Annotated in this window: 54 protein-coding genes, 6 tRNA genes, 1 other RNA gene, 1 pseudogene and 1 riboswitch; of the genes and pseudogenes, 40 read left to right on the top strand and 22 right to left on the bottom strand. The window is 43.1% G+C overall.

All coding sequences use genetic code 11. From position 1 onward, the window contains the following. Positions 1-334 precede the first annotated feature (334 nt). A complete protein-coding gene (gltA, locus tag FTT87_RS09065) occupies positions 335-1,612 on the top strand; it encodes a citrate synthase (RefSeq protein WP_086196825.1) in 1,278 nt (425 codons plus the stop codon). A 111-nt stretch (positions 1,613-1,723) separates the two neighbouring features. On the opposite strand, the pseudogene FTT87_RS09060 reads toward gltA, so the two are convergent. After that, a pseudogene (locus tag FTT87_RS09060) lies at positions 1,724-2,366 on the bottom strand (transposase); the annotation flags it as partial. Positions 2,367-2,783: 417 nt separating this feature from the next. On the opposite strand from FTT87_RS09060, the gene FTT87_RS16000 reads away from it, so the two are divergent. From FTT87_RS16000 to FTT87_RS09050, 3 genes are all read left to right on the top strand, one after another. Continuing rightward, positions 2,784-3,302, top strand: coding sequence for a hypothetical protein (locus FTT87_RS16000; RefSeq protein WP_373423508.1), 519 nt, complete (start codon positions 2,784-2,786; stop codon positions 3,300-3,302). 657 nt (positions 3,303-3,959) lie between these two features. Continuing rightward, positions 3,960-5,585, top strand: a complete 1,626-nt coding sequence (locus FTT87_RS09055) for an NAD+ synthase (RefSeq protein ID WP_131274075.1) — start codon at positions 3,960-3,962, stop codon at positions 5,583-5,585. Continuing rightward, positions 5,578-6,603, top strand: coding sequence for a hypothetical protein (locus tag FTT87_RS09050; protein ID WP_368856196.1), 1,026 nt, complete (start codon positions 5,578-5,580; stop codon positions 6,601-6,603). The genes FTT87_RS09055 and FTT87_RS09050 overlap by 8 nt, the downstream gene beginning before the upstream one ends. Before the next feature lie 129 nt (positions 6,604-6,732). Here FTT87_RS09050 and FTT87_RS09045 read toward each other — a convergent pair. Then, positions 6,733-6,809: transfer RNA gene (locus FTT87_RS09045), tRNA-Met, on the bottom strand. Positions 6,810-7,095: 286 nt separating this feature from the next. Between FTT87_RS09045 and FTT87_RS09040 the strand changes: the two genes are divergently transcribed. Beyond that, a complete protein-coding gene (locus FTT87_RS09040; protein ID WP_257221636.1) occupies positions 7,096-7,359 on the top strand; it encodes a hypothetical protein in 264 nt (87 codons plus the stop codon). Positions 7,360-7,457: 98 nt separating this feature from the next. Here FTT87_RS09040 and FTT87_RS09035 read toward each other — a convergent pair. The 4 genes from FTT87_RS09035 to coaD all read right to left on the bottom strand — a co-directional run bounded on the left by FTT87_RS09035 (position 7,458) and on the right by coaD (position 8,773). Beyond that, positions 7,458-7,534 (bottom strand) — tRNA-Met (locus FTT87_RS09035). 72 nt (positions 7,535-7,606) lie between these two features. Then, an RNA gene (gene rnpB, locus FTT87_RS09030) (RNase P RNA component class A) lies at positions 7,607-7,990 on the bottom strand. A gap of 26 nt (positions 7,991-8,016) precedes the next feature. Next, positions 8,017-8,280, bottom strand: coding sequence for a YfhL family 4Fe-4S dicluster ferredoxin (locus FTT87_RS09025; protein ID WP_180042373.1), 264 nt, complete (start codon positions 8,278-8,280; stop codon positions 8,017-8,019). Position 8,281: 1 nt separating this feature from the next. Further along, on the bottom strand, positions 8,282-8,773 hold the full coding sequence (gene coaD, locus FTT87_RS09020) for a pantetheine-phosphate adenylyltransferase (RefSeq protein WP_086196830.1): 492 nt from the start codon (positions 8,771-8,773) through the stop codon (positions 8,282-8,284). A gap of 140 nt (positions 8,774-8,913) precedes the next feature. Between coaD and smpB the strand changes: the two genes are divergently transcribed. After that, positions 8,914-9,390, top strand: coding sequence for an SsrA-binding protein SmpB (gene smpB, locus FTT87_RS09015; protein ID WP_086196831.1), 477 nt, complete (start codon positions 8,914-8,916; stop codon positions 9,388-9,390). 61 nt (positions 9,391-9,451) lie between these two features. On the opposite strand, the gene FTT87_RS09010 is transcribed toward smpB, so the two are convergent. Genes FTT87_RS09010 through rluD form a run of 3 tightly spaced genes read right to left on the bottom strand, consistent with a single transcriptional unit; the run spans position 9,452 to position 11,890 of the window. After that, the gene (locus FTT87_RS09010) at positions 9,452-10,003 is read right to left on the bottom strand and encodes a flavodoxin family protein (RefSeq protein ID WP_166170375.1); all 552 of its coding nucleotides are present in this window, start codon (positions 10,001-10,003) and stop codon (positions 9,452-9,454) included. 42 nt (positions 10,004-10,045) lie between these two features. Then, on the bottom strand, positions 10,046-10,786 hold the full coding sequence (pgeF, locus tag FTT87_RS09005; RefSeq protein ID WP_180042374.1) for a peptidoglycan editing factor PgeF: 741 nt from the start codon (positions 10,784-10,786) through the stop codon (positions 10,046-10,048). Between the two features lie 51 nt (positions 10,787-10,837). Then, the gene (rluD, locus tag FTT87_RS09000; protein ID WP_180042376.1) at positions 10,838-11,890 is read right to left on the bottom strand and encodes a 23S rRNA pseudouridine(1911/1915/1917) synthase RluD; all 1,053 of its coding nucleotides are present in this window, start codon (positions 11,888-11,890) and stop codon (positions 10,838-10,840) included. Between the two features lie 71 nt (positions 11,891-11,961). Here rluD and FTT87_RS08995 point away from each other — a divergent pair, with 71 nt between their 5' ends. After that, entirely contained in the window at positions 11,962-12,993 is a 1,032-nt protein-coding gene (locus FTT87_RS08995; RefSeq protein ID WP_180042378.1) for an outer membrane protein assembly factor BamD, read from the top strand. 197 nt (positions 12,994-13,190) lie between these two features. Continuing rightward, positions 13,191-15,098 carry a DNA primase gene (locus FTT87_RS08990; protein WP_180042380.1) on the top strand — a complete coding sequence of 636 codons (1,908 nt, stop codon included), beginning with the start codon at positions 13,191-13,193 and terminating at the stop codon, positions 15,096-15,098. A 22-nt stretch (positions 15,099-15,120) separates the two neighbouring features. On the opposite strand, the gene hemA is transcribed toward FTT87_RS08990, so the two are convergent. Further along, positions 15,121-16,410, bottom strand: coding sequence for a glutamyl-tRNA reductase (hemA, locus tag FTT87_RS08985; protein WP_180042382.1), 1,290 nt, complete (start codon positions 16,408-16,410; stop codon positions 15,121-15,123). A gap of 78 nt (positions 16,411-16,488) precedes the next feature. On the opposite strand from hemA, the gene FTT87_RS08980 reads away from it, so the two are divergent. The 12 genes from FTT87_RS08980 to ribB all read left to right on the top strand — a co-directional run bounded on the left by FTT87_RS08980 (position 16,489) and on the right by ribB (position 23,708). Further along, a complete protein-coding gene (locus FTT87_RS08980; RefSeq protein WP_180042384.1) occupies positions 16,489-18,201 on the top strand; it encodes a tetratricopeptide repeat protein in 1,713 nt (570 codons plus the stop codon). An 8-nt stretch (positions 18,202-18,209) separates the two neighbouring features. Next, a complete protein-coding gene (lolB, locus tag FTT87_RS08975; protein ID WP_180042387.1) occupies positions 18,210-18,791 on the top strand; it encodes a lipoprotein insertase outer membrane protein LolB in 582 nt (193 codons plus the stop codon). Positions 18,792-18,815: 24 nt separating this feature from the next. Further along, a complete protein-coding gene (ispE, locus tag FTT87_RS08970; RefSeq protein ID WP_180042389.1) occupies positions 18,816-19,646 on the top strand; it encodes a 4-(cytidine 5'-diphospho)-2-C-methyl-D-erythritol kinase in 831 nt (276 codons plus the stop codon). A gap of 1 nt (position 19,647) precedes the next feature. Then, a tRNA-Gln gene (locus FTT87_RS08965) sits at positions 19,648-19,722 on the top strand. A gap of 27 nt (positions 19,723-19,749) precedes the next feature. Then, positions 19,750-19,824, top strand: a tRNA-Gln gene (locus tag FTT87_RS08960). Between the two features lie 41 nt (positions 19,825-19,865). Further along, positions 19,866-19,940 (top strand) — tRNA-Gln (locus FTT87_RS08955). Positions 19,941-20,031: 91 nt separating this feature from the next. Continuing rightward, positions 20,032-20,106 (top strand) — tRNA-Gln (locus FTT87_RS08950). Between the two features lie 36 nt (positions 20,107-20,142). Continuing rightward, positions 20,143-21,096, top strand: a complete 954-nt coding sequence (locus tag FTT87_RS08945) for a ribose-phosphate pyrophosphokinase (RefSeq protein WP_086196840.1) — start codon at positions 20,143-20,145, stop codon at positions 21,094-21,096. 100 nt (positions 21,097-21,196) lie between these two features. Continuing rightward, on the top strand, positions 21,197-21,493 hold the full coding sequence (gene rplY, locus FTT87_RS08940; protein WP_086196841.1) for a 50S ribosomal protein L25: 297 nt from the start codon (positions 21,197-21,199) through the stop codon (positions 21,491-21,493). A 19-nt stretch (positions 21,494-21,512) separates the two neighbouring features. After that, a complete protein-coding gene (gene pth, locus FTT87_RS08935) occupies positions 21,513-22,094 on the top strand; it encodes an aminoacyl-tRNA hydrolase (protein WP_180042391.1) in 582 nt (193 codons plus the stop codon). Positions 22,095-22,237: 143 nt separating this feature from the next. Then, a complete protein-coding gene (gene panD / locus FTT87_RS08930) occupies positions 22,238-22,618 on the top strand; it encodes an aspartate 1-decarboxylase (protein ID WP_086196843.1) in 381 nt (126 codons plus the stop codon). Positions 22,619-22,793: 175 nt separating this feature from the next. Continuing rightward, positions 22,794-22,954, top strand: a riboswitch (FMN riboswitch). Between the two features lie 94 nt (positions 22,955-23,048). Beyond that, complete coding sequence (ribB, locus tag FTT87_RS08925; RefSeq protein WP_086196844.1) at positions 23,049-23,708, top strand: 3,4-dihydroxy-2-butanone-4-phosphate synthase; 660 nt, start codon at positions 23,049-23,051, stop codon at positions 23,706-23,708. Between the two features lie 140 nt (positions 23,709-23,848). Here ribB and FTT87_RS08920 read toward each other — a convergent pair whose 3' ends face one another. Continuing rightward, on the bottom strand, positions 23,849-24,337 hold the full coding sequence (locus tag FTT87_RS08920; RefSeq protein WP_180042393.1) for a DUF1289 domain-containing protein: 489 nt from the start codon (positions 24,335-24,337) through the stop codon (positions 23,849-23,851). Positions 24,338-24,543: 206 nt separating this feature from the next. On the opposite strand from FTT87_RS08920, the gene FTT87_RS08915 reads away from it, so the two are divergent. The 4 genes from FTT87_RS08915 (at position 24,544) to FTT87_RS08900 (ending at position 27,122) form a co-directional block, all read left to right on the top strand. Further along, positions 24,544-25,476, top strand: coding sequence for a rhodanese-related sulfurtransferase (locus FTT87_RS08915; RefSeq protein ID WP_180042395.1), 933 nt, complete (start codon positions 24,544-24,546; stop codon positions 25,474-25,476). A 220-nt stretch (positions 25,477-25,696) separates the two neighbouring features. Next, positions 25,697-25,981, top strand: a complete 285-nt coding sequence (locus tag FTT87_RS08910; RefSeq protein WP_180042397.1) for an FUSC family protein — start codon at positions 25,697-25,699, stop codon at positions 25,979-25,981. An 85-nt stretch (positions 25,982-26,066) separates the two neighbouring features. Then, positions 26,067-26,681 (top strand): DedA family protein, encoded by a 615-nt coding sequence (locus FTT87_RS08905; RefSeq protein WP_180042399.1) that lies wholly within the window; start codon positions 26,067-26,069, stop codon positions 26,679-26,681. 21 nt (positions 26,682-26,702) lie between these two features. Beyond that, positions 26,703-27,122 carry an ABZJ_00895 family protein gene (locus FTT87_RS08900; RefSeq protein WP_180042401.1) on the top strand — a complete coding sequence of 140 codons (420 nt, stop codon included), beginning with the start codon at positions 26,703-26,705 and terminating at the stop codon, positions 27,120-27,122. Between the two features lie 158 nt (positions 27,123-27,280). Here the strand turns inward: FTT87_RS08900 and FTT87_RS08895 are convergent, their stop codons facing one another. After that, positions 27,281-27,805, bottom strand: coding sequence for a YecA family protein (locus tag FTT87_RS08895; protein WP_166170407.1), 525 nt, complete (start codon positions 27,803-27,805; stop codon positions 27,281-27,283). Positions 27,806-27,874: 69 nt separating this feature from the next. Beyond that, positions 27,875-28,084: a PA3496 family putative envelope integrity protein gene (locus FTT87_RS08890; protein ID WP_086176283.1), complete on the bottom strand. Its 210-nt coding sequence runs from the start codon at positions 28,082-28,084 to the stop codon at positions 27,875-27,877. 368 nt (positions 28,085-28,452) lie between these two features. On the opposite strand from FTT87_RS08890, the gene rpoD reads away from it, so the two are divergent. From rpoD to FTT87_RS08860, 6 genes are all read left to right on the top strand, one after another. Next, complete coding sequence (rpoD, locus tag FTT87_RS08885; RefSeq protein ID WP_180042403.1) at positions 28,453-30,339, top strand: RNA polymerase sigma factor RpoD; 1,887 nt, start codon at positions 28,453-28,455, stop codon at positions 30,337-30,339. 117 nt (positions 30,340-30,456) lie between these two features. Further along, on the top strand, positions 30,457-30,744 hold the full coding sequence (locus FTT87_RS08880; RefSeq protein WP_086196931.1) for a YbeD family protein: 288 nt from the start codon (positions 30,457-30,459) through the stop codon (positions 30,742-30,744). Positions 30,745-30,906: 162 nt separating this feature from the next. Continuing rightward, entirely contained in the window at positions 30,907-31,566 is a 660-nt protein-coding gene (gene lipB / locus FTT87_RS08875; protein ID WP_180080661.1) for a lipoyl(octanoyl) transferase LipB, read from the top strand. A gap of 77 nt (positions 31,567-31,643) precedes the next feature. After that, a complete protein-coding gene (locus FTT87_RS08870) occupies positions 31,644-32,177 on the top strand; it encodes a hypothetical protein (RefSeq protein ID WP_166170413.1) in 534 nt (177 codons plus the stop codon). 1 nt (position 32,178) lies between these two features. Further along, the gene (locus FTT87_RS08865; RefSeq protein WP_180042407.1) at positions 32,179-33,363 is read left to right on the top strand and encodes an iron-containing alcohol dehydrogenase; all 1,185 of its coding nucleotides are present in this window, start codon (positions 32,179-32,181) and stop codon (positions 33,361-33,363) included. A gap of 264 nt (positions 33,364-33,627) precedes the next feature. Then, positions 33,628-35,022 (top strand): APC family permease, encoded by a 1,395-nt coding sequence (locus FTT87_RS08860; RefSeq protein WP_180080659.1) that lies wholly within the window; start codon positions 33,628-33,630, stop codon positions 35,020-35,022. Positions 35,023-35,080: 58 nt separating this feature from the next. On the opposite strand, the gene FTT87_RS08855 is transcribed toward FTT87_RS08860, so the two are convergent. The 7 genes from FTT87_RS08855 to rplU all read right to left on the bottom strand — a co-directional run bounded on the left by FTT87_RS08855 (position 35,081) and on the right by rplU (position 41,514). Then, entirely contained in the window at positions 35,081-35,560 is a 480-nt protein-coding gene (locus FTT87_RS08855; RefSeq protein WP_131274096.1) for a tRNA (cytidine(34)-2'-O)-methyltransferase, read from the bottom strand. Positions 35,561-35,871: 311 nt separating this feature from the next. Next, entirely contained in the window at positions 35,872-37,245 is a 1,374-nt protein-coding gene (gene cysG / locus FTT87_RS08850; RefSeq protein ID WP_180080657.1) for a siroheme synthase CysG, read from the bottom strand. Between the two features lie 90 nt (positions 37,246-37,335). Further along, on the bottom strand, positions 37,336-38,607 hold the full coding sequence (gene serS, locus FTT87_RS08845) for a serine--tRNA ligase (RefSeq protein WP_092819745.1): 1,272 nt from the start codon (positions 38,605-38,607) through the stop codon (positions 37,336-37,338). A gap of 119 nt (positions 38,608-38,726) precedes the next feature. Further along, complete coding sequence (locus FTT87_RS08840; RefSeq protein WP_180174714.1) at positions 38,727-39,515, bottom strand: RsiV family protein; 789 nt, start codon at positions 39,513-39,515, stop codon at positions 38,727-38,729. Between the two features lie 493 nt (positions 39,516-40,008). Then, positions 40,009-40,707 carry an outer membrane lipoprotein chaperone LolA gene (lolA, locus tag FTT87_RS08835; RefSeq protein ID WP_131274099.1) on the bottom strand — a complete coding sequence of 233 codons (699 nt, stop codon included), beginning with the start codon at positions 40,705-40,707 and terminating at the stop codon, positions 40,009-40,011. A gap of 219 nt (positions 40,708-40,926) precedes the next feature. Further along, entirely contained in the window at positions 40,927-41,184 is a 258-nt protein-coding gene (gene rpmA / locus FTT87_RS08830) for a 50S ribosomal protein L27 (RefSeq protein WP_086196863.1), read from the bottom strand. Between the two features lie 18 nt (positions 41,185-41,202). Continuing rightward, on the bottom strand, positions 41,203-41,514 hold the full coding sequence (gene rplU / locus FTT87_RS08825; protein WP_086196864.1) for a 50S ribosomal protein L21: 312 nt from the start codon (positions 41,512-41,514) through the stop codon (positions 41,203-41,205). 436 nt (positions 41,515-41,950) lie between these two features. Between rplU and sdsA the strand changes: the two genes are divergently transcribed. The 8 genes from sdsA to FTT87_RS08785 all read left to right on the top strand — a co-directional run bounded on the left by sdsA (position 41,951) and on the right by FTT87_RS08785 (position 52,610). Then, positions 41,951-42,928, top strand: coding sequence for an All-trans-nonaprenyl-diphosphate synthase (gene sdsA / locus FTT87_RS08820; RefSeq protein ID WP_086196865.1), 978 nt, complete (start codon positions 41,951-41,953; stop codon positions 42,926-42,928). Between the two features lie 34 nt (positions 42,929-42,962). Further along, positions 42,963-45,017, top strand: coding sequence for a site-specific recombinase (locus FTT87_RS08815; RefSeq protein WP_180043200.1), 2,055 nt, complete (start codon positions 42,963-42,965; stop codon positions 45,015-45,017). Positions 45,018-45,164: 147 nt separating this feature from the next. Continuing rightward, positions 45,165-45,770: a phosphatase PAP2 family protein gene (locus FTT87_RS08810; protein ID WP_180080653.1), complete on the top strand. Its 606-nt coding sequence runs from the start codon at positions 45,165-45,167 to the stop codon at positions 45,768-45,770. Positions 45,771-45,801: 31 nt separating this feature from the next. Further along, the gene (locus tag FTT87_RS08805) at positions 45,802-47,055 is read left to right on the top strand and encodes an efflux RND transporter periplasmic adaptor subunit (RefSeq protein ID WP_180174713.1); all 1,254 of its coding nucleotides are present in this window, start codon (positions 45,802-45,804) and stop codon (positions 47,053-47,055) included. Between the two features lie 12 nt (positions 47,056-47,067). After that, positions 47,068-50,250: an efflux RND transporter permease subunit gene (locus tag FTT87_RS08800; protein WP_086196868.1), complete on the top strand. Its 3,183-nt coding sequence runs from the start codon at positions 47,068-47,070 to the stop codon at positions 50,248-50,250. Further along, the gene (gene adeK, locus FTT87_RS08795; protein ID WP_180080681.1) at positions 50,250-51,710 is read left to right on the top strand and encodes a multidrug efflux RND transporter AdeIJK outer membrane channel subunit AdeK; all 1,461 of its coding nucleotides are present in this window, start codon (positions 50,250-50,252) and stop codon (positions 51,708-51,710) included. The genes FTT87_RS08800 and adeK overlap by 1 nt, the downstream gene beginning before the upstream one ends. A 105-nt stretch (positions 51,711-51,815) precedes the next feature. Beyond that, entirely contained in the window at positions 51,816-52,172 is a 357-nt protein-coding gene (locus FTT87_RS08790; RefSeq protein ID WP_180080651.1) for a YbjQ family protein, read from the top strand. 3 nt (positions 52,173-52,175) lie between these two features. Next, a complete protein-coding gene (locus FTT87_RS08785; RefSeq protein WP_180174712.1) occupies positions 52,176-52,610 on the top strand; it encodes a YbjQ family protein in 435 nt (144 codons plus the stop codon). Between the two features lie 88 nt (positions 52,611-52,698). Here the strand turns inward: FTT87_RS08785 and FTT87_RS08780 are convergent, their stop codons facing one another. Both FTT87_RS08780 and FTT87_RS08775 read right to left on the bottom strand, forming a co-directional pair. Beyond that, entirely contained in the window at positions 52,699-53,505 is an 807-nt protein-coding gene (locus tag FTT87_RS08780; RefSeq protein ID WP_180080649.1) for an SDR family oxidoreductase, read from the bottom strand. 20 nt (positions 53,506-53,525) lie between these two features. Next, on the bottom strand, positions 53,526-54,212 hold the full coding sequence (locus tag FTT87_RS08775) for a hypothetical protein (RefSeq protein ID WP_180043204.1): 687 nt from the start codon (positions 54,210-54,212) through the stop codon (positions 53,526-53,528). Between the two features lie 184 nt (positions 54,213-54,396). Between FTT87_RS08775 and FTT87_RS08770 the strand changes: the two genes are divergently transcribed. Both FTT87_RS08770 and FTT87_RS08765 read left to right on the top strand, forming a co-directional pair. Next, positions 54,397-57,291, top strand: coding sequence for a valine--tRNA ligase (locus FTT87_RS08770; protein WP_180174711.1), 2,895 nt, complete (start codon positions 54,397-54,399; stop codon positions 57,289-57,291). A gap of 62 nt (positions 57,292-57,353) precedes the next feature. Beyond that, a complete protein-coding gene (locus tag FTT87_RS08765; protein WP_180174710.1) occupies positions 57,354-57,563 on the top strand; it encodes a hypothetical protein in 210 nt (69 codons plus the stop codon). Positions 57,564-57,671 lie beyond the last annotated feature (108 nt).

The following is a 57,671-nucleotide window of genomic DNA, read 5'->3' as shown; positions in this document are numbered from 1 at the left end:
GAATAATTTAAAATATTAGGCTTGACGTAAATTCGAAACCTATCAGAGTTTTTAGGAATTAAAAATTGCCTACAATTCCCACAACATGCATATTTTTTTCTGCAACTTATTTTCATTTGACTTATTATACAGCGTCGATACTGATATTTTCCTCATGGCTACTGGATTTTTTTGATCCAACCCCGGTGAGGGCGTCGCTTTATCCATAAGTATAATTGACAAAATTTCAGTACTCACTAATCTTATAGCAAATTTTTGACCCGTCTGATTCGCGCATTAAAAGATTAGTACTACGAGTCAGATAAAACATTCACCAGGACAGGAGATCTATTGAATGTCTGCAGCAACTGGCAAAAAAGCCGTTTTACAGCTTGATGGCAAAGAAATTGAATTACCAATTTACAGCGGCACATTGGGCCCAGATGTAATCGACGTTAAAGATGTGTTGGCCGCAGGTCACTTTACTTTTGATCCTGGTTTTATGGCAACAGCTGCATGTGAATCTAAAATCACATTCATCGATGGTAACAAAGGTGTTCTTCTACACCGCGGTTACCCAATCGACCAGCTTGCAACTAAAGCAGACTATTTAGAAACTTGCTACTTATTGTTAAACGGCGAACTTCCAACAGCTGAACAAAAAGTAGAATTTGATGCTAAAGTTCGTAACCACACTATGGTTCATGACCAAGTTAGCCGTTTCTTCAATGGTTTCCGTCGTGATGCTCACCCGATGGCAATTATGGTTGGTGTAGTTGGTGCGCTTTCTGCGTTCTATCACAACAACTTGGACATCGAAGACGTTAACCACCGTGAAATTACTGCAATCCGCTTGATTGCTAAAGTTCCTACGCTAGCAGCTTGGAGCTACAAATATACAGTTGGTCAACCATTCGTTTACCCACGTAATGACTTGAGCTACGCTGAAAACTTCTTGTACATGATGTTTGCTACTCCTGCAGACAAAGACTACAAAGTTAACCCAATTCTTGCTAAAGCAATGGATCGTATCTTCACGCTTCATGCTGACCACGAACAAAACGCATCTACTTCTACAGTACGCTTAGCCGGTTCTACTGGTGCTAACCCTTACGCATGTATCGCTGCGGGTATCTCTGCACTTTGGGGTCCTGCTCACGGTGGTGCGAACGAAGCCGTTCTTAAGATGCTTGATGAAATCGGCACTGTAGAAAACGTTGCGGGCTTCATGGAAAAAGTGAAGACTAAAGAAGTTAAACTGATGGGCTTCGGTCACCGAGTTTATAAAAACTTCGATCCACGCGCGAAAGTAATGAAAGAAACTTGTGATGAAGTTCTTGGTGCGCTTGGTATCAACGATCCACAACTTGCTCTTGCAATGGAACTTGAACGCATTGCATTGTCTGATGAATACTTCATCAAACGTAACTTATACCCTAACGTAGACTTCTATTCAGGTATCATCCTTAAAGCGATTGGTATTCCGACTGAAATGTTTACTGTAATCTTCGCTCTTGCACGTACAGTGGGCTGGATCAGCCACTGGTTAGAAATGCACAGCGGCCCTTACAAAATCGGTCGTCCACGTCAGCTTTACACTGGTGAAGTTCAACGTGACATCCAAGGTCGTTAATTCTTTTAGAATTAATGATTTAAAAAAACCGCCCCTTCCGGGCGGTTTTTTTACGTCTTTCAATCAAGCCTCTACTCCATGCTATAAAATTTTACTCAACCCGAATCCTGTTTAAGCCAATGTTTGCATAATACGAACCACTGGCTTGTTTTTATGACAGAGTTGATAGACACATAACGATGCATAAACTCCAGATAAATACCCATCAATGCTTCTCGCTTTACTCGTCACCAAATGATTTTTTCCTTTTAACAAGCTAAATAAATTCTCTATTTTATTAGGCTGCTTTAAGTGATATTCACCTGATGTAGAGAGTCGAGTGGATTTCATAACTGATTCATGATTAAGTACAGCTTACAATCAAAGAACCATCCCATTGAGCTTTTGCCGCGGGTTGCAATCTCTGCTCGAGATTTATGCGTTGAATCCGCTGATTTTTGCATACAGTTAGCGTAGTTGAATCAATCTATAAATAATGACTTTAACAATCTTTCATCCAGAAAAAATGTAAAACATGCAGCGCCAATTAATGAGCTCTGATGAGATGAACCATCCGCTGGTAACATGGTAAATATCGAAAGAGTTGACCTTGATTTTGCCTTAATAAAAAGAAGAAGGCTTTGAAGTTATTGAAATAAGAATACTTATACCAAATGGCAATGAACACGATTTCTGAAAGTTGCAATTGAGTAGACAGTATTCTCAAACGCTTGTTGCTATATTTTTAAAATTCCCAATAGCTTGCTTCAAATTTCTAAAAAAAGCCATCGAACATGGTCATTGAAGACGTAGGTTATGTGGTAACTCCCTCATGATTTTTAGCCGCCTTTTTTTTCAAGTCTATTTCTTATGCGCGATTCAGATTTTCTTAAGTTAAACAATATATTTTCAGGCTTAGCTATACTTTTATATAAATATCAAAGGAAAAAATCCCTAAATGGATTTTTTCCAGATTTAACTTTCTAAGTAAATTCATTTTGAATTGATCTTTAAATTCTATTGTTAAACTTGTATCTAACTTCTTATCCATCACGGGTAATAAGAATTCAAATTTTCTTCAGCATCTTTACAATATCAAATCAAAGAATTGAACAAATTTCCCTTCCTTGACATTTACTCTCGCCTTACTTTGTGAATAGAATTTACCCTACAAACAGTAAAATGAAACTTTATGTTCCAAAAATTTAGGTTCTGGTTATTGTTCAAACTTTATTTAATGTTTGATATTCATAACTTTCGTTTTCGGCAGTTGACCACGGGTGAGATAAATCTTGCACGGCAAGTTTTCGGTAATTTAATCAATTACAATGAAGTTCAAATATTGAATATCAAATATCTTCCCTGGCAACCCATAAATATGTACATGGCTCCAAATGGCAACATTTTCATGAATAACGAAAATTTTTGTGAAGATTTCTCTCGGCGATCTAAACAAATGCAAGGTCTGTTCATACATGAGATGACCCACATTTATCAATATCAGTCTAATATCAATGTTCTGCTACACGGCGCTATACTGCAGTCCAGATATTTTTTGAGTTTTAAAAAATATAATCCTTATAAATACCACTTTATTGCGGGCAAACCGTTTCATACATACAACATTGAACAACAAGGAGAGATTGCCCGGGACATATTCTTTAAAAATATCCCCAACATTATTTTAAATAATCAACACCTCATACAGTAATTCTTGCAGGCTCAATTTTAACTTAATTCTTGGAATGAATAAATTTCAATAATGCCTCATAATTTTCCATCCGATCATCTTTTTTAATTTTTTAATAGTTCGATTTCATCGTTCAAGTCCCTCTTTTCAGTATTGTCGAGATCATTCTGCTGAACAGAATCTGGTGAATTTTCCAGGTGAGCAAACTTAAAGCTGTTTATGAAACGGGTAGCGATTCATAAGTAGGCTTGAAGTGAATGGCATACTTTTTGGCAACTAATGTTTAGACAACAGTGTGTATAACTTTTAACTACAACTGCCTCTCAAACCGTAACCTGGCAAGTGCTTGTGCACGCGTAGACAAAATGTAGAATTCCACCTCAAACATTTGATTTAAAAAATTTAATAGAAATTGCATCTAGCAGGTTATCTCATCCAATCACCACAATCCATTTGCAATATGTCTATTTTCGCATCCCTGCTGTATTTTTTTGTCTAAATTCAGATTTTTTTTTGTTTTTTTCTCTATAAACGATGCAATTCGTATATAGTATCAAATTGCTAATTATTGATTAATACTTCTATTTTATTTGTCGTCACGTACACAGCATTGAACGCATAATCATAATAAATCTAAGTCTGTGTATACATCCCTATAGGTAATAGGATTAAGTTGGAATGAAAAGTTTTAAAATTGCCCTTGCACAATTCTCTCCGCATATTGGCAATATCGAAGCAAACACTCAAAAGATGCTTGAACAGATAAATGAAGCCAAAAAACAAAAAGCTGATTTAATTCTCTTCCCGGAGCTTTCCACTGTAGGCTACCCTGCTGAAGATTTATTACTCCGTCCTAGCTTGGCAAAACGCACACAGAAAGCATTTGAGCAGCTCAGCCAAGTCAAAGATATTGTGATGGTCTTTGGTTTTGTCAATCAAACCGAAGATGGTCAGCGTTATAACGCTGCAGCCGTAATGAAAGATGGACAAGTGTTGGGCGTTTACAATAAACAGAACTTGCCAAATTATAGTGTATTTGATGAAAAGCGTTATTTCAGCGAAGGCCATCAACACCTTGTTTTTGAATATTTAGGTCATAAATTTGGCGTGCTGATTTGTGAAGATATCTGGTCACTTAATACCGTTCATCAATTATCACAACTGAATGTTGAAACTGCTTTGGTGTTAAATGCTTCACCTTATGAAGTGGGCAAACCGCAACATCGTGTCACCACCATGAGTGAACTGGCGAAACAGTTGAATATTAATCTGGTGTATACCAACCAGATCGGTGGTCAAGATGACCTGATTTTTGATGGCACCAGTTTTGTGATCAATAAAGATGGCGGCATTGCTGTACAGGCAGCAAGCTTTAAAGAAGATCTTTATTACGCCGAATATGAAGCGGAACAAAAAGCCTATAAAGTCGGAACAGTGATTCCTGCTTTAGATACCTTGGCTGAAATCTATCAAGGTCTGGTTTTAGCGACTCGCGATTATGTTCAACGCTCTGGTTTTCCTGGCGTAATTCTGGGCTTATCGGGTGGCATTGACTCGGCGTTAACACTGGCAATCGCAGTTGATGCCATTGGTGCAGATAAAGTCCAGGCAGTGATGATGCCTTATACCTACACCGCGCAAATCAGTGTAGAAGATGCGGCCGCACAAGCCAAAACCATGGGTGTAACTTTTGGTATTGCTGAAATCAATCCAATCGTGAACAGCTTCATGCAAACCCTGTATCCATTCTTCGGCAACAGTCCTGCAGATGCCACTGAAGAAAACCTGCAAGCCCGTGCTCGCGGTACCTTACTGATGGGCTTGTCGAACAAGTTCGGTAATCTGGTTTTATCTACCGGCAACAAGTCTGAACTTTCTGTAGGTTACTGCACCCTGTATGGCGATATGGTTGGCGGTTATGCCGTGCTGAAAGACGTGTATAAAACCATTGTGTTTGAACTGGCGAAATACCGTAACAGCATTTCAGAAACTCCGGTCATTCCAGAGCGTGTCATTACCCGCCCACCTTCTGCAGAACTGCGTCCAGATCAGAAAGACCAGGACTCTTTACCTGCCTATGAAGTACTGGATGCGATTCTGTATGCTTATATTGAAGAAGATATGAGTCAGGATGACATTATCGCCAAAGGCTTTGATAAAGCAGTGGTTGAAAAAGTCATTCGTCTGGTAGATCGCAATGAATATAAACGCCGTCAAGGCGCGATTGGCCCGCGTATCAGTTCACGTGCCTTTACCCGTGAACGTCGTTATCCAATCATGAATGGATGGGCACCAGGTGTCTAAGCAGGACTTGGCCCAACAGTTTGCTCAAGCGCTTATGCTTGAGCAAACCCGCTTTATTAAAAAACAATTATTAGCAGAACAACATAATCCCTATATCGAAAAATTTGTTCATCATATTTATACCTCTTCAGATCAGATTCTTTTAAAACAGATTATTCAACTTGAAGCGCTACAAGATGTCGTTCAAAAATATGCCTTTGAACTGAATTTAGGCGCCGAAATTTTAGAATTCATCGGGGTGGTTTCACAGAGAATTCATCATTTTGCTATTAACAGCCACACTCAAATTAATGAGCTACTGTCTGATGAATCATTTGAATTATGGATGTATAAAATCCTCGAACTGGATCAATTACGTCATTACATCCATGACAACTTGCAGCACAATCCGCAAGTCAAACATGTCAGTTTACAGTTAGCCAACCAGATTCTTGAAAGTAATACGCCTTGGCTGGATCATCTACGCAAGCTCAATACCCATCAACAAGGTTTAGGTTCCAAGATACTCAGTTTTATTCAAGACCAGCAACAGGCTATTGAACTCAAGCTGGAGCAGCAACTTGCTCACGCTCTGGTTAAACAACTTGCCAACCTGTTTTTACTGCCGAATGAAGAGCTGGCAGATATCAGCCTGCATTTATGGGAAGATATTAAACAAAGAACCTTGCGGGAAACTTTTTCCCAATTCCAGCCCATAGACTTTGAAGAGTTCTTTATTCTGGTCTATGAAACCTGGCGACAGTTAAGACAAACAGAATACCTGCAACAGGTGGTTTTGGATGTGGTGGCTGGCTTTTATGACTATTTCGCCAACTACAGCTTACAGAAACTGTTGCAATCTGTCGGACTAGATGAAGAAGACTTACATCAGGAAGCCCACCGTTTTATGCCCTACACTCTTCAAGCCCTAGAGCAACAAGGATTGCTAGACGGGATTATTCAGGCGCTGATTTCACCTTTTTATGCCAGCGAAACTACTCATCAATTTATTGAGCAATATCTTCAAGAAAAGTTTTAATTTCTTATACAGGCTCTGTTGGCATTTTATTAATGGATGGTTAACAGACCTTTTTCTGCTTCTGAGAATCGACCTGACTTTTTTGAACCATAAAAAAAGAGACCATGCTGAGAGCATGGTCTATAAAAATGGTGGCTATGACGGGACTTGAACCTGTGACCCCCGCATTATGAGTGCGGTGCTCTAACCAACTGAGCTACATAGCCATAAACTGTGTGCGCATTATCTAGATTTCAACAACTAGCGTCAAGCCCTTTATTTTACAAGTGTTCAGAGTTTGAGCGTTTTATTTTTTTTCAGTTAATATTTAAACAAAACAGCGATTTATTCCAGCTATTTCCTACTTAAACCTTAAAATTAAAGCACTGAAATATTGAAATAAAATGCATCTCAAATTCATCGCCATCAGCTTAATTCCCCTAATTAGTGGCTCCTCTGCCAGTTAGTTTCACCCATATTCGTCGATTACAATGGAGTCTGTATGGATTGGTGATGGATCAACAATCAACAACTTTTGACCATGTAGCAAAAGCACAGCCCCCAGTACAACGCAGTCAAGCACAGCAAAAGCTCTATCGTATTGAGCAGATTCCGCAAGATCAGAAATTAGCAGTTGCTACGCAAAACCAGATTGCTTTGCTCTATGCACAGTTTCATCTTACTAAAAATAAAATCGATCAATTGCAACAGATCGTGTTTGGAAAAGATAAAAAGCCAAAAATTCTGGAAAATATAAGCAAAAATTTCCTAAAGTAAAACTCGATGCCAGTGCAATTCAATGTAAATAATGATTTTTTAAGATAAATTTTAGACATAAAAAAAGACCACGCTTTTATAAGCGTGGTCTATGAAAATGGTGGCTATGACGGGACTTGAACCTGTGACCCCCGCATTATGAGTGCGGTGCTCTAACCAACTGAGCTACATAGCCAAAACTGTGCGCGTATTATCTATTTCAGGGCACTTCATGTCAAGAAATATCACGCAATAATTGTAAAAAAATTGGTGAAGTGAGCCGATAAGCCGGGTTCTGTCGTGAACGATCATTCCTCTAGGCGTACAATCACTCGTACGCTCAAGCGACCTACCCGAATCCAGCACGGGCCGTGCCTGAAGGATTCCTATTTGGTCTTGCTTCTGGTGGGGTTTACCTTGCCGTGAACTGTTACCAGACACGCGGTGCGCTCTTACCGCACCCTTTCACCCTTACCATCTCTCTTGGTCTCCCCGAAGGGAAATTGCAAAGATGGCGGTCTACTCTCTGCTGCACTTGCCGTCGGCTTTCACCGCCCAGGCGTTACCTGGCACCCTGCCCTACGAAGCCCGGACTTTCCTCCCCTGCTTCAATCACGGAGATCTCCACAGCAGCGATCGTCTGGCTCACTTCGGGGCGTATGCTAACAAATTTCAGCACTAATTGCTGGTGCTTTTTTGCTCAATCAGCTTTTTATATTTTTCCATCAGGTCATCTTGTGATTCCACATGCTGGGGATCATGCGGAATACAGTCGACCGGACAGAACAATTGACATTGTGGCTGATCAAAATGCCCGACACATTCAGTACATAAGTCCGGGTGAATTTCATAAATGACCTCACCCATGAATATCGCCTCATTCGGGCACACCGGCTCACAGACATCACAATTGATGCATTCATCGGTAATATATAAAGACACGTTACCAACCTTGCTGTTGTTTCCGCTTAAAGGCTTCTACCACAGCTTGCGGTACAAACTGCGCGACATCACCATTTAAGCGTGCTATTTCACGTACTAAAGTAGATGAAATAAAAGAATATTGCTCTGAAGGGGTTAGAAATACCGCCTCAAAACTTGCATCCAGGCGGCGGTTCATGTTGGCCAGTTGAAATTCGTACTCAAAGTCAGATACGGCGCGTAATCCACGCAGCACAGCTGTTGCTTTCTGTTCACGGAAAAAATTGACCAACAGACCATCAAAGCCGACAAATTCTACATTAGGCAAATGACTGAGCGATTTTTTTGCTAGTTCCACTCGCTCTTCCAAACTAAAGACTGGATTTTTGTGATGACCAATGGCAATAGCAACCACAACTTCATCAAACATTTTCGCTGCACGTGACACCAAATCGATATGTCCATTGGTAATTGGATCGAAAGTGCCTGGATAAATGACGCGAGATTTAGTCATCCATTTTTACTCTAGTTTTTAGTAGAGCCCTATTTTAACAAAAACTTCTTTTTTTAGTGAACAATCTCCTTACTTTTGAAAAAACTTCACCTCAGAGCGAGTTTGAGGCAAAATAGAACTAATCTTGGAATATGCGTATTATGTCGAAATCAATCGTAGTTAAAAAAAATACTGGTGGCACTATTGCGCAGAACAAGCGTGCTCGCCATGATTATTTTATTGAAGATAAATTCGAAGCCGGGTTGTCTTTACAAGGCTGGGAAGTCAAGTCCTTGCGTGCCGGGCGGATGACCATTACCGAAAGTTATATTCTGTTCAAGAACAATGAAGCGTTTTTATTTGGTGCACAAATCCAGCCCCTGTTATCTGCTTCAACGCATGTGGTGCCTGAAGCCACCCGCACACGCAAATTGCTGCTTTCACGCCGCGAAATTGAAAAACTTTTGGGTGCAGTGAATCAGAAAGGTTATGCCTGTGTACCTTTGGCCTGCTACTGGAAAGGTCCATTAGCCAAACTGGAAATTGCCCTGGTTAAAGGGAAACAGTTACACGATAAACGTGCGACTGAAAAAGACCGGGACTGGCAGCGTGACAAGGCCCGGATTTTCCACAAATAATTTTTACCTGAATTAAAAAACCTCCAGCTGGAGGTTTTTTAATTCAGGTAAAAATCTAAACTTATTTGAATCTGTTTGCTAACAATGCCAGATATTCACCAAACCAGATAGCCGTATCTAGGTCACCTTGCGGTGGTGTCACCTCTACCGGGGCATTATCCGATTGGGTCATCAATCCCAAAAAGCCCGACATCCGGTTCAGGTCCTGCGAACCACGCCCAGTCGGCATCAGCGGCAAACCTGCCCACAGCATGCCGTGCTGCATGGCAAACAGATTGATTTGCTGCAATACTGCCAGTTTATCACCACTCAATCCGCCGCCATTGGTAAAACCCGCTGCAATTTTGCCTTGCCAGGTCCGTGCCAGCCAGCGTTTGGATGACTGCTCCATAAATAGCTTCAAGGCTGAAGTAATACTACCCATATAGGTCGGACAACCGAATATAATGGCATCAGCCTGATCCAAAACATCCCAATCCACATGCTCGATATTCATGCAATGTACCTGAATACCGGTTTGCTTGGCCCCTTGAGCAATGAAAGAAGCGACCTTTGCAGTATGTCCATAGGGGCTGTGATAAACGATAGCAAGAGATTTCGTGGATAAAAGCATATCAATAAAAGCAGTAAGTTTTAATCAACAAGTTTAACAGTTTCAAATCATAAACACGAATGTTGCCATACGACCGGTTTTAGCTGCACGGCGATAGGAAAAATATTCTTCTGCCTGTGTGTAGGAACATTGGTCACCGCCCAGCACAATTTCAACCCCATGTTGCTTTAAAATAAATCGCGCAATGGCATATAAGTCAGCATAAAACTTATCTGCTTTTTCACCCGCTTTAAAAGCAGCTTCCAGTTCAGGGTATTTAGAGCAGAAAGCCTGTTTGACTTCTGCTCCAATTTCAAAACAGGGCTGACTAATCGCAGCGCCCAACCATGCCCAAGTTGGCTGGGTTTGCATGGCAGCAATGGTATTTTCCACAATACCATGGGCCAAGCCTCGCCAGCCGGCATGCAAATTCGCTATCTCCGTTCCATCTGCATTGCCGAGCACGACAGGTAAACAATCCGCAGTCATCATCATTAAGGCATGTGCTTTACGCTGGGTCACCACTCCATCCCCTTCCAGGGCCTGAAAAGGGATTTCTTCATTGATGGTATGACAAATGGTGCTATGGGTTTGCGTCATCCAGGTCACTTTATCGACCCCGAATTCAGCAAACTCCGCCAGTAAAGCCATACGGTGCTGCTGTACACGCTTTGCATCATCACCCACATGCAAGGCCAGGTTAAATCCTGCAAGTTCAGGTTGAGCTGAAGGCTGATTTTTTTCATGATGCACTCGCGTCTGCCCAACACATACACCTTCCGGAAGCCCTTGAACAAATTGCATGTCTATTTCCTTGTGCTTTTCCTTATGATTCATACCCAGCCATAAAACCACTTAATAGGCTTTATTTTCACTGCGCAATACATCAATCAATTGCGCAAAGTCATCTGCCCATGGTGCCTCAAACATCATTTCTTCACCACTACGCGGATGAATCAGTCCGAGTTTGGTTGCATGCAAGGCCTGACGTTTAAAGCCGCGTAAAGTATCGGCCAGTAATTCTGAAGCACCTGCCGGTACACGGACACGGCTCATATACACCGAATCACCGACCAGACCAAAGCCCAGATAACTAAAATGCACACGAATCTGATGGGTACGGCCGGTTTCCAGACGTGCCTGCACACGAGTGAAATGCTGAAAGCGTTCTTTCACGTTGTAATGGGTCACTGCATCTCGACCACCCGGCAACACGGCCATTTTTACTCGATCGACCGGATGGCGCTTAATTGGCTCATCAATCGTACCACCGGCAATAATGTTACCGTACACCACCAAATCATAGAGACGATATACCGATTTCTTCGCCAATTGCTTGCTTAAAGAAAACTGGGCTTCAAGATTTTTCGCTACCACCAGCAAACCGCTGGTGTCTTTATCAATACGGTGTACCAGACCGGCACGAGCCAGTTCAGCAGATTTTGGATAATGATAAAGCAAGGCGTTCACCAGTGTACCGCTGGTATTTCCCGCACCTGGATGAACAACCATACCAACCGGTTTGTTAATGACAATAATATCGTCATCTTCATACACCACATTGAGGGGAATATTTTCCGGCAGGCTTTTGGTTTGAACTTCCAGCTCTACATCCAGCGTGAGCAGCTCATTGCCTTCACATTTATACTTAGGTTTGACAGTGTTACCATTTACCAACAAATGGCCATCTTTCAGCCACTGCTTCAATTTTTCACGAGAAAAATCGCTCCAGACTAGCGCTGCAACCTGATCGATACGTTGCCCTAAATAACTTTCATCCAATTGAAATTGCAACGATAAACGTGTTGCAGTTGAGTCTGAAGTATGGTTATCTGCATCCTCAGAATCTTCAAGTAAATTGAAATCAGTTTCAGGGACATTAGAATTAGAAGATTGTGCTTGACTCATTTGCTCATTCAGACAAAAGTGGTTTAATAGTGCAATTGTAGCTCATTGCCCGTATTAACAGAGGAATTTTTATGTCGTTACCACGTTATAAAATGACAATGCTTGCTTTATCTTTAGGCGTTGCGTCGGCAATAGTGGGCTGTAGCAGTAATCCAAAGAAAGAAGTGGTAGACACAGGACCACAATCTAGCGAACAAGTTTATATTCAAAAAGCTGAAAAAGCCCTTGAACGTGGTCAATATACCGATGCGGCCAAACATCTTGAAGCAATCGATACCTATTATCCAACAGGTGACTATGCCCAACAGGCACAGCTGGAATTGTTATACGTTAAATTTCAACAAAAAGATTATGAAGGCGCAGTTGCCCTGGCTGAGCGTTTTATCCGTTTAAACCCGCAACATCCCAATGTGGACTATGCCTACTATGTTCGTGGTGTCGCGAACATGGAACAAAACTATGATGGCCTATTGCGTTATACCTCATTAAAACAGTCACACCGTGATGTCAGCTATTTAAAAGTGGCTTATCAGAACTTTGTTGATTTCATCCGTCGCTTCCCATCAAGTACTTATGCTGTCGATGCGGCACAGCGTATGAAGTTCATTGGCACGGAGCTGGCTGAAAGTGAAATGAACGCAGCGCGCTTTAATATTAAGCGTAAAGCATGGCTTGCTGCCGTTGAACGTTCACAATGGGTGGTTGAACACTATCCACAAACCCCACAAATTCCTGAAGCTTTAGCAACCATGGCCTATGGATATGACAAATTGGGCGATCAGCAGACTTCACAGCAGTACATTGAAGTGTTAAAGCTGAATTATCCGCATCTGGTCAAAGCTGATGGTAGCGTGAATATGCGTGCTGCACATGGTGAAGGCAGCTGGTTTAACCGCACCACTTTAGGTATTTTTGGCCGCGAAGCGCAAAGCTCGACCGAAGCAGAGCAACAACAAAATGCAGCGCAGAGTGAAAAACGCAGTTTCACTAATCGCATCAGTTTTGGCTTGCTAGACCGTCCTAAAACTGAAAGCAGCATTCCTGCCGCACCAGAGCAACAGCCTCAACAAGAAACACCAACCGAGGCACCAGCATCAGAATAAGCTTGGCTTATCGGTCGCATTTTTATGAAGGGCAAGTTATCATACTTGCCCTTTTGTCATTTCAATGCATCATATTGATCATTTTGCGCAAAAGGTATACAAATTAACTTTTAACCGATGCCGCAATTTTAATATGCGGAAATTCTGACAGCTTATTTGTCAGCCATTTAGATAAATTATCACCCGATTGCATACCTATGGCTATTCCTCAACACACGATTGATCAAATCCTGGATCGCACCGATATTGTCGATCTGATTGGTCAGCGCGTGAAACTCAAGAAAACTGGTCGCACCTATTCAGGTTGCTGCCCTTTTCATCAGGAAAAATCGCCATCTTTCCATGTCTATCGCGACAAGCAATATTTCCATTGTTTTGGCTGTCAGGCCAACGGTAATGCCATCCGCTTTTTAATGGATATTGACGGTCGTAACTTTATTGATGTGATGAAGGATCTATCGAGCCGTACCGGGATTGAACTGCCGAAAGACAATAACGACAGCAATAAAATCAAATATAAACGTGAATCCATAAAACCTGCTGCAGCAACACAGCTGCAAGAACAACCGAAAAACACCATCGATCAAACACCGAATGCAGCGCCTGTAGCACATTTTGATCCTTTTGCAGAATTTCAGGCGCAAGAAACCGAATACTATGATGATCCATTTGCATCTTTTGAACAGATGCCAATGGAAGAAACAGTACAAGACGGCAACCTGTTTGATCTACTGGAAAACATTGCCCAGTATTACCAACGCCAGTTACCGCAAAGTACCAGTGCCCAGCAATATTTCAAGCAACGTGGCTTAAGTGCAGAGACCATTGACTATTGGCGTTTAGGCTATGCGCCAGAAGACTGGCAACATCTGGAAAAAGCTTTTCCACAGGATATTGAAGGCTTAAAACTACTGGGGCTGATCCGTACCAGTGACAATGGACGCGATTTTGACCTGCTGCGTGACCGGGTGATTTTCCCGATCCGGGATGCTAAAGGTCGCGTGGTCGGTTTTGGTGGTCGTGCCTTGAATGACGAAATCAAACCCAAATACATCAACTCGCCGGACTCGGAAGTGTTCCATAAAAACCAGTTGCTGTATGGTTTATATGAAGGCCGAAAACAGAAAGCCCAGGACTGGCTGATGGTTGAAGGTTATATGGATGTGATTGCTTTGCAGCAATATGGCATTTCTGGTGCTGTGGCGACCTTGGGAACAGCCAGTAATACTGAACACCTGAATATTTTATTCAAACAAAACAACCGTATTACCATTGCTTTTGATGGTGATGCTGCCGGACAAAAAGCCGCCCGCCGTACTCTGGAAATTGCGCTGCCGCTACTCAATGATGGCCGTGAACTCAAGTTTTTTGTGTTACCCAATGATCACGACCCGGATTCACTGATTCGCCGTGAAGGTATTGAAAACTTTCACCGCCTGTTACAGCAAGCGCCGTTACTCTCCGATTTTGTTTTTGCACATCTCACCCAGAATCATGATGTGACCAAGCCGGAAGGAAAAAGTCAGGTCATGGGTGAATTACGCCAACTGACCGAACTATTGCCAAAACAGGGGTCGTACCGTTACTTATTACAGCAGTTCTTTAGAGAAAAACTGGGCTTTAGCCGCAAATGGCAACCGCAAGTCAACAATGACGCATCCTTAAGCTTTAGCACCAAGATTGATGCTGAAGAATATGTCATTGCGATTTTAATGAATCACCCCTATCTGTATATTCATTTTGAACCGCTACGCGCCTTGATTTCTCAGGATCAATTGCTGTTTAAAATTCTAAATATCTTCAATATTATTTTTGATGATTTGCCTGATGATACCGAGCTGTCGCAGTATTATGTCTTAGGTGCATGTGCGCCTTATCACCATGATCTGCAAAATATTTTGCTACATGCCAATGTCAGTGATTACACCTCATCACCGGAGCAGGCAGATAAACTGGCAGAAGATTTTTCCATCAAACTGCAATATCAATGTTTGCAACAAAAACTCAAATCTAAAAAGTTCACCAGCATTGCCGAAATGCGCAACCTGAAACAGAAAATTTACGAGATTGATAAAAAGCGCTCGCTTACCCTGCTGGAAGACTAAGCGAGCGGCTATAATTTAGTATTTATGATTCATGCTTGGTATTACGCCGTTTAGCAAATACATCTTCTAATTGATCACGCATCGATTCAAAACAAGCCGGATCTTCAGCCTTGGCTGCCTGTCGCAACAAGATTGAAGTTGGATGCAGTAGTTTTTGTGTCAGGCGATACGATAATTCCTGCAAAATCTGCTCAGGATTGTCACCACTAGCCAGACGTGAGATTGCCAAAGCCAGTTCTTCTTGCCTGAGTACTTCACCCTGTTCACGATAAGCTTGAATGGTACTGCCAGCTTTTTTGATTTTTTCCTGGGTCAGCATTTCTGTAACTAACTGATTGACCATTACCTCGGCTTCAACCGCAGCCTGGCGACGTTGGGCAAGATTATCGTCAATCACACTTTGCAGGTCGTCCACTCCATACAAATAAACGCCATCCAGAGATTCTACTTTGGGATCAATATCACGCGGAACGGCCAAATCGACCAACAGCATTTGTTGATAACGACGTTTTTTCAACGCTGTTTTAACATCTTGATATGAAATGACCTGATGCAGACTTCCGGTACAGCTTGAAATGACGTCTGCGCGGTGTAAATTTGCAGCCAACTCAGAGAATTCAATAATTTCCACATCAACGCGATGGGCAATTTCCTGTGCCAGATTTTCTGCACGCGCGTGGGTTCGGTTGCAAATCAGGACTTTCCCCACTCCCATTTCCGCTAAATGCTTCGCCACCAGGCTGTTCATTTCCCCTGCAGCCACCACCATCACAGTCAGTTTTTCAGGTTTACTAAACACCTGAAGTGCAAGTTGGGCAACGGCATAGCCCATCGAAACAGCATGACTCCCCACTGCTGTTTCCGAGCGCACACGTTTGGCTGCATAAAAGGCGTATTCAAAAATTCGGTTTAAATCCGGAGAAACGGTATGTGCATCTTTAGCCAGAGACAATGCAGATTTCACCTGCCCCAAAATTTGCGGTTCACCTAGCATCAGCGAATCCAGACCACTGGCTACCCGCATTAAATGGGTCACTGCCTGCGCATTTTCGTAACGATATACATGATTAAACAATTGTTTAACATCTAAGTCATTTGCTTCGGCGAGCCAATTCATTACCATGTCCGCATTTTCAGACATGGCATAAACTTCGGTGCGGTTACATGTAGAGACCACCACCATATCATTCAAGTCATGGTTTTGGCTTTGCAGGGCAAGCAGGTGCATTAATTTTTCAGGATTAAATGCAATCTGCTCACGCAGCTCTACAGAGGCGGTTTGATGGTTGACACCCAATGCAAAGAAAGACATATCAGATCATCATTTCGCTAAATTTATGCTATTGTGCAGTATTGGTGTCATAAAAAGCATTACTTGGATCAAGAAAAATTGCGTCAAACAAATAGCCGGATAAACGGCGCGACAATTAAGCAATATTCTACCACATTCTTACTTGTGGGTAGCATGGCTTACAGTGCTCATATTAGAGCATCTGGAGAAATTTATCATGCCAATTCAAATTATAATGCCATAAAACAAAGCATGATTGCTGAATTTGCACTGACCTATCAGGACATTCCCACAGCATTACACAACTACACCGTGCTTGCAATTAAAAGCAATTCCACCACGGTTAAACAGCGCGCCTTAAATGTTGCGATTGAACAGAATGATCTAAAAGCAGCCCTGGATATTGCAACCCATTGGGTGGTGCAAGAACCGACCGATGTGCCGGCTTTATTTTATCTTTCACATATTGCCTTAAAAGCCCATGAATATGAACTCGCCGCAGAAACGCTGGACAAAATTTTAAATATTGACCCCAATGCAGACCTGGAAAAAATTCTGGCCGGAATTGCCCCTGAAGACCCTGAAGATCGGGATTTTCTGATTGATGCCTTGCGTAAAAGTAAAGAACGGGATAATCCTTCCGTACTGGTACTGATTGCAGGCTTGGAAGCACAAAACGGGCAACTGGAGCATGCCCTGACCACCATTAGTCGTGCCTTAAAAAAGCGTGCCAATGTGACCGGCTTTATTTTAATGAAGGCCAATTTGCTCAGTGCCTTGGGCGATGATGAAGCAACCCTAAAATGGTACGACAAAGCCAGCCGCAAACATAAAAACAATATCGAAGTTCGCTTAGCGGAAATTAAATATCTGATTAAATTAAATAAGTCAGAAGAAGCTCTCAATAAACTTGAAGCCCTGTTAAAAAAATGGCCGCATGAAGAAGAAGCGCTGTTTATTGCCGGTTTAACCAGTATTGACTTAGAACAATATGAAAAAGCTGAAAAATATTTAGTTGAGCTGCGATATTCCACGCAATATCAAAATGAGGCCTATTATTATCTGGCAGTCAATGCCGAACGAAAGCAGCATTTTGAAACCGCAAAAGCCTATTACCGTCTGGTGGATGGCAGCCTGTACACAGTTTCGCGCCGCAACATGGTTAATATTTTTACTGCCCAGAACCAGCCCACTGATGCCCTGCGCTTCCTGACTCAGGAACGGGTCAATTATCCGCAATATGCCAGTTTCCTGTACCAGGCTCAGGCTGATATTTTAAAACGCATGGACAATAAAAAAGCAGCCATGCGCCTGCTGGATGAAGCCATTAAAAACGTCCCGGATGACCCGGAACTAATTTACTCCGAAGTGTTATTACTTGATGCTTTTCAAGACAAAGATAAACTGGATAAATTATTGAAAAAATTACTGGAAATAGAACCCAATAGCCCGACTTACCTCAATGCCTATGCCTATACGCTTGCCCTGCAAAACCGGCGTTTAGATGAAGCCCGCAAGTATGTTGAACATGCTCTGGAATTTGCTCCGGAACAGGCCTCTATTTTAGATACTTTAGGCTATATCACTTATTTACAAAATGACTTTAAAACTTCAGCTCAAGTATTAGAGCAAGCCTACCAATTAAGTCAAAATGTGAAAATTGGTGTACGTTATGCAAAATCTTTATACATGCAAGGTGAGCTGACAAAATTTAGTAAAGTGTTACAACAATTACAAAAAAATCATCCGAATGATCCGCAATTAGAGCAATTGAAATCGTTACTGTTACCGCAACAAATGAAAAAGAGTTAACTATCTGTATGCACATTTTTTCAAAATTCAGTTTAAGCCTGATTGCAGCAAGCACGCTAATCCTGAGCGGTTGCCAACAATACACCCAGCCTCAAGCACCGAATGTGGCTCAAATTCCAGAAGCTGCGAAGAATTTTAATCTGCAAGGTAAAATTGGGGTAAGAACTCCGGGACAATCTGGCAGTGCCTTTTTTACCTGGGTACAACAGCAGGATGCATTCGACATCGAATTAAGCGGAATTTTGGGCGTGGGTAAAACCCAGATTTCCGGTCAACCGGGTAATGTCACCCTCAATAGTGCAAAAACCGGGTTGATTACAGCGGATACTCCGGAAGAGTTACTGGAGCGTGCCACAGGCTGGCAAGCCCCGATTACTCATTTAGTCGATTGGGTTCAGGCCAAACCGGCAACTATGCTGGCAAAAATCAGTAAAGATGAGCAAAACCGCCCCATCCAGTTCTTGGAAGATGGCTGGATAGTAGATCTCAGTTATAACGAGCAAGCCCAGTTACCGAACAAGCTAGTTTTAAAACATCTGCTTGAATCCGGTCAGGAAAACCGTATTACAATGCTCATTCAAAACCGTTAAGCCTATTCAAAAGTTTAAAATTCTATGATTCGTGTTCCCTCTCCTGCCAAGCTTAATCTTTTTTTGCATATCACCGGCCGTCGTGACGACGGCTACCATGAATTGCAAAGCATTTTTCAGCTCATTGACCTGTATGACTGGCTGGAATTTAGCCAAACAGCAAGTCCTGAAATTAGTATTGATGGACTAAACAGCGTTGATTTGGAACAGAACCTGATTTTCAAGGCAACACAGATTTTAAAGCCGTATGCAACAGCATATTCAGGCTTAAATATCCGCATTGAAAAAAATATTCCTATGGGTGCTGGACTTGGCGGGGGGTCATCCAATGCGGCCACCACCCTCATTGTGGTCAATCAGTTATGGCAATGTGGCTTAAGTATTGAGCAGTTAGCCGAACTGGGACTCAAATTAGGTGCCGATGTTCCAGTTTTTGTCCATGGTCGGAATGCCTGGGCGGAAGGTATTGGTGAACACTTAACATTCATAGACTTAGATCAAAAACAATACATTGTGTTAAAACCTGATTGTTTTATCAGCACTCAATTGCTTTTTTCACAAAAAACGTTGACAAGAGACACGAAGCCTACTAAATTTTGCGCCTATCAGTTAAAGCCATTTAACTTTGGAAATAACTTTGAGCCTTTGGCAAAAAGCCTATATCCTGAGGTAAATGAAGCGATGCAGTATTTAGACCAGTTCGGTGTTGCAAAACTTACAGGTACAGGTGCTTGTGTTTTTACTGAAGTAACCGCTGACATGAATATTGATGAGATTTTAGCTCATTTGCCTTGTAAAGCTTACTTGGTCAATAGTTTAAATGAATCACCATTACGTCATTTCAAGGTTATATGATAGGGGCGTCGCCAAGTGGTAAGGCACCGGGTTTTGATCTCGGCATCCGTTGGTTCGAATCCAGCCGCCCCTGCCATCATATTCATCTGTAGATTACTGTATTAGGGGCGTCGCCAAGTGGTAAGGCACCGGGTTTTGATCTCGGCATCCGTTGGTTCGAATCCAGCCGCCCCTGCCATTTAAACTTATGGTTTAAATCACAATACAGCAATCAAATTTAGGGGCGTCGCCAAGTGGTAAGGCACCGGGTTTTGATCTCGGCATCCGTTGGTTCGAATCCAGCCGCCCCTGCCATTTTCTCAAAAAAGACAGAACAGAATTTGCATGTTCATTTGTTAATTCACCTTGACACAGAACCGCAAAAATATTAAAGTTCTGCCGCATTAGGGGCGTCGCCAAGTGGTAAGGCACCGGGTTTTGATCTCGGCATCCGTTGGTTCGAATCCAGCCGCCCCTGCCATCTATTTTCAAACATTCCAACCGCCAAGGGTGCTTCATGCCCAATCTTGTCGTTTTTAGTGGAACTGCACATCCACAATTCGCCCAAAAAGTCGTAAGCCATCTGCACATCCCTTTAGGTGCAGCATCTGTAGGTCAATTTTCTGACGGTGAAATCGCTGTCGAAATTACTGAAAATGTTCGTGGTAAAGACGTATTCCTAGTACAGCCTACTTGCGCCCCAACGAATGACAACCTGATGGAAGTCCTTGTTATGGCTGATGCTTTGCGTCGTGCAAGTGCAGGTCGTATTACTGCTGTCATCCCTTACTTCGGATATGCTCGTCAAGACCGTCGTCCTCGTTCAAGCCGTGTGCCAATCACCGCAAAAGTTGTCGCAGACATGCTGACAACTGTTGGTATTGACCGCGTAGTAATGATCGACCTTCATGCTGACCAGATTCAAGGTTTCTTCGATATCCCTGTAGACAACATCTACGGTACTCCTGCATTACTTGCTGATCTTCGTCAACAGCAACACCATAACCTAATGGTTGTTTCTCCAGACGTTGGTGGTGTAGTTCGTGCACGTGCTGTAGCGAAACAAATGGGTGATATCGATCTTGCAATCATCGATAAACGTCGTCAAAAAGCCAATGAATCACAAGTGATGCATTTGATTGGTGATGTAAAAGATCGTGACTGCGTCATCGTGGATGACATGGTGGATACAGCAGGTACTTTATGTAAAGCTGCTGATGCACTGAAACAGTTTGGTGCGCGCCGTGTAGTTGCCTATGCAACTCACCCAGTACTTTCTGGTAAAGCAATTGAGAACTTGAAAAACTCTGTAATCGACGAGCTCGTTGTTACGGATACCATTCCTCTTTCTCAAGAAGCTCAAGAACTTGGTAAGATTCGCCAAGTTTCAGTCGCCAGCATGGTTGCTGAAACAATTCGTCGTATTAACAACGAAGAATCTATTAGCGCAATGTTTGATTCTTATCTATAATATAGCGCTAAATTTTCAAAACCCTGCCTTTAGCAGGGTTTTCTATCGCTGAGCTGGTCGAAAACTCAGCTTAATTAAACTTAAATTAGGAATGTCTATCATGGCAAACTTCGTATTAAACGCAGCAGCACGTGAAGAAGCAGTACAAGGGAAAGGTTCGAGCCGCCGCCTTCGTCTTCAAAGCAAAGTACCAGCAATCATCTACGGTGGTGCTGCTGAACCTGTAGCGGTTACTTTAGAACTTCGTGAACTTGTTAAAGCACTTGAAGACAACGCTTTCTTTGAAGAAGTTGTTGAAATCAAAGTTGGTGACAAAGTTGAAAGCGTTAAAATCCAAGCTTTACAACGTCACCCAGCTAAAAACACTCCAATGCACGCTGACTTTAAACGCGCATAAGTGTTAACGGTGTAAATTAGTGTCAAAACTTTCGCTAATTGTTGGTTTGGGCAATCCTGGTAAGGAATATGCCCAAACCCGCCATAATGCAGGCTTCTGGTTCGTTGAACGCCTTGCAGAACAATATGGCATCTCTCTCAAAGCCGATCCTAAATTCCACGGAATCAGTGGTCGAGGTAACATCGAAGGTCAAGACGTTCGTCTGCTGTTACCCACAACCTTTATGAATGCCTCTGGCAAAAGCGTTGTACCCTTCGCCAAATTCTATCAAGTTGCTCCTGAAGCCATGCTCATCGCACATGACGAACTGGATATGAATCCCGGTGTCATTCGCCTGAAAACAGGTGGTGGCCATGGTGGGCATAACGGTTTACGTGATATCGTTCCGCATACAGGTCCCAATTTCCATCGCTTACGTATCGGTATCGGTCACCCAGGTTCCAAAGAACGCGTATCGGGTCATGTCCTGAGCAAAGCTCCAAGCAGCGAACAAGGTTTAATGGATGATGCCATTGCACATGCTTTATCTCGCATTAAATTGCTGGTAAACGGTGACATTCAGACAGCCATGAATCAAATTAACGCGTATAAACCGAACTGATCATTCTACAAATAATTGAATTTTCCTTCTTGCCATGTTGCTTTTTTCGGAGCAAAATGCGCTTTCTGCGGATTACTGATCCAGTAAGAAGTGATTTGATTTAACTAAGATAAAATCTTAGGTCGACTAAGGAGACGCTAGCCATGCTTTCTCGTTTATTAAAAGCTAAAATCCACCGTTGTGTCGTGACACAAGCAGAATTACATTATGAAGGTTCTTGTGCAATTGACGGCGTGTTAATGGATTTAGCCGGTATCCGTGAATATGAAGAAATTCATATGTGGAACGTGACTAATGGTAAGCGTTTTACCACTTATGCCATCCGTGGTGAAGAAAATTCTGGCATTATTTCAGTCAATGGTGGTGCTGCCCTGCAGGCTGATGTGGGCGATTTAATGATTATCGCCACATTTGGCGATTTCACCGAAGCTGAAGCGAATGCCCATAAACCTCGTCTGGTATATGCCAATCCGGACAATACAGTGAACCATACCGCCAACTGTATTCCTGTACAGGTTGCCTAAACTGATCAGTTCAGATCAAAACATTCAAAAAGCTCGCTTCTGCGGGCTTTTTTATACCCTACATATTCATAATTATAAGCTTATTCTAAAGTTATTCTTGGTTTGACTATGGATATGACTGATTCATCTATAGAAATTTGTACCCACTGTTAAAAACAGGACTATACTTATGACACATCGCTTCAGGGCGGGGTGCAATTCCCCACCGGTGGTAAATTAAAACTACATTCTTGTAGGATTTAATCAGCCCACGAGCCTGTAAACTGGTTAAAGTTTACTCGCAGATTTGGTGAAAAACCAAAGCCGACGGTATAGTCCGGATGAAAGAAGACGACGTAACCGATATTGATATGTGATATATCGCTGCGACCCCATTTCTGCATCAGTCCTGAAATGTTCAACCGTATGTTTATTTTACGAGAGCGTTTCAATGTCTAGTTTGATTCAACCCGAAATTTTCTTTTCTGCCCTTCCTCCTGCTAAACAACGCATCCAGAAAGCTTTAGAAGATATCCGCCAAGGCAAACCCGTTTTAGTCATGGATGACTTTGACCGTGAAAATGAAGCCGACCTGATCGTGGCTGCAGAAACCTTAACTGTAGACACTATGGCCCGTATGATTCGCGATGGCTCAGGCATTGTCTGTCTTTGTTTGACTGATGAACTCGCTAACCATCTGGAACTTCCCCCAATGGTGACAGATAACTCCAGCCATTTTAAAACAGCTTTTACCGTGACCATTGAAGCAGCAGAAGGTGTCACTACAGGCGTTTCGGCAAAAGACCGTACCACCACAGTAAAAGCGGCAATTAAAGATGGTGCTGTGGCAAGTGATCTCAACCGACCAGGTCATGTCTTCCCTTTACGCGCGCGCGAAGGTGGGGTACTGACGCGTCGTGGCCATACTGAAGGCACCATTGATCTGGCACGTTTGGCTGGCTTGAAACCCGCTGGTGTATTATGTGAACTGACCAATCCTGACGGTACGATGGCATCTGGTATTCAGGTTCTGTCTTATGCACAGACTCATCATTTAACCGTGATTACCATTGAAGAAATTGTACAGTACCGTTTGCAGCATAATCTTTAAACGAGACAACAAAACTTGCCACAAAAAAATTAAAATCATCAGGCTTCCTGATTAAGCCTGATGATTTTTTAATGCAAAATGATTTCAGTGCACACGAGAATAAGAAATTTTTTTATAAATTTTAAGTTAAAAAAGAGGATTTAATCCTCTTCTTCCAGACTTTGCAACAAATGCATACTGATGCCATCAGCGCGTAAAAAGGCCAAATCATAACTGGCTGTGGCAAGTGCCAATACTCGTCGCTCAAATTCATCCCACAAAGGACGAACATCTTTATAGTGAATACCTAACCCACTATCATCAGTAAAATGACGATTTTTCTCACATAATTTTAATGCATGGTATAGCTTGCGCCCTTTGCTCGCATCCGGACGCAACCGCACACGCTTGGATAAAACAAAACCTTCAACATGGGTGATATCCGCCATAGGCAACATTGGAATCAAAATCTGATCAAGTTGCGAATCTAATCGACGCCAAATGGCTGTATGCTGCTCTGCTGTATAGGTATTCCATTTAATCACTTCATGATTAAAACGACGGCACCCCCGACAGACCGAATCACCAAACACCGTAGAGCAACGCCCTGCACATGGGGTCAAAGAAGCAATTCGACGATCAGTATTCAAAATAAACTCCGAAATTCAACAATGTTCACATCTGGAAAATTCAGACCGCTTTTCTGATTTGATAAACCATCAGCACAGGCATCATACATCCCCCAACAGCAAATGAAAAACCATATTTCATACTAGGTTTTATCGCTAATTGCGCCAATTCACGTTAGAATATGCGGCTTAAATTTTGTCTTACCTTAATACATTTGGAGTTTTCCATGAACGCTACTGTAGAACAGCTTGCACCTGTAGAACAGCAAGCGACCACTGACTGGGTTGTTGCGGCACTATATCAATTTAAAGAAGTTCAAAATCCTGCCGATCTGCAGCAACGTCTTCTTGATTTGGTAAAAACCATCAATCTTTGTGGAACTCTTATTGTTGCAGGAGAAGGCATTAACGGTACTGTAGCAGGTGACCGTGCAGCAATTGATACCATCCACCAGTTTCTTCTGGATGAAGGTTTTAACGCAATGGAATATAAAGAGTCACACAGCTCTGACAAGCCATTCCGTAAAATGAAAATTAAACTAAAAAAAGAAATTGTGACTTTAGGCGTTGAAGTCAAACCGCGCGATTTAGTCGGTCACTATCTTGATCCAAAAGAATGGAATGAACTGATTGCACGTGATGACGTGATCTTGATTGATACCCGTAACGACTATGAATATAAAGCCGGTACATTTAAAGGCGCAATTGATCCTAAAACTGAAACCTTCCGTGAATTCCCGGAATATGTAAAAAAACAGCTGGAACAGCATAAAGACAAGAAAATTGCCATGTTCTGTACGGGTGGTATTCGCTGTGAAAAATCAACATCATTATTGCTGCAAGAAGGCTTTAATGAGGTCTATCATTTGAAAGGCGGTATTTTAAAATACCTGGAAGAAACTCCTGCTGATGAAAGTATGTGGGAAGGTGAATGTTTCGTGTTTGATGGCCGTACAGCTGTTACTCATGGTGTAGAAGAAGGCCAGAACACCAAGTGTCATGCTTGTGGCTGGCCTTTGCTTCCTGGAGAAGTAGAACTTCCAAGCTATGAACATGGCGTATCATGTAAATACTGCATCGACAAAACCAGCGAGAAGCAAAAAGCCGGTTTCCGTATGCGTCAGTCACAAATTGCAGCTGCCAAGCGTAAACGCCTGTAATTAATCTCCCTCAAAAAAGCCCTCACTCGAGGGCTTTTTATTTACCTAAAATTAACAATAAATAAAAAAATATCACCAATTTTCACCATTAATGTATATCAAGTCACAAATAATATGGTAATCTGGGATAAAAATTATAATAAATCTATAACCCATTAATTTTTAACGTGAAATATTTAATATATAACATTAAAAAGTAACGTGAAAAAGGAGTTAAATTATGTCAAGAGCAATTAGTCGTTCCGCCAATTATACTCGACGCTTTTACCTTGCACGCGAAAGAAATCTACAAAAAGTCAAACACATTAAACAAACTCTAGAGCAGGAATCCCATCTTTTTATTGTGATGATGGGTGCTATTATTGGCAGCATTTTTTCCATATTTATTGCATATCACCTTACACCTAATTTTATAGAATATGCCTTGCTCGGTGTAATTCCATTTGCACTTGCCTATAGTTTGAGAAAAGTTTATATCCATACTCTGATTCATAGCCAGGAATAATCCAGACTGATTACCTGGCTACACTTTACCCTAAATCTAATAAACTTTAGGATGGTGTAAATATCACGATTATTTTTATCACTTTATGAATCTGACAGAATGGATTATCTCCATCATGGAACAATTGGGCTATCTCGGTATTGCCCTACTGATGTTTCTTGACAACGTATTCCCGCCTATTCCTTCTGAAATCATCATGCCCTCGGCTGGCTATTCTGCATCACAAGGCCAGCTGACTTTATTTGGCGTCATCATTGCCGGTTGTTTCGGTTCATTGCTTGCAGCTGCTTTACTGTATTGGATTGGCTATAAGTTTAACCATGACAGTATTTTCCGTTTCGTTGACCGTTATGGCAGATATATGTTTATCAAATCTAGTGATGTTAAAAAGTCTCTGGACTGGTTTGAGCATTATGGACATCGCATCGTATTCTTTGGTCGTATGATTCCGGCAGTTCGCTCGCTGATTAGTATTCCCGCTGGCATGAGCCACATGCCTTTTTGGAAGTTTATGTTTTACAGTGGCTTAGGGACTATCATCTGGACTACATTTCTGGCTTGTGTCGGTTTTTACTTTGGTGAAAACCAACAGCTCATGCAGCAAATATTTAGCCAAGTCAGCCATGGTATTATCCTCATTATCCTGGTGATTATCGCCATCCTCCTATACCGTAGACAACTACGCAAAATGAAGAACTAATTGATTTTATCAGGGGCTTAAATGCAACAATATCTAAAAAGTTTTGCTATCGATTATGGCGTGGTTTTAATTCTCAGCGTTTTGTTTTTATTGTTTGTTACCAATCTTGGCTTGATGCTCTTCGTCGCTATTTTTTTGGTTACCATGATTCGTCATGTGGTTAAATTCCTGCAAAAAGAACAACGCTTGCCGACTGTACAAGAACGCAATATCTTGGTCTGGGGAAATACTGCGATTGCCATTACTTTGGAGTGTTTTATTATATTCTTTTTGGTCATGATGAACCCGAATGCAGAACAAATTATTCAATCTGCTGAAAAAATGGGTTTAGCAGGTTATGCCGTATTTATGTTGCTCATCGTTGCAATACATTTTGCTTTATTCTTTATTGCCTATCAGTGGATGAGTCCGCTCTTCTTGAAATTAAAATCCAGAAAATAGCCAATTGAACAATTAAAAAAGCACCTTATGGTGCTTTTTTATTAACAAATTAATCTGAGCTAAATATATACATAAGCTGCGATTAGAACAGCACAAGATGTCACATCACGCTGGTGTGTGATCTATGCGCGGCGATTATAGCAGCGCAAGGCGTACCATCATGCTGGCGTATGGTACATCAAATATAATTCATTTAAATTATCCGGAATTTCTTCAGCAATTTCATCCATCAACTGGCCATTGCGACGGAAAGATTCCATTTGCGGATCTTCTTCATCCACACCACTAAAGACCATCATTGGCAAAGTTAAATCAACTAATTGTTCTTCATGTTCAGGAGTGAACCAGGCATCTTCGTTTAAGAACATGGCATCGACAAAGCCGACACTCCAGTCACCTAAACTTGAATCCACTTCTGCTTCTTCAATTTCAAAAGGAAACTCGATTCCTTCTTCATTCGCCAGGCTTTGACGAATTGATTCTAACCAGGCTTTTACTTGAGCAATGATTTCAGCAGGCACTTTCTTATGATTGTTATCAAAAAGTTCGTCCAGCCATTTATCGAATTTCGGACCAACCGCAATTGCACATAAAAAGCCATGAGTAGCCGGAAAATCTAGACCATATTCATTCTGGTCGCCATCTAGATATTCGCTCAAAAGGTCTAAATCTAAAGCACTCATTTAAAATCCAGGTTTGTAAAATAACTGCGACATAGCATAGCATTTTAGCCTGCTATGCAGAATCCTATTTTAGTCTTCTTCATCATCAAAATCGTCGTCATCATCCAGATCATAATCAAAATCTTTCAGCTCACGCTCTAAACGACGCTGTGCAAGAAGGTCATCAATCAGACGACGTTTTTCTAACGACTCTTTAGCACTAATTTTGCTTGATACTTCATCAAAACTAACATCATCATCACTGTAGCTATCATCTAGTTCAAAATCTGTAGAAGACACTAAAACTACCTCAAGGTGAAAAAAGTGAATGGGTCTAGGCGCTATTTATCCTGCTTACGCACTCTTGTCAAGTATTTTTATTTTTTTCTCCCGCAAACCGGGTTTAATCTTGTTTTTCTCCCTAAAAATTGTGTATTTATTAGTTCCTGGAATTTCCAGCATGGACCAATAAAAACTCAACATAATTTGAGTGATCCACCCTATGGACTTGAAAAAAAAAGTTTCAGCCCAATATTGAAAACAGCTGTTAAATCAAATTTATATTTTTAAATGAAACTTGAGCAATCAATATTCAAAACAATTTTAAGCAAATTGTGCTATCATGCACGGTTTTTCACTGCCACAGATTCAACGAAGAGTAAGCAAAGATGAGCGATATGACTTCCCCTACTTCGCAAGTAGCGGCTCTGATTAGCCGAGGCAAAGAGCAAGGTTACTTAACTTACGCTGAGGTTAACGATCATCTCCCAGACTCGATCACGGAAAGCGAACAGATTGAAGACATCATTCAGATGCTTCAGGATGTCGGTATTCCTGTTCATGAACGTGCGCCTGAATCTGATGACACCATGTTCGATGGCACTAGTGCAGAAGCGACCGATGAAGTTGCCGAAGAAGAAGCGGCAGCCGTACTTGCTTCTGTTGAAAACGAACCTGGTCGCACCACAGATCCCGTACGTATGTACATGCGTGAAATGGGAACGGTTGAACTCTTAACACGTGAAGGCGAAATTAGCATTGCTAAACGCATTGAAGAAGGTATCCGTGACGTTCTGCACTCGATTGCCTACTGGCCAAATGCCGTTGAAGTTGTATTAAAAGAATATAACGATGTTACTGAAGGTGAACGTCGTCTTGCTGATATTTTATCGGGCTATTTAGACCCGGAATCTGATGAAGAAATCCCAGAAGTTTTAGAAGATGAAGCGGATATCGATGAGGATGAAGAATCAACATCTAAATCGACCAAAGATGTAAAACTGGACGATGACGAAGAAGAAGAAGCTGAAACTGAGGATGATTCTGAAGGTGAATCCGGTCCTGATCCAGAAATTGCACGTGTGCGTTTTGCTGAACTGGAAGAAGCCTGGAAAGTAACCAAAGCGACCATTGAAAAATACGGTCGTAACAGCAAACAGGCAGATGAAGCGCTTCAAGCACTGGCAACCGTGTTTATGATGTTCAAATTCACTCCGCGTCTATTTGACATCATTTCTGAAATGATTCGTGGCACCCATGAACAGATCCGCACGTCTGAACGTGAAGTAATGCGTTATGCAGTCCGCCGTGGCCGTATGGACCGTACTCAATTCCGTACGTCTTTCCCGGGGCAGGAATCAAATCCAGCCTGGTTAGATGAGCAAATTGCCAAAGCGCCAGCTGAACAAAAAACTTATTTAGAAAAAGTACGTCCCGATGTACTGGCATTCCAGCAAAAAATTGCCGACATCGAAAAAGAATTGGGTTTGAATGTTAAGGAAATCAAAGATATTTCTAAACGTATGGCAGTAGGTGAAGCAAAAGCCCGTCGTGCGAAAAAGGAAATGGTCGAAGCCAACTTGCGTCTGGTAATTTCAATTGCGAAAAAATATACCAACCGTGGTTTACAATTCCTTGACCTGATTCAAGAAGGGAACATCGGCTTGATGAAAGCGGTAGACAAGTTTGAATACCGTCGCGGTTATAAATTCTCGACTTATGCCACCTGGTGGATTCGTCAGGCAATTACCCGTTCGATTGCCGATCAGGCACGTACCATTCGTATCCCGGTACACATGATTGAAACCATCAACAAGATCAACCGTGTATCTCGTCAATTACTTCAGGAAATGGGCCGTGAACCAACCCCGGAAGAATTGGGCGAACGTCTGGAAATGGATGAAGTTAAAGTCCGTAAAGTACTTAAAATTGCCAAAGAGCCGATTTCCATGGAAACGCCAATTGGTGATGATGAAGATTCACATTTGGGTGACTTCATTGAAGATGGCAACATCACTTCTCCAATTGATGCGGCAACTTCAGAAGGCCTGAAAGAAGCAACCCGTGAAGTACTGGAAAACCTGACTGAACGTGAAGCGAAAGTCTTGAAAATGCGTTTTGGTATCGACATGCCGACTGACCACACTCTGGAAGAAGTCGGTAAACAGTTTGACGTTACCCGTGAACGTATCCGTCAGATTGAAGCCAAAGCACTACGCAAATTACGTCATCCTTCCCGTTCTGAACACTTACGTTCATTCCTGGAAAATGACTAAGACATAGTGATACGGATGGGGATTGAAAAATTATCCAACACCCCCATCTAGTATTCAGCAACACATAACGCCTGCCTCTATGCAGGCGTTTGATATATAAGTGGGACTACTATGACCATGTTAGACCGTACACCATCTCGTGAACTTCAGGAACATCTATGGGTTTTCCCTATGGATTATCCGATCAAACTGATTGGTGAAGCCTGTGAAGAATTACATATTGCTGTTGTAGATATTTTGGTAAAACATTTTCCGGAATTTGATGGTAACAGCATCAAGGTACAACCTTCACGTACTGGAAAATATCACTCTTTAACTGCCCAAATCGTTTTTGTCGAACTGGAACAGGTACATGCTTTATATGCTGACTTGGCAGCCTGCCCATTGATTAAAACTGCACTTTAAGAGCAAAAAACACGCGTCATGCGTGTTTTTTTATTTATAAGCCAATAAAAATATTATCAATACTACGAAAAACTCTAAATCGTGCAGTGATCATCCCCTATCTTGGCATGATTTCATTATAATCCTTGCATCCTGTTGAAAATTTTTAAGGACGCACTTCACATGACTGATGCTGTTCTAAAACCCAAACTGATTATTCGTCAATTTAACCAGCTCACACCTTATCTCGACCGTTTTCAGGATATGAAACAGCTGACTGAAAACCGCAATGAGAATACGCCAGATGAACTGTGGATTTTGCAGCATCATGATGTGCTGACCCAAGGTCAAGCTGGCAAACCGGAACATATTCTGATACCCAGCAATATTCCGGTGGTACAAACGGATCGCGGTGGACAAGTCACCTGGCATGGCCCAGGCCAACTGGTAGCCTACTTTATGTTTGACCTAAACCGCTTGGGCTGGAATGTACGCACGCTGGTATCTTATGCTGAAAATTTAATGATTGGACTGCTGAACAAATATGGCATTGAAGCCTATGCCAAACCGGATGCGCCGGGCGTTTATGTCAATGAGCGCAAGATTGGTTCGCTGGGTTTTAAAATCCGCAAAGGACGCAGCTATCACGGACTGGCTCTAAATATTGATTGTGACCTGTCTGGTTTCCACACCATTAACCCCTGTGGTTATGCTGGCCTGGAGATGGTACGCATTCAGGATTTAGTTCAAGATTATCCAAAATTCGAGAACTTATGCTTCGATATCATTGAAACTGTAAACAACAGCGGTTACTTTAGTGAAGTTCAAATCATGCAACAATAATTTTGCTTTTGACATAAAAATAAATTAGAGTATTTACTCTAAACTAATAAAATATTCTTTAGATAAGGGATACACAAGTGATTTCAACCAAATCCGTTAAGCCCGCTTTACAACTGACCTATGTCAAACTCATGATGGATGTGATTGGCAGAGGTCTGGTAATGGCGAGTCAAGTCGACGCCGAAGTCAAACAGGAAGTTGCAAAATTCCCGGTGGGTTTCGTTCTATCAATGAAAGTATTTCCCCATGGCCCGGCTTTTATTGCAAAAGTCACGCAAGACCATCAATTACAATTACTGCAATCTGTAGACAGCAAACCTGACCTCACCATTACTTTTAAGCACTTAAGCCATGCCTTTTTAGTATTTTCCTTTCAGGAAAGTACCGCACAGGCCTTTGCCCATGACCGTATGATAGCCGATGGAGATATTGCATTTGCCATTCGTCTGGTCCGCTGCTTAAACAAAATGGAAGCGCTTATTTTACCTAAACTCCTTGCGGAGCTTGCTGTAAAACAATATCCGACCGAATTAAGCCTAAAAGAAAAACTGACTGGAGCTGCAAATATTTATTTGAAAGTAGCTCAATCCTATTTTAAACGGAGTGCATAACATGGCTAAGCCTTATTACGAATTTTTCTGTCCGGTCAAAGTCATTGCAGGTCATGCTGCCTTAGAACATATTCCGTTTGAACTTGCTACTTTAGGTGCCAAACGTCCTCTGATCATTACTGACAAAGGTGTACGCAGCAACAATCTGCTTGCACCAATTGAAGCAGCTTTTGAATCTACCGATGCAGTCATTGGTTATATTTTTGATGATGTTCCACCTGATTCAAGCGTACAAACCGTCCGAAATGCAGCGAAAGCTTATCGTGATAATGGTTGTGATGCGATTATTGCTGTCGGTGGCGGTTCAGTGATTGATACTTCCAAGGCAACCAATATTCTGGTGACCGAAGGTGGCGATGACCTGCTTAAATATTCAGGTGCACATAACCTGCCAAAACCGTTAAAACCATTTTTTGTGATTCCTACCACATCGGGTACGGGTTCAGAAGTGACCATGGTGGCTGTGGTATCCGATCTTGAAAAAAATGTCAAAATGCCCTTTGCATCCTATTATCTGATGCCGCATGCGGCAATTCTGGATCCGCGCATGACCCAGACTTTGCCACCACATTTAACTGCCATGACAGCCATGGATGCACTAACCCATGCAGTTGAAGCCTATACTTGCATGGCTGCCAATCCGATCAGTGATGCTTATGCGACAGCTGCCATCAAAAAAGTGAGCAACAGCCTGTTCAATGTGTTAGATAATCCAGCTGATGAGTTTGGCCGTCTGGAACTGGCACAAGCGTCCACCATGGCCGGAATTGCGTTCTCCAACTCCATGGTAGGCCTGGTGCATTCCCTTGGACATGCTTTAGGTGCAGTTGCACATTTGCCACATGGCCTGTGCATGAACCTGTTCCTGCCTTATGTGCTTGAGTACAATAAAGAGGTGAATGGCGACAAGCTTGCAGAATTATTGCTACCTTTAGCAGGTCCAGACATTTATGCGCAAACCCCTGCCCATTTACGTGCCGATAAAACCATTGCTACGATTCTGACCATGCGTGATCGCTTGTATGCACTGACGAAATTGCCACGTACTTTACGTGAAACCGACAAGATTTCAGAAGCACAATTGGATGAAGTCGCAGACAAAGCATTAAATGATGGTTCCATTATTTACAATCCGAAAGAAGCCACCTTGAATGATTTAAAAGCGATTTTAGAAAAAGCTTGGTAAACATTGAAAATTAAGCGAATATAGCTAAAAATTAGCCTGATGTTTTTTTAAGCATCAGGCTTTTACTTTATAGAAAATTAAAGTTAGTTTTTTATATCAAGTGGCATATTTTCTGCATTAAAAACTCACAAAGATATTGGCAAAACGTACCAAACTAGAGTAGATTGGCGCACTTTTGTTTTATTCATTTAGGGGGGATCGTTCGTCTCAAACGATCCTTGTAAACATGACTGATCCTTGATCAACGATAAGAGGATAACGCCGTTGACAACTATCTCTGGGACTCAATCGACAGCTAAACTGCAAAAAACGCTTGGACTCTGGCACATCATTATTATTGGTTTAGCTTATATTCAGCCAATGACATTATTTGATACCTTCGGTCTGGTTGCTGAAGAAAGCCATTACCACGTGCCAACTTCGTACATTATTGCCCTGATTGCAATACTATTTACATCTATTAGTTATGGACACATGATCCGTCGTTATCCATCATCAGGGTCGGCATATACTTATGCACAAAAATCGATTCACCCTAATGTCGGTTTTATGGTGGGCTGGTCATCATGGCTGGATTATCTACTGTCACCCATGGTCAACATCATTTTGGCAGTCATTTATCTGGAAGCCCTATTCCCTGAGGTTAACCATTGGGTTTGGGTTGTTGCACTGACCGCATTTATGACTGGCGTAAACTTGCGTGGTGCCAGATTTGTTGCCAACTTCAACGGCTTGATTGTATTGATTCAGCTGGCTGTCATCGCATACTTCACCTGGATGGTTTACTCTCTACTCGCAGGTGGGATCAATGCCGATGGTACATTAGCGAATGCCAAATACCAGTTATGGAGTCTGGAACCGTTCTGGAATGAAATGACGGCTTTGGGTCCGTTAATTACCGGTGCAACATTGCTTTGTTTCTCTTTTACTGGTTTTGACTCACTCAGCTCACTGGCAGAAGAAACCAAAGAGACTGAAAAGACTCTACCTAAAGCGATTTTCCTTACGGCACTCATCGCAGGTATTATCTTCATTATCAGTACCTATTTCATGCAAATTTACTTCCCGAACGATCCAAAGACATATTTTGAAGATGTTGCTGCAACCCAGCCGGACATTCTTCAAGCCGTTGGTGGAGTAGCATTCAAAACTGTGGTGCTTTATTTCGCAATCGTTACGGTGATGGCATCCGGTATTTCTGCACATGCGGGCGTTTCACGCCTAATGTATGTGATGGGCCGTGATGGCGTGATCAACAAAAAGATTTTTGGTCATATCAGTCCGAAAAGCTACACACCGGTTTACAACATTCTGATTGTCGGTGGCGTGGCTTTAACTGCTGGTTTCATGGATCTGGACATCGTGATTTCAATGATCAGTTTCGGTGCCCTCACTGCTTTTACCTTTGTGAATCTGTCTGTAATTTCACGTTATGCATTACGTGATGGCCGTACCAAAAATATCAAAGACATTATTAGCTTTGTCGTCATTCCTTTACTCGGCTTCTTAAGTATTTTTGCCATGTGGCTAGAAATTGAAGATACCGCATTGAAATTCGGTTTATGGTGGGCAATGTTCGGTATTTTGTACCTGGGTTATAAAACCAAAGGTTTCAAACACCCTGCTCCACAGCACAACGAGTTTGATGATACGCATTAATGCCTTGATTCCATGCATAAAAAAAGACGCTCAATGCGTCTTTTTTTATGATCTGAAATTAGACCAGTTCTTTAAAACCTTGCTGACGCCATGCTTCATACAGAATAACTGCTGTAGCATTAGACAGGTTCAAACTACGAGAGTTTGCTGCCATGGGTAAACGAATCCAGTGTTTTTCCGGGAACATCATGCGTACATTTTCAGGCAGACCGCGTGTTTCAGGGCCCATCAACAACGCCACAGGACGGTTTAAATTTGAGGTATGCGGAGTTTCAGAACCTTTGGTGGTTAAAGGATAAATAGCATCCTGATCAATGCCTTGCTCTTCTAAATGAGCTAAGCATTCTGCAAAGTTTTCCCACACTTTCATGTGTGCCCATTCATGATAATCCAGACCTGCACGTCGCAGCTTTTTATCGTCGAGCTCAAAACCCAGCGGTTTAACCAAATGAAGTTGCGCACCGGTATTGGCACATAAACGGATGATATTCCCGGTGTTGGCAGGAATTTCTGGCTCGTACAAAACAACGTGGATCACTTTTTACTCACTCTAATTTTATTTAAGCAATGTTTGGACTTTACTGATCAAGCCGGGAACTCGATAGAGGATTTCTTGGCCAAGTACCGCGTTCCGTTTGCAATTGAACAACAGCAAAAATTCGCTGCTTATCCTCTTTACTCAGGCACAGCCTTCATCTTGCGCTCGGGCAAACGAAGTGTTGCTTATCCTCTTTACTCAGGCACAGCCTTCGTCTTGCGCTCGGGCAACACGAAGTGTTGCTTATCCTCTTTACTCAGGCACAGCCTTCGTCTTGCGCTCGGGCAACACGAAGTGTTGCTTATCCTCGCTCATACCCACTGCAATTGTTCACGCAGTTTTACCACTTCACCAATAATGGTGAGCGTTGGCGCTTGAATCTGATGCTCCGTCACTTTCGATGCGATATCGGCTAAGGTTCCCACCACCACTTTCTGGTCAGGTGTAGTCCCTTTGGAAATCAGGGCAACCGGCATGTCTGGACGCTGGCCATGGGCAATCAGCTGGGCACAGATTTTTTCCAGCCCCACCAAGCCCATATACAATACTAGGGTCTGGTTTTCATACACCAGCTCATTCCATGGCAACTCTGGCGAGCCTTCCTTTAAATGCCCGGTCAAGAAGCGCACACTTTGAGCATAATCACGATGGGTTAAAGGAATACCGGCATAAGCGGAACAGCCCGAAGCTGCAGTAATTCCAGGTACCACCTGAAAAGCCACGCCTGCAGCAAACAGTTCCTGAATCTCTTCGCCACCACGGCCAAAAATAAACGGATCACCGCCTTTCAAACGGCAGACGCGCTTACCTTGAGCAGCGTATTCCACCAATAACGCATTAATGCCTTCTTGCGGCACACTATGATTGGAACGGGCTTTACCCACATAGACCTTTTCCGCATCACGGCGGCACAAGTCCATAATCGCAGGCGACACTAGACGGTCGTAAATAACAACATCTGCCTGTTGCATCAAACGCAATGCTTTTAAGGTCAACAGTTCAGGATCGCCTGGCCCCGCACCCACCAGATAGACTTCACCTTTCGGCGCTTTCCATTCCATTAAGGCTTGCTCAATCAAACGGTCGGCTTCAGCAAGATTGTCATTAAACACCTGTTCTTTGAGTGGACTGGCATATAAGTCTTCCCAAAAAATACGGCGTTCATCCGGATTTTCAATTTTGGCTTTGACCGCAGCTCGCCATTTACCTGAAAAATCGGCAAGTTTTCCCATGCCATGCGGAATGCTCGCTTCCAGCTGGGTACGGATTTGACGGGATAAAACTGGTGATTTGCCATTGGTGGCAATTGAAACCACTAAAGGAGAACGGTCGATAATGGCAGGCACCATAAAACGGCAATGCGGTAGATCATCGACACTATTCACCAGAATTTTTTCAGCTTCGCAAGCTTCAAAAACCTGAACATTGGTGGCTTTATCATTGGTTGCCGCAATCACCAGACGGTAATCACGCAACGGAATATCTGGACTAAAAGGCGCTTGGACATATTGCCCCTGGCTGGCACGAACAATCTCAACTAAATCATTTTCGATTTCAGGCGCAATCACATCAATGACTGCTCCTGCTTTTGCCAAAAGTACGGCCTTACGGTAAGCAATGCGCCCACCACCGACAATCAGACAAGGTTGCTGCTGCAACTTTAAAGAGATTGGAAAGATATCCACGAATGACCTCAATATTTTAAATCTGACTGTCTTAAGCAATTTTCATGCACAAAATTGTGCTATTCATAAATTTATTGATCAATCCGAAGATCAATCAATAAATTCCGCACCGCCCATATAAGGACGAAGCACTTCAGGAACCTCAATCGAACCGTCTGCACGTTGATAGTTTTCCATCACCGCAAGCAAGGTACGGCCAACAGCCAAACCAGAACCGTTCAGGGTATGCACAAATTCGGTTTTCTTCTGGTCAACACGGTAACGTGCTTTCATACGGCGGGCCTGGAAATCGCCCATGTTTGAACATGAAGAGATTTCACGGTAGGTATTTTGGCTCGGTACCCAGACTTCAAGGTCATAGGTCTTGGTTGAACCAAAGCCCATATCGCCACCACACAGAATGATTTTACGGTATGGCAGACCTAGTGCCTGCAAAATGCCTTCAGCATGCCCGGTCAGTTCTTCCAAAGCCTGCATCGAATCTTCAGGTTTTACAATTTGCACCATCTCGACTTTGTCGAACTGATGTTGACGAATCAGGCCACGGGTATCACGGCCATAGGAACCTGCTTCGCTGCGGAAACATGGCGTATGTGCAGCATATTTCAATGGCAAACGTTCAGGATCAATAATTTCGTCACGCACGAAATTGGTCACTGGCACTTCAGCGGTCGGAATCAGGTAATATTCTTTTTCACCCTGCAATTTGAACAAATCTTCTTCAAATTTAGGCAATTGACCTGTACCGCGCAATGAATCTGCATTGACTAGATAAGGCACATAGGCTTCAGTATAACCATTTTTCAGGGTATGGGTGTCCAGCATGAACTGGGTCAGCGCACGCTGTAAACGCGCCAATGGACCTTTCAGAACACTGAAACGTGTACCGGTCAATTTGGTTGCAGTTTCAAACTCCAAACCGCCCATCCATTCACCCAGATCAGTATGATCCTTGATTTCAAAATCAAATTGACGCGGAGTGCCCCATTTTAAAATTTCAACGTTGTCGTCTTCATCTTTACCCTCAGGTACAGATTCATGCGGCATGTTTGGAATGCTTAAAGACTTGGTTTCAATTTCAGTTTGCAATTCTGCAAGTGCAACTTCAGCGGCTTTAATTTCATCACCAATGGCTGCCATACGCGCCATGATTTCAGATGCATCGCCACCAGATTTTTTAATTTGGCCAACTTGTTTTGCACCCGAATTACGCTCTGCTTGCAAAGCTTCAGTTTTCGATTGAAGCTCTTTACGGCGAGCTTCAAGGGAAGCCCACTCTTCGACATTAAGCTGTACACCACGTTTTGCCAAGGCTAAATTTACAGCCTCAATATTATTTCGGATTAATTTCGGGTCGATCATAGCCAATCTTTTGCAAAGAAAAAAACTGGCTATAGTGTAAGCGCTAAACACTAAAAAAGACAGTGATCGAGCGGACAGCTGTGGCTTATTAGAGCAAATTTACCCGAATTAAGCTGAAATTAGGGCGATGGATACTTGGGCAAACCTGGCAGATATTCCGCTTTAATCAGTTTGCCCAGTGCCGAATAAGGCAAGGTCAGCTCGGTCATGCCTTCTGCATAGGAAGCCAGCTCATACAAGGGATAAACAAAGACAATACCATTGGCACCATAGTAAAAATTATCACTTAATTTCAGTTTTTCCCTGTCGATACTGTGCTGCTCCAGCCAGATGCTGTTTGAATCATACAAAGTATTCAACAATTGCTGCTCTGTGCCTTTGACCATAATATCTTGCAGCGCCAGACGCTTTTTGTTTTTCAAATCGAAATTGACAAATTCCTGATGATACATGCCATGCGCAGCACCAGATGAATAGGTATAGGTCTGAATGGCAAAGGTTGCCCGATCATACTGCTGACTGACAAAACGGATATAGGTCGAGCTTTGACTTAGATTGGGATTCGCGCCTTCGGCAGTATTGATCTTTTGATTAGGCGCTGTAGAAAATGCAATCGGATCGGCTTTTTTCACCCGATCAAGAAAATAGTCATCTACCCATTTCAGATTGGTTTTTACCGTTTGAATCTCATACTGGGTACAACCTTCCGCATCACATGCTTCCGGTTTGCTCAGTTTCACAGGAACAACCTTGGCTTGAATTAATGGAATTGTAGAAGAAGCTTCCTGTTTTTCTACCTTAACCTGTTCCTTTTGCGGTGCAGGTCGCTCCTGACAACCCGCCATAACGAGTGCTGCCAAAGAAACCGGAACAGCCCAGAGCCATTGTTGATTCGTGCGTATTTTCATCTTATCTTAACAACCTAGTGCCTTTGATCATGCGGCTTCACTATACAAAGCCAGATCCCTGAATAACATTTAAAATATGTATCTTTAACTCTTTTTAGCCGAATAACGAGGCATTTGTATAAAAAATTGCCTGATTTTAAGATAGCTCAACCCAATTATCGTGAAAACCCAAGGGTACATGCACACCCGGAATAATTCCTCCCTAAGACTGAAGTGTTAAATCTTACACATTGAGAATCACCACTTAGGAAGATTCTGTATAGATATGATAGAGATAAGATAACAGATAGCCCTCGCCTTCTGCGCATCCGCAGATTTTGAAATATTGTGTATTACGATGTTTAAGTTCAAGCTTGAACATATTCTTGTAGGGTGGTACTGGGTGAATAAAAATTTCCCTCATTTTAAACAGCATATCCAATAAAAAAGCAGCCACACAGGACTGCTTTTCAATTTATGACGAACTCATAATTAAATATTATAAATCAATATATTATTGATCAATAATATCGGTACCTTTTGGCGGTGTAAAATTGAAGGTTGAAGAAGCAATCGATGGATTCAATTTCACATTATTAAAGCGCACATAGGTGGTTTGCCCTAATGAATCCTGCAAAATCATCAAACTTGGGGCCTTGTTCGCGCCAAAACTAATGGTCAGGCTTTGGAATGCACTGTCTTTCACTTTAGGGTACAAAGTGTAATAGGTCTTGCCTTTATCGGGCTGAGTCACTCGATAAGACTTCATAATCTGACTGGTATTCCCCGACAATAATAACGCAGGCGTATTTGCCACCTGTTCATCTAAACTTTGACGGACGGCTTGTTGTAAATCAGGGTCATAAATCCATACGGTTTTACCCGAAGTCACAATGGTCTGTTTGGATGGACTGGTGGTTTCCCAGAAGAATTTACCCGGACGCGCAACTTTCATCACCCCTTTAAAGGTTTGATTCATGTGTTGTCCAGTCAAGCCTTTTTTCTGCGGGGCTTTACCAGCAGAAGTCGCTTTTGTGGTTTGTTCAAAGTTAGCAGACAATGTGCGAATATTACTTAACTGCTTGACCAGATTGTTGGTTGCTTGCTGCTCCGATGCTGCTACAGGGGCAGCAAAAACAGTTGTACTCATTACCGGTGCAAGCGTTGCAGCCCCCAAGGTCATCGCACACAGAGTTTTACGAAGCATTTTCATATCATCACCTTTTTTTATTTGCAGTATCGCAATTTGTTCAATGCGTCCATCTTAAACCAATTTTTATTTCTAATAATTGAGAAAATAAGAAGTTTTGTATTGTTATTAATAGCCAATGTAACCATTTCTACATCATGATGGAGACCCCTAGATGTTTTTGGCGAATTTCAGCCATAAAAAAAACCCACATCAAATGTGGGTTTTTCGCACCATTAAAACTTATGCAGTTTCAACAGATACGTAGCGACGGCCAAACTGACCTTTCACTTCGAATTTGATCACGCCATCAGCGGTAGCAAATAAAGTATGGTCACGGCCCATACCTACGTTTGCACCAGCGTGGAATTCTGTACCACGTTGACGAACGATAATGTTACCCGCAGTCACAGATTGACCACCGTACATTTTAACACCTAGCATTTTAGGGTTCGAGTCACGACCGTTACGTGTCGATCCACCAGCCTTTTTAGTAGCCATGTTTCATAATCCTCGTAATTAGCCTGAAATAGCAGTAATTTTCAACTCGGTAAACCATTGACGGTGACCTTGTTGTTTACGGTAATGTTTACGACGACGCATTTTAACAATACGGATTTTGTCGTGACGACCGTGGCTAACTACTTCAGCAGTTACTGTCGCACCAGCAACAACTGGAGCACCAATTTGAATGCTTTCGCCGTTTACAAGCATTAATACGTCATCAAACGTAATAGTTGTACCAGTTTCAGCTTTCAACAATTCTACTTTAAGGGTTTCACCCTCAACCACACGGTGTTGTTTACCACCGCTTTGGATTACTGCGTACATAATGTACTCCAAACATGCCCGTGTCGTCGTGCCGATAAAGGAATATATCGATCTTAATACGAACGCCACTGGGGGGATATATAAGGGCAAACATATTAAGTGATAATAAATCAAACAACAAGCCATTTAAGCGTTTTTTTGCACTTTGTCCGCAGTTTATTTTATAAACGATCAAAGCGTATTAAAAAATGACCCTTTAGCTATGTATGTAGAGCTGACGTTTTGTCAATGTAATAGATTTTTAAACTCAATTCGCTAGTATAAAAACCCGAGTGCCAGTTCCATCACACATCTGGCTGGATAATAATAATGCGGTTAAATTTAAAACCATTTGCCTAGTCAGGTTTTAAACAACTATATTAAGATCTTCGCCTTATATCAGCTATAGTTGTTAAACTATAAATAAGCAATTCAATTTTTAGAGGTTTCTCTTCATATGGCCATCGATTTTAAGCAAGACATTCTCGCTCCTGTTGCTTCAGACTTTGCTGCGATGGACACATTTATCAATGAAGGAATCACTTCAAAAGTTGCCTTGGTGATGGCGGTAAGTAAACACGTGGTTGAAGCAGGCGGCAAACGTATGCGCCCAATCATGTGCCTATTGGCAGCCAAAGCCTGCGGCGCAGAAGATATCGAACGCCAGCGTAAACTGGCAGCGATTATTGAAATGCTGCATACCGCAACGCTGGTCCATGATGATGTAGTGGATGAATCAGGCTTGCGCCGCGGTCGTCCTACAGCCAATGCTACATGGAACAACCAAACTGCGGTTCTGGTCGGTGACTTTCTGATTTCCCGTGCTTTCGATTTACTGGTCGACCTGAATGACATGACCCTGCTAAAGGACTTTTCTACCGGTACCTGTGAAATTGCCGAAGGTGAGGTGTTGCAACTGCAAGCACAGCATCAGCCTGAAACCACCGAAAAGACGTATCTCGACATTATTCATGGTAAAACTTCGCGCCTATTTGAACTGGCCACTGAAGGTGCTGCCATTTTATCGGGCACGCCACAATACCGTGAACCCCTGCGCGTCTTTGCCGGTCACTTTGGCAATGCCTTTCAGATTATTGATGATATTTTAGACTATACTTCCGATGCGGAAACATTAGGTAAAAATATTGGTGATGATTTAATGGAAGGTAAACCGACTTTGCCATTAATCTCTGCCTTGCAAAAAACCACCGATGAAGAACATGAAATTGTTCGTCGTAGTATTGCCACCGGCGGTCTTAACCAGTTGGAACGGGTAATCGAGATTGTGCAAAGCTGTGGTGCTCTGGATTATTGCCGCCAACGTGCCACTGAAGAAACACAATTTGCACTGAACGCATTAGATGCACTTCCTGAGAGTGAATATCGCCAGGCACTGATTAATTTGGCGCAGCTTGCCCTCAACCGGATTCAATAACGGGATTTGAAAAATATAGTTTTAACCCTCGCCTATGCATATAAATTTTAATGATCTATTTTTAAAAATGCAAAAACAGCTTGAATCCAGTCAGGCTGTTCTTGATGATTCACTGCTGATTGAGCTGGTGAACCGGATTCGCCCAGATGACTCGACCAATCTTGACGAAATTAACCATAAATTCCAGGCTTTTATCCAGGCACTGCTGCTTACACCCCATGCAGTTACTACCTTTCAGAATTTTATCTTAAAACTTATTAACCAATACAAGCAAACCAGTTTATATGCCGATACTGGCATTTTGTCTTTGGATGGTTTCTGGAATCAGCTCGCTCAGCGCCTGGGGGCGCATTTTCTTCCCCTGATTAATGATCAAAGCCAACTGCAAGATTTGGTACGGCGTGTTTTTTATCAGCGTAGTGACAAATACTGGCTGGATAGCATTGTCGATGCAGACTGGCAAAAACTCTTTGCTTTGATCAATCAGGGTCACAGCAATCAGCAAGACAAGCTTAAAATTAAAAGTGAGCTGATCAAGGCCATTACCGTTTTATCTTACCGGATTAGTGGCATTGGGCTGTATCCGGAATTTATTAACGCCCATCCGGAACTTACCGAATATGAATCGCCGTTCTTGGTACAAAACCGGGAAATCAATGAATTTATCCAGCATTACAAGGCACTGCATCAAAACACCGATCCGATGGCCTTAATTGTTCCTCCAGACGCATCTCAAGCTTTGGTCATGATTGAGCAATGTCGGGATGTGGTATTAAAAATTCGTCGTGCCACCAAAAGAATTGGTGTGAGTTTAAGCCTGACCTATCTGCTGTCATTACTGGAACAATGTCTGGACCGTATTGAACTGTTACTTAATCTGATTATGGATGAAGACCAGCTTCGCTATGAATCTTTAGGCTTGTTGCTGGTCGATATCACCCATGCCATTTATAGCGAGCGCAGTGTCCGGTCACTTTTAGCCGCCAATAGCGAACTGATTGCATTACAGGTCACCGAGAATGCCAGTAAAACCGGTGAACACTATGTAAGTACCGACAAGCAAGGTTTTTGGTCGATGTATAAATCGGCTGCAGGTGCCGGTGTCATTATTGCCACCATGGCCAGCTTGAAAATATTGGCTGCGCGAATGGCCATGGCACCCATCATGCAGGCCTTGGTCTTTAGCATGAATTATTCATTCGGGTTTATGCTGATTCATGTCTTGCATTTTACCGTTGCCACCAAACAGCCCGCCATGACTGCCGCAGCACTTGCAGCAACGGTACAACAGACCAAAGGCTCTAAAACCGCACAGATTGCTGAACTTGCCGCACTGATCATTAACATCATCCGCACCCAGTTCATTGCCATTCTAGGTAATATTTCCATTGCCATTCCTACTGCGGCCGTCATCACCCTGCTCTGGCAGTACGGCATGGATGAACCGCTTTTAACTCATGTCAAAGCCACCAAAACCTTACATTCCCTCAATCCATTTACCTCACTGGCCATTCCTCATGCAGCGATTGCCGGGGTGTGTCTATTCTTTTCAGGACTGATTGCCGGCTATTTTGACAACATGGCGGTGTACCGTAAGGTGGGTCCACGTTTACAGGCCCATGCAAACTTAAAACAGTTATTGGGGCAAGAACGCCTGAATAAATTTGCCGCCTATATCGAACGCAATTTAGGCGCATTAGCGGGGAACTTCCTGTTCGGAATCATGCTTGGCAGTATGGGCACCATCGGTTTTATTTTAGGGCTACCTCTGGATATTCGCCACATTGCCTTTGCTTCAGCCAACTTTATTCAGGGTTTGATTTGTATTAATGGCAGCCCTGAAATTGGCTTGATTATTGTGTCATTTTTAGGTGTATTGTTAATTGGTTTGACCAACCTGTTTGTGAGTTTTACTTTAACGATTATTGTCGCGTTACGTGCTCGCCGCGTTCGCTTTGAACAATGGAAGCCATTGGCCAAACTGGTACTCACCCACTTCCTGACTCGCCCCAGTGACTTTTTTTGGCCGCCAAAAACTCCATTAGAAGTAGATGAATTTTCAACACCGCAAAAATCGGCACTCAAGTAATTTGCTATTTTTGTTTTACTTCATGTTAAAAAATCGGTAAAAAGAAAAGCATAATTTACACATACTTGAAATAAAGTGTACTGATGAGTACACTTTAACCATTCATTAGTCATGCTTCAATCGACTAAGATAACAAAGGTTGCTTACATGCCTTATCTGTTGCTTGGTGTAGGATTTTTCTTATTTATTTTCAGCATATTAATGTTGGTTACGCCATTCTTGAATCACTTCGACTGGGTGATGATTGAATGGTTGAGCCAGCATCGTAGCGTGCCACTAAATAGAATATTCATCACACTTTCGACTATAGGCGGTATGCCATTTGTGTTATTTTTAACCACAGTCTGGTGTTTACAGCAGGCATGGTATAAAAAATTTACAAATGTTGTTTTTATTGGCATGGGGCTGATCGGAAGTACTGCCACGGTTTGGCTACTTAAATATGTAATTTCAAGACCTCGCCCACCCGAAATGTATCATCTGGTTGCAAGCTATGGTGCTGCATTTCCCAGTGCGCATAGCCTTTATGCCGCAACTTTGGGTTGTCTTGCAATTTATCTCAGTCAAAAACATCCCCAGCACATACTGGTTTGTATATGTGCTTTTATCTGGCTGTTTGTTATGGGAATTTCCAGGGTTTATCTGGGCGTGCATTTCCCCTCTGATGTCTTGGCGGGTTGGAGCATAAGTTTTATTTGGATCACACTACTTTATCTGCTGTATGCCAAATTAAGTAGAGAAAAAAGAAATTAGTTTTAGAGAAGAATCTAATCGAGGTGGAACAATGATGTCTGCAAAGCTATGGGCACCCGCCCTTACCGCTTGCGCATTAGCAACAAGTATTGCACTTGTTGGTTGTAGCAAAGATCCCAAGGATGCGCAGCAAGCTGCAGCAGCCCAAAAAATGCCACCGGCTGAAGTCGGTGTCATTGTTGCTCAACCCCAAAGCGTAGAGCAATCGGTAGAACTTTCTGGTCGTATGACGGCATTTGAAATTTCTGAAGTCCGACCACAAACCAGTGGTGTCATTCTTAAACGTCTGTTTACTGAAGGAAGTTATGTCCGTCAAGGACAGGCACTGTATGAAATTGACTCGCGAACCAACCGTGAAACTGTCGCCAGTGCACGTGCTGCGCTCAACCGTCAGCAGGCCAACTTAAACCTATTACGCGTGAAAGAAGGACGTTACCGTCAACTTGTCGGCACCAATGCCATTTCAAAACAAGAATATGATGATATTGCTGCACAAGTAAAACTGGCTGAAGCGGATGTCGCGGCAACCCAGGCCGAACTTAAAAATGCAGAAATCAACCTCGGTTATTCTACCGTTCGTTCACCTATTTCAGGTCAAACCAACCGTTCAAGCGTCACTGTAGGTGCCCTGGTTACCGCAAGCCAGGAAGCACCTTTAGTGACAGTGCAACGCCTGGATCCAATCTATGTTGACATTAACCAGTCGAGTGCCGAGCTGCTGCGTTTACGTCAACAGTTGAGCCAAGGCAATTTGGGTAGCAGCAACAATACTAAAGTGAAGCTTAAGCTTGAAGATGGCAGTTATTACCCAATTGAAGGTCGTCTTGCATTTTCCGATGCCAGTGTGAATCCGGAAACCGGTACGGTAACGCTGCGTGCTGTGTTCCAGAACCCGAACCATTTACTGCTTCCAGGCATGTATGCAACTGCTCAAATCGTGCAAGGTGTTATTCCGAATGCCATGCTGATTCCTCAGGCAGCGATTACCCGTACCCCAACAGGTCAGGCGATTGCCATGATCGTGAATGCCAAAGGTGTGGTTGAAACACGTCCGGTTGAAACTGCCGGTGTGCAAGGCAAAGACTGGATTGTGACCAAAGGCTTGCAAACGGGTGAAAAAGTCATTGTTGATGGTATTGCCAAGGTGAAAGAAGGCGCAACCGTGGTTGCCAAACCTTACCAGCCTCAGGGTGCAGGTCAGCCTGCGGCAGATGCAAATAAAGCAGGCCAACCTGCTGGCCAAGCACAACCTAAAACTGAACAAAAAGCTACTTCAAATGCATAAGGGGTAGACTGAATGGCTCACTTTTTTATTCATCGCCCGATTTTTGCTTGGGTGATTGCATTGGTGATTATGCTGGCGGGTATTTTAACCCTCAGCAAAATGCCCATTGCACAATATCCGACCATTGCACCGCCAACGGTAACCATTGCTGCGACCTATCCAGGTGCATCTGCTGAAACTGTAGAAAATACAGTCACCCAGATCATTGAACAGCAAATGAACGGTCTGGATGGCTTACGCTATATTTCGTCCAACAGTGCCGGTAACGGTCAGGCATCTATTGCATTGAACTTTGAACAAGGCATTGATCCTGATATTGCACAAGTTCAGGTGCAAAACAAATTACAGTCCGCAACTGCCCTGCTGCCTGAAGATGTACAGCGTCAGGGCCTCAAGGTGACCAAATCGGGTGCCAGCTTCCTGCAGGTAGTTGCATTCTACTCGCCAGATGGTTCACTCTCTGATGCCGACATCAAAGACTACGTCAACTCGAATATTTCTGAACCGCTAAGCCGTGTAGCTGGTGTAGGTGAAGTTCAGGTCTTTGGTGGTTCTTATGCCATGCGTATCTGGCTGGACCCAGCAAAACTCAGCAGTTACCAGCTGACCCCAAGTGATGTTGTGACCGCACTGCGCACCCAGAATGCACAGGTTGCAGTAGGTCAACTCGGTGGTGCGCCTGCTGTTGAAGGCCAGGTACTAAATGCCACTGTAAATGCACAAAGCCTGTTGCAAACACCTGAACAGTTCCGTGCCATTTTCTTGAAAAATGCCGGTTCTGGTGCAAAAGTGACTGTGGGTGACGTGGCTAAAGTTGAATTAGGCTCTGACACCTATCAGTTCCGGTCTAAATTCAACGGTAAACCTGCTGGCGGTGTAGCAATTAAACTGGCTACCGGTGCAAATGCACTCGACACGGCAACTGCAGTAGAAGAGCGCTTGCAACAACTGCGCAAAAACTATCCAAGTGGTTTGAAAGACCAGTTGGCGTTTGATACCACGCCGTTTATCAAACTTTCGATTGAAAGTGTGGTTCACACCTTAATTGAAGCGATTGTGCTGGTATTCCTGGTGATGTTCCTGTTCTTGCAGAACTGGCGTGCCACCCTGATTCCAACCATGGCCGTGCCTGTAGTGGTGTTGGGTACTTTTGCCATCATCAACCTGTTTGGCTTCTCGATTAACACCCTCACCATGTTTGCCATGGTCCTTGCAATTGGTTTGCTGGTGGATGATGCGATTGTTGTGGTCGAGAACGTAGAACGAGTGATGCAGGAAGAACATCTCGATCCGGTTACGGCGACTGAAAAGTCGATGCAACAGATTTCGGGTGCCCTGATCGGTATTACGACAGTATTAACCGCAGTATTCGTACCGATGGCATTCTTCAGTGGTACGACCGGTGTAATTTATCGCCAGTTCTCGATCACGCTTGTGACCGCGATGATTTTATCCCTGGCCATTGCCCTGACCTTCACTCCTGCGCTTTGTGCAACCTTGCTGAAACAGCATGATAAAGACAAGCCGGAAAGCAATGGTGTGTTCGCACGCTTCTTCCGTTGGTTTAACCATGGCTTTGACCGCTTATCAGTCGGTTACCAGAAATGGGTAGGCAAACTGCTGATTCATAAAATCATTGCGGGTGCCATTTATGCCGTGGTCATCGCTGGCTTGCTGTTCATGTTCAAGAACCTGCCAAGTTCATTCCTGCCGAATGAAGACCAGGGTGTAGTAATGACGCTGGTTCAGCTTCCACCGAATGCCACACTTGATCGTACCGAAAAAGTGATTGATCAAATGAACGGTTTCTTTATGGAAGGTGAAAAGGCCAATGTCGATTCTATCTTCAGCGTTGCGGGCTTCTCATTCACGGGTATCGGTCAGAATGCCGGTTTAGCCTTCATTAAGTTAAAAGACTGGAGTGAGCGTACAACACCTGAATCTCAAATCGGTGCCATCATCCAGCGTGGTATGGCCCTGAACGTGATTGCCAAAGATGCCTCTTACGTGATGCCTTTGCAGCTTCCTGCAATGCCGGAACTGGGTGTTTCTGCTGGCTTTAACTTGCAGTTGAAAGATGCTGCAGGTAGTGGTCACGAAAAACTGATTACTGCCCGTAACATGATTCTGGGTATGGCAGCACAAGATAAACGTCTTGTCGGTGTGCGTCCGAACGGCCAAGAAGATACGCCGCAATACAAAATTTATGTTGATAATGAAAAAGCCAGCGCTATGGGCGTCAGTATTTCTGAAATCAACAGCACCATGAGTATTGCTTGGGGTGGTTCATACATTAATGACTTTATTGACCGCGGTCGCGTGAAAAAAGTCTATGTTCAGGCCGTACCCGATGCGCGTATGATGCCGGAAGATTTAAACAAGTGGTACGTACGTAACAACCTGGGACAAATGGTGCCGTTCTCTGCCTTTGCAACCGGTGAATGGACCTATGGTTCGCCACGTCTTGAACGTTATAACGGTATTGCATCGGTGAATATTCAGGGTACCCCTGCACCGGGCGTCAGCTCTGGTGATGCAATGCTCGCCATGGAAGAAATCATTGCCAAACTGCCACAAATGGGCATGAGCGGTTTTGACTATGAATGGACAGGTTTATCTTTAGAAGAACGTGAAGCAGGTTCGCAAACTGCGGGTCTATACGGGCTTTCTATGTTAATCGTGTTCCTGTGTCTTGCTGCATTGTATGAAAGCTGGTCTATTCCATTCTCGGTACTGTTGGTGATTCCTTTAGGTATTGTCGGTGCAATTGGCTTAACGTTCCTTGGCATGATCGTACTGAAAGATCCAAACTTGTCGAATAACATTTACTTCCAGGTCGCGATTATTGCCGTCATTGGTTTGGCTGCGAAGAATGCGATCCTGATTGTAGAATTCGCCAAGGAGCTGCAGGAGGATAAAGGCGAGCCTTTGCTTGAAGCGACGCTTCATGCAGCGAAAATGCGTTTACGTCCCATTATTATGACCACCCTTGCCTTCGGTTTTGGTGTACTTCCGCTTGCACTGGCTGCAGGTGCAGGTGCAGGTAGCCAACATTCAGTCGGATATGGTGTACTGGGTGGCGTAATCAGTTCGACTTTATTGGGTATCTTCTTTATTCCGGTGTTCTACGTCTGGATTCGAAGTATCTTTAAATACAAACCTAAAAACCAAAATAATCAGGAGCAAGCATCGTGATGCAAAAGGTATGGTCTATTTCAGGTCGTAGCATTGCGGTATCTGCACTTGCGCTTGCTTTGACAGCCTGTCAAAGCATGCGTGGCCCAGAGCCCGTAGCTCAAGCAAATATTCCAGAACAGGGTTATTTAACCGCAAGTTCTGGACCTTCAATTGCTGAAAAAGGTTATAAAGACTTTTTTGCCGATCCACGCTTGCTTCAAGTGCTTGATCTGGCATTGGCTAATAACCGTGATTTGCGTACTTCAACGTTGAATATTCAGCGTGCACAGCAGCAGTACCAAATTACCCAGAACAACCAGCTGCCAACCATTGGTGCCAGTGGCAGTGTACTGCGTCAGGATACAATGAACACCAAGGGTGCGATGACCAGCTACAATGTCGGCTTAGGTGTGACTGCCTATGAGCTGGATTTTTGGGGCCGCGTGCGCAGCTTGAAAGACAATGCTTTAGATACGTATTTAGCGACTTCAAGTGCGCGTGATGCGACTCAAATTGCATTGATAGGTCAGGTTGCACAAGCCTGGTTGAATTATTCGTTTGCCAATGCCAATTTAAAACTTGCCGAGCAAACGCTGAAAGCCCAGCTTGAGTCTTATAACCTCAATAAAAAACGTTTCGATGTCGGTATCGACAGTGAAGTTCCTGTGCGTCAGGCACAAATTTCTGTAGAAACGGCCCGTAACGATGTGGCCAATTACAAGACCCAAATTGCCCAGGCACAAAACCTGCTGAACCTGCTGGTTGGTCAAGCGGTTCCTGCCAATTTGCTGCCGACTCAACGTGTCACACGTATCAGTCAAAGCAATGCCATTGGTGCCGGTTTACCAAGTGACTTGTTAAATAATCGTCCTGACATTCGTGCTGCGGAATATAAACTGTCTGCGGCGGGTGCTAATATTGGTGCAGCCAAAGCACGCATGTTCCCGACTATCAGTCTGACCGGCAACGCAGGCTATGCCTCAACCAGCTTGAGCGACCTGTTTAAATCAGGTGGATTTGTCTGGTCAGTGGGTCCGAGCATCGACCTGCCAATCTTCGATTGGGGTACGCGTAAAGCCAACATCAAGATTTCAGAAACAGATCAGCAAATTGCCTTATCTGACTATGAAAAATCGATTCAATCCGCTTTCCGTGAAGTGAATGATGCATTGGCGGTACGTCAGAATATTGGTGACCGTCTGGCAGCACAGCGCCGTCTGGTGGATGCAACCAATACCACTTACCGATTGTCAAATGCCCGCTTCCGCGCCGGTATTGACAGCTACCTGACGGTACTGGATGCACAACGTGCATCATATGCAGCCGAACAGGGTTTATTGTTGCTTGAACAAGCCAACATGAATAACCAGGTTGAATTGTATAAGACCCTGGGTGGCGGTATTAAAGCCAACACCGGTGATGCCGTTCAACAGGTACCTTCTTCGGCTGAACGCAAAGCGGCAAACAGTGCTCAGTAATATTCCAATATGATAAAAAAGCCTGCGCCATGCAGGCTTTTTTATTGCTTTTTTAAACATGATTTCCTATCTTCAATAAATCCCATTTCATTTGAATATCAAAACATGCTGCTGAGTAATTTAGAATCTGTTCCGGGTCATACCGTTATTCGTCAACTCGATGTGGTCTATGGCAGCACTGTACGCAGTAAGCATGTCGGACGTGACCTGCTTGCAGGCTTAAAAAATATTGTCGGTGGTGAACTGACGGCCTATACTGAACTGCTGGAAGAGTCGCGGCAGGAAGCCATGAACCGCATGATTGAAAAGGCCAGATTAATGGGCGCCAATGCCGTGGTTGGCATCCGTTTTTCAACCTCCAATATTGCCCAAGGTGCTTCGGAACTTTTTGTGTATGGCACAGCAGTTGTGGTGGAGCCAAACATTCCTAAACTTCCCGATCCATTTCAAGCGCAGGTCTAAGTGATGGATGGGTTAATTCTCCAGATAGTTGTTTTTGCCATTTTATTTGCACTCGGTTTTGGTTTCGGCAGATACAATGAACGCAAGCACCTGGATTCACTGGCGGAAAATGAACAGCGTTTGGCTTATATCACCCTGGATAATAGCCGTTTTAAAATATCTTCATATCCGGGGCAACTGGTGAGCAGCAATGTAGTAATTTCGCATGATTACTTTAAATATGTGATTGCCAATATCCAGAACTTTTTCGGTGGTCGTCTGACCAGTTATGAAAGTGTGGTGGAACGTGCCCGACGTGAAGCGATTGTCCGCTTGAAACTGGAAGCCGAGAAAATCGGTGCAACCCAGATTATGGGCTTACGCCTCAGTACCACAGAGATGGGCATGCAAGGCGGGATGGTAGAAGTGTTTGCTTATGGGACGGCGATTCGGGGTTAAGTAAATTAAATAAGGTTTGAATCCCCCTAAATCCCCCTTTTGCAAAGGGGGACTTTAAAGCTTCCTTTTAAAAACGAGGGAGCTTTAATTATTTCACCTTAGCCTTACGGATCATTTTATACAGTGTGCTTGGCGATAAGCGTGACATCCATACCCCCAGTTTTTCTTTAGTCCCACCCACTACAATGTATTCTTCACCGTTCAGCAAAGCACTCAGCACGGTTTTGGCAAACGCTTCTGGCTCCAGACCATTTTCAATCGCTTCATCCTGATGCCCCTGCGGTTTGCCTTCTCCATTTAAGGCGTTGAAAGACACATTGGTTTTGACAAAACCCGGGAACACCACACTGACATGAACACCCTCTTGTGCCACCTCAGCACGCAAGCTATTCGCCCACATGTGAATCGCCGCTTTTGCCGCCGAATAGCTGGCACGGTACTGAGTCCCCAATAAACCTGCCACGCTAGAAACGAAGATAATCCGGCCCGACTTTTGTTGCAGGAAAGTCGGTAAAACCGTTTTGGTCAGAAATACTTGTGAGAAATAATCCACTTCCATAATGGCACGTTCAGTTTGCATGGTGGTGTCGGCAATCAGGGCACGCTGGCTTAAACCGGCATTATTGATTAACCAGTCGATACGCCCTTTCTGACTTAGCACTTGCTCATAAGCATGACGAACCTGATTTTCATCAGTAATATCGGCAGCGACACAAATATGCTGATCAGGATGAGGTAAGCTTAAACGGACGTTTTCCAGTTCATCGATACGGCGTGCAGTCAGTACCACCTGTGCACCCTGCAAAGCACACTCCTGAGCAAGAGCCTTGCCTAAACCTGAAGATGCACCGGTAATCCATACCACTTTGTTGTTTAAACTGTCCTGCTGCGCCATGTTATGCTTCCTGTTTTAAATTACATTTCAGAATGGTTTGATCTATCATTTTTGGGCTCTGGGTTCAAAAACATCAGAAAATGATCAAGATAACGATGAGTATCTTGAGCATCATAATAAGTTCCAATTTTTTCCAAACGTTTATAGCCCATTTGCGTGGTCAAATGAATCACCCCATTCAGGGTTTTATCAACCACCAAATTGAATTTCAACATTTTTTTAGGCTCACGTAGCAAATAGGTCACGCCTTGATCGACCATTTCGGTAAAAGCTTTCAAGGCAGGCGAAACATATTGGCTATTTCCACTCTTGACTTGTTCCACACAACCTAACAGTTCCACCACCAGCACATGATCAACCTGATAGGAAATATAGTATTGGTCATTTTTTTCATGTGCCATTTCAATCAAATAATTAACCATTGGAGTGAGGCGGTCATTACCAAAAAATGACACCGACCACGGCATATATTTACGTACCGTATCTAAAATCTGTTGCACCACTTTTTCAGATTCCCGGTCACTGGAGGTAGATAAACGGGCAATTTCACCAAACACCTGATCAACAATTTCACAAGAGATATCCGCCAGGACTTCACCCAGCGGTTTCGCCAGACTTTCGCTTTTGCCCTGATTGAGTTGCTGGTGAATCTGCTGGAACCGTTGATGTGTTTCTGATTTTAATTTTAAAGAAATCATATAATTCATGGTGATCATCTCCTTTTTAGTATTGTTCTGCGATCATCTGCGCTGTTTTTATAATACTCTCATCATAGAACCGAATTGTGTATGTGCCAATCGCTTATTTTTGCATTTTCTTTAGCTGTCTCATCTGTCATTTTTTTTGCTACAATAACTGCAATTTTTTATTCACTTTTGATCTGTTTTCACTATGACTGATTCTGCGCAAAATATTGCTACGACATACGATCCTACCGAGATCGAGAAAAAATGGTACCAAACTTGGGAAGAGCGCGGTTACTTCAAGCCGTCTGAAAAAGGCGAATCATTCTGTATCATGATTCCGCCACCAAACGTCACCGGTAGCTTGCACATGGGTCATGGTTTTAACAATGCCATCATGGATGCACTGACCCGTTTTAACCGTATGTCAGGCAAAAATACCTTATGGCAACCGGGTACGGACCACGCCGGTATTGCAACGCAAATGGTGGTAGAGCGTCAGTTGGGTGCAGAAGGTATTAGCCGTCATGACCTGGGCCGTGAAAAGTTCATCGAAAAAGTCTGGGAATGGAAAGAACAGTCTGGCGGTAACATTACCCGTCAAATCCGTCGCCTGGGCTCTTCTGTAGACTGGTCTCGTGAACGCTTCACCATGGATGAAGGTTTATCCAATGCGGTGAAAGAAGTGTTTGTAAAACTGCATGAAGAAGGTTTGATCTACCGCGGCAAACGTTTGGTAAACTGGGATCCAAAATTACAAACTGCACTGTCTGATCTGGAAGTAGAATCAGATAAAGAAGAAGCAGGTTCACTGTGGCACTTCAAATATTTCTTTGAAGACAAATCACTGCGCACGCATGATGGTAAAGATTACATCGTAGTAGCAACAACGCGTCCTGAAACCTTGCTGGGTGATACAGCAGTTGCAGTTGCGCTGGATGATGAACGCTATGCAGACCTAGTGGGTAAAAACATCATCCTGCCAATTACCGGTCGTGCGGTTCCTATTGTTAAAGATGAATATGTCGACAAAGAATTCGGAACCGGCTGTGTAAAAATCACCCCTGCGCATGACTTCAATGACTATGAAGTGGGTAAACGCTGCGAATTGCCAATCATTAACATCTTCAACAAAAATGCTGAAGTATTGGCTGAGTTTGAATACATTGCGAAAGCCGGCGAGCAAATCTCTAAAACCATTCCTGCCCCTGCAGAGTACGTTGGTTTAGAGCGTTTTGAAGCACGTAAAAAACTGGTTGAGCAAGCTGAAGCGGAAGGCTGGTTAGACCAGATTCAACCATATACGCTTAAACCACCTCGTGGTGACCGTTCAGGCGTAATCGTTGAGCCTCTACTCACAGACCAATGGTATGTGAAAATTGCACCACTTGCGAAACCTGCGATTGAAGCAGTTCAAGACGGTCGTATCAAGTTCGTGCCTGAGCAGTACAGCAACATGTACATGGCGTGGATGAACAACATCCAAGACTGGTGTATCTCGCGTCAATTGTGGTGGGGTCACCGCATCCCAGCTTGGTACGATGCTGAAGGTAACGTATTCGTTGGTCGTGATGAAGCTGAAGTTCGTGCGAAAAACAACATCCCTGCAGATATTCAATTAAACCAAGACGAAGATGTACTCGATACCTGGTTCTCTTCAGGTCTTTGGACATTCTCAACTTTAGGTTGGACTGGTGATGCCAAGAAAGATGCGGAAAACTACTTCCTCAATACATTCCACCCGACTGATGTATTGGTGACAGGTTTTGACATCATCTTCTTCTGGGTTGCCCGTATGATCATGCTGACCATGCACTTCATGAAAAATGAAGATGGTACGCCACAAGTGCCGTTCAAAACTGTGTATGTACATGGTTTGGTACGTGATGGCGAAGGTCAGAAGATGTCTAAATCTAAGGGTAATGTACTTGACCCATTAGATTTGATTGACGGTGTGGATTTAGAAACTTTAGTACAAAAACGTACCACAGGTTTGATGAACCCGAAACAAGCGGCGAAGATTGAAAAATCAACGCGTAAAGAATTCCCTGAAGGTATTCAATCTTACGGTACAGACGCGGTTCGTTTCACATTCTGTGCGCTTGCAAACACAGGTCGTGACATCAAGTTCGATATGAAGCGTGTTGAAGGCTACCGTAACTTTGCCAACAAAATCTGGAACGGTACTCGTTTCGTAATGATGAATGTTGAAGGTCAAACGGTTGGTCAAACTGCGCGTCCTGATCTTTGGGAATTGCCTGAACAATGGATCGTGAGCCGTCTACAAAAAGCGACTGCTGCGGTACAAACTGCATTTGCAACCTACCGTTTAGACTTGGCTGCTCAAGCGATTTACGAATTCATCTGGAATGAATACTGTGACTGGTATGTCGAACTGACCAAGCCTGTACTCAACGATGAAAACGTATCTGAAGAGCGTAAAGCTGAAGTTCGTCGTGTTCTTCTTTCGGTAATGGAAGCGTCTTTACGTTTAGCTCATCCGTTGATGCCTTATCTGACTGAAGAAATCTGGCAAACGCTTGCACCTAAACTTGGTATTTCTGGCGAAACCATTATGTTGGCGCCGTACCCTGTTGCTGAGCAAGCATTGATTAATGACCAGGCTGAAGCAGATATGCACTGGCTGCAAGGTTTAATTGGTGCGGTGCGTAACATCCGTGGTGAGATGGGCTTAGGTAATGCACGTTTGTTGCCTGTTCTGCTGCAAAATACAACGGATGCTGAGAAAGCACAGATCACACGTATCGAAGCATTGTTCAAAGCATTGGCAAAAGTTGAAAGCATCACTTTCCTTGCTGATGGTGAACAACCACCATTGTCTTCTTCATCTGTAGTCGGTCACGTATCTGTATACGTTCCAATGAAGGGTTTAATTGATCCTAAAGCGGAATTGGGTCGTCTACAAAAAGACTTAGACAAGGTTCAAAAACAGCACGACCAAATTGCAACTAAACTTTCTAACGAAGGTTTCGTAGCAAAAGCACCTGCTGCTGTGGTTGAAGGCGAGAAAGTGAAACTTGCTGAATTTGCTGACCAGTTAGCGAAGATTAAAGCGAATATGGAGCAGATTGCGGCGCTGTAAAGTGTTGTTAATTTAACCAAATTCGTAGTATAAAGGGCTGATTATTCAGCCCTTTATTTTCTATGAACTCAGATATTACTGCTTGGATTGCTGTAGCTAGTGTAGCTATAACACTATTCGCTATATTTTTTACTTCTATAAAATATTTAGACTCTGGTGCTGAAAATTTAATTAGATCTCAAATTCGCTTTTTATCTAAAGTCTTAGGTTACAAATCACGTGAGATTGAAGAAAAAGAAATTCGAGAGTTATTTAACCCGAATTACGGATAAGAAAACCGCTTGAAAAAAAGATGGTTAGAGCCATTTAGAAAGTTACTACACAAACCAAAGACTCTAACCACCATGTTTGATTTTACAGAAATCTTCTGTGTTATTGAT

Origin of the sequence: Acinetobacter sp. YH01022, assembly GCF_013420235.1 — a bacterium.
Classification (GTDB): Bacteria; Pseudomonadota; Gammaproteobacteria; order Pseudomonadales; family Moraxellaceae; genus Acinetobacter.
Note: the sequence above shows the minus strand (reverse complement) of the source record. Positions and strands in the feature narration are given on the sequence as shown.

Bases quoted from the DNA above. Each gene is read 5' to 3' on its own strand.
- pgeF (WP_180042374.1), bottom strand. From the start codon at position 10,786: ATGCAATTTGTTCAAGGGCTTCCGGAAGGTGTATGTGTTGGGCAGACG.
- adeK (WP_180080681.1), top strand. From the start codon at position 50,250: ATGCAAAAGGTATGGTCTATTTCAGGTCGTAGCATTGCGGTATCTGCA.
- FTT87_RS08790 (WP_180080651.1), top strand. From the start codon at position 51,816: ATGCTGCTGAGTAATTTAGAATCTGTTCCGGGTCATACCGTTATTCGT.
- FTT87_RS08945 (WP_086196840.1), top strand. From the start codon at position 20,143: ATGCCCAATCTTGTCGTTTTTAGTGGAACTGCACATCCACAATTCGCC.
- FTT87_RS08995 (WP_180042378.1), top strand. From the start codon at position 11,962: ATGTCGTTACCACGTTATAAAATGACAATGCTTGCTTTATCTTTAGGC.
- FTT87_RS08905 (WP_180042399.1), top strand. From the start codon at position 26,067: ATGAATCTGACAGAATGGATTATCTCCATCATGGAACAATTGGGCTAT.
- panD (WP_086196843.1), top strand. From the start codon at position 22,238: ATGCTTTCTCGTTTATTAAAAGCTAAAATCCACCGTTGTGTCGTGACA.
- FTT87_RS08895 (WP_166170407.1), bottom strand. From the start codon at position 27,805: ATGAGTGCTTTAGATTTAGACCTTTTGAGCGAATATCTAGATGGCGAC.
- FTT87_RS08840 (WP_180174714.1), bottom strand. From the start codon at position 39,515: ATGAAAATACGCACGAATCAACAATGGCTCTGGGCTGTTCCGGTTTCT.
- FTT87_RS08815 (WP_180043200.1), top strand. From the start codon at position 42,963: ATGCATATAAATTTTAATGATCTATTTTTAAAAATGCAAAAACAGCTT.
- sdsA (WP_086196865.1), top strand. From the start codon at position 41,951: ATGGCCATCGATTTTAAGCAAGACATTCTCGCTCCTGTTGCTTCAGAC.
- FTT87_RS08780 (WP_180080649.1), bottom strand. From the start codon at position 53,505: ATGGCGCAGCAGGACAGTTTAAACAACAAAGTGGTATGGATTACCGGT.
- FTT87_RS08880 (WP_086196931.1), top strand. From the start codon at position 30,457: ATGTTAGACCGTACACCATCTCGTGAACTTCAGGAACATCTATGGGTT.
- smpB (WP_086196831.1), top strand. From the start codon at position 8,914: ATGTCGAAATCAATCGTAGTTAAAAAAAATACTGGTGGCACTATTGCG.
- FTT87_RS16000 (WP_373423508.1), top strand. From the start codon at position 2,784: ATGTTCCAAAAATTTAGGTTCTGGTTATTGTTCAAACTTTATTTAATG.
- FTT87_RS08990 (WP_180042380.1), top strand. From the start codon at position 13,191: ATGGCTATTCCTCAACACACGATTGATCAAATCCTGGATCGCACCGAT.
- FTT87_RS08800 (WP_086196868.1), top strand. From the start codon at position 47,068: ATGGCTCACTTTTTTATTCATCGCCCGATTTTTGCTTGGGTGATTGCA.
- FTT87_RS08765 (WP_180174710.1), top strand. From the start codon at position 57,354: ATGAACTCAGATATTACTGCTTGGATTGCTGTAGCTAGTGTAGCTATA.
- FTT87_RS08865 (WP_180042407.1), top strand. From the start codon at position 32,179: ATGGCTAAGCCTTATTACGAATTTTTCTGTCCGGTCAAAGTCATTGCA.
- rpmA (WP_086196863.1), bottom strand. From the start codon at position 41,184: ATGGCTACTAAAAAGGCTGGTGGATCGACACGTAACGGTCGTGACTCG.
- rluD (WP_180042376.1), bottom strand. From the start codon at position 11,890: ATGAGTCAAGCACAATCTTCTAATTCTAATGTCCCTGAAACTGATTTC.
- FTT87_RS08805 (WP_180174713.1), top strand. From the start codon at position 45,802: ATGATGTCTGCAAAGCTATGGGCACCCGCCCTTACCGCTTGCGCATTA.
- FTT87_RS08775 (WP_180043204.1), bottom strand. From the start codon at position 54,212: ATGAATTATATGATTTCTTTAAAATTAAAATCAGAAACACATCAACGG.
- FTT87_RS08915 (WP_180042395.1), top strand. From the start codon at position 24,544: ATGAACGCTACTGTAGAACAGCTTGCACCTGTAGAACAGCAAGCGACC.
- FTT87_RS09055 (WP_131274075.1), top strand. From the start codon at position 3,960: ATGAAAAGTTTTAAAATTGCCCTTGCACAATTCTCTCCGCATATTGGC.
- serS (WP_092819745.1), bottom strand. From the start codon at position 38,607: ATGATCGACCCGAAATTAATCCGAAATAATATTGAGGCTGTAAATTTA.
- ispE (WP_180042389.1), top strand. From the start codon at position 18,816: ATGATTCGTGTTCCCTCTCCTGCCAAGCTTAATCTTTTTTTGCATATC.
- FTT87_RS09010 (WP_166170375.1), bottom strand. From the start codon at position 10,003: ATGCTTTTATCCACGAAATCTCTTGCTATCGTTTATCACAGCCCCTAT.
- rpoD (WP_180042403.1), top strand. From the start codon at position 28,453: ATGAGCGATATGACTTCCCCTACTTCGCAAGTAGCGGCTCTGATTAGC.
- FTT87_RS08785 (WP_180174712.1), top strand. From the start codon at position 52,176: ATGGATGGGTTAATTCTCCAGATAGTTGTTTTTGCCATTTTATTTGCA.
- lolA (WP_131274099.1), bottom strand. From the start codon at position 40,707: ATGAAAATGCTTCGTAAAACTCTGTGTGCGATGACCTTGGGGGCTGCA.
- coaD (WP_086196830.1), bottom strand. From the start codon at position 8,773: ATGACTAAATCTCGCGTCATTTATCCAGGCACTTTCGATCCAATTACC.
- FTT87_RS09040 (WP_257221636.1), top strand. From the start codon at position 7,096: ATGGATCAACAATCAACAACTTTTGACCATGTAGCAAAAGCACAGCCC.
- ribB (WP_086196844.1), top strand. From the start codon at position 23,049: ATGTCTAGTTTGATTCAACCCGAAATTTTCTTTTCTGCCCTTCCTCCT.
- rplY (WP_086196841.1), top strand. From the start codon at position 21,197: ATGGCAAACTTCGTATTAAACGCAGCAGCACGTGAAGAAGCAGTACAA.
- FTT87_RS08910 (WP_180042397.1), top strand. From the start codon at position 25,697: ATGTCAAGAGCAATTAGTCGTTCCGCCAATTATACTCGACGCTTTTAC.
- FTT87_RS08810 (WP_180080653.1), top strand. From the start codon at position 45,165: ATGCCTTATCTGTTGCTTGGTGTAGGATTTTTCTTATTTATTTTCAGC.
- FTT87_RS08770 (WP_180174711.1), top strand. From the start codon at position 54,397: ATGACTGATTCTGCGCAAAATATTGCTACGACATACGATCCTACCGAG.
- rplU (WP_086196864.1), bottom strand. From the start codon at position 41,514: ATGTACGCAGTAATCCAAAGCGGTGGTAAACAACACCGTGTGGTTGAG.
- gltA (WP_086196825.1), top strand. From the start codon at position 335: ATGTCTGCAGCAACTGGCAAAAAAGCCGTTTTACAGCTTGATGGCAAA.
- hemA (WP_180042382.1), bottom strand. From the start codon at position 16,410: ATGTCTTTCTTTGCATTGGGTGTCAACCATCAAACCGCCTCTGTAGAG.
- lipB (WP_180080661.1), top strand. From the start codon at position 30,907: ATGACTGATGCTGTTCTAAAACCCAAACTGATTATTCGTCAATTTAAC.
- FTT87_RS08900 (WP_180042401.1), top strand. From the start codon at position 26,703: ATGCAACAATATCTAAAAAGTTTTGCTATCGATTATGGCGTGGTTTTA.
- lolB (WP_180042387.1), top strand. From the start codon at position 18,210: ATGCACATTTTTTCAAAATTCAGTTTAAGCCTGATTGCAGCAAGCACG.